The organism is Methylophilus sp. TWE2 (assembly GCF_001183865.1).
In the GTDB taxonomy this organism is placed as follows: Bacteria; Pseudomonadota; Gammaproteobacteria; order Burkholderiales; family Methylophilaceae; genus Methylophilus.
On record NZ_CP012020.1, the window covers coordinates 2,580,390 to 2,638,060 of the forward strand.

A 57,671-nucleotide genomic window follows, 5' to 3' on the forward strand; every position below is an offset into this window, starting at 1 on the left:
CACGCGGGCACGCGCATGCCGCTCCTCGTTGCTGACGCCAGCATAAACCAAAGGCAAGGCAACATTATCCAGCAGGCTGGCACGCGCCAGCAGGTTAAATCCCTGAAACACAAAGCCTATGGTCTGGTTGCGCACTTTAGCCACCTGGTCCGCACTCATGGTGGCCACGGCATAGCCATCCAGCACATAGCTACCTGCGCTGGGCATATCCAGGCAGCCCAAAATATTCATAAAGGTAGATTTACCGGAGCCAGAAGGCCCCATGATGGCGACGTAATCTCCCGTCAGCACCTGAAAATTGACGCCTTTTAATACGGGAAAGTCGCCAGCAGCGGTCTGGTAGGCTTTGTACAGATGATTGACGGAGATGACGGCCTGCTGCATAGGCTAGAACATTCTCGGTCCGCGCGGGCCGTTATTATTCCCCGGCCCTTTGTTGGGCGCAGCATTGTCACTTTGTAATTCACCCACAATCACCTTATCGCCCGCGGCCAGGCCTTCACCCGTCACCGCGGTGGAGCGGCCATCGGTGATACCGGCATGCACGCGCACCATGACCGGCTGCCCAGCCCTCAATACATAAATCTTGCCCATCGCATTGCCTGCGGAAGGCGCGTGCCCCTCCCCTTTCGCGCCGCGCTTGCGCCAGCCCCGTTTACCATCGCCACCCTCTTCGGCCGGCGCATGTGTGTTTTTGGCAGTCGCTTCTGCCTTGGGCTTGTACCGCAAGGCCGCATTAGGCACCAGCAAAGCATGACGCGCACGGTCGACAATGATATTGACGTAAGCAGTCATGCCTGGCAACAAGGTCAGGTCCTGGTTATCCACCGATACCACCACGTTATAAGTCACCACATTAGAGGTATTGGTTGAGTTCAAGCGCAGCTGTTTGACCACACCTTCAAAACTGCGGTCAGGAAAAGCATCGACATTAAAATTGACCTTTTGCCCCTCTTTGATTTTGCCGATATCGGCTTCTGCAAAGCTGGTGTCTATCTGCATTTTTGCAAGGTCTTGTGCAATCTGGATCAGCGTCGGGGTCTGAAAACTGGCTGCCACCGTCTGGCCGACATCGACCACGCGATTCACCACCACGCCGGACACAGGAGATCGGATAATACTCAAATTGAGGTTGGTCACATCACGCGCCAGCGCGCCTTTGGCGGTTTCCAGCTGCGCCCTGGCGGATTTCAATACCTGCACGGCCGTATCCAGCTCCTGTCTGGAAACATACTCTTGTGCATATAACTGCCGCATCCGTTTTTCATTGGCAATCGCCAACTCCACCGCTGCTTCGTTATTTCTCACATTGCCCTGTGACTGGGCAATCTGCGCATTAAACAAACGGCTATCCAGCTCTAGCAGCACCTGGTCTTTTTTAACCACGTCATTAAAGTCGACATACATTTTGCGCACAATGCCAGAGACCTGCGTACCCACGCTGATCAGGCTGACCGGGTTCAGTGTCCCGTTGGCAGACACCGTTTGCTCGATATGCCCCTGGGTCACTTCATCCAACCGGTAAAGGTCTTCAGGTTTGGCCTGATGCGTCTGCTTGTAATACCAGTAGCCTGCCGCCACCAGGGCCATTAGCACACCTAAAATAAATAGAGATTTAATCCGCTTCATAAGTATCCATTGATTGAGCAGGCGCCGTGGCGCTGGGTAAATCAGGAGAAACCGCACCGGGTAATGACTGGATCATGGCATGGTCAAGCACACCGATGGCTTGTGCCAGGGTCGCCCGCGCGATATTCGCATTCAGGCTGGCCTGTATGTTTTGCTGTCGCGCGCTTGCCAGTGCACTTTGGGCATTGAGCGTATCAATAATATTACCTACCCCTGCGGTATAGCGGCCAAAAGCCACCCGGTAAGACTGTTCGGCACTTTCGAGCAGGGTTTGGCTGGCAGTCACCGACTGCAAGGCAGTGCGCAGGTTCTGGTAAGCGCTCCACACATCCAGTGAAATTTGCAAACGCAGACTATCGCGCTGTGCCAGCCGCAAGTCAGCACTCGCTTCCGCGGCACGGATACGATAAGTAGGCGCATACCCGGCAAAAATAGGAATGGAAACCGTAAAACCCAGCGTGGTGGCGCTATTGGCGGCATACTGCGAACCATCCTGAAGATTATTGGAGACACCCACGCTGATGGTGGGCTTACTCGCCGCCTTGCTGGCAGCGATGCTGGCTTCTGCCGCCCGCACCTGCGCCTCGCTGGCCAATAAATCAGGGCGACGCTGGCCCGCTTGTTCTATCAGCGTACTCACATCATCAAGGATACCGGGTGGTGTCTCATTGGCACTTTTAGCCAAGGTCATTGAGCGGTTAGCAGGCCAACCCATCAGGTTGGCAAGGTTGCCATAAGCAATGCGGACGTTTCCCTCAATCGTAATGCGTTGCAATGTTAATTGGGCAAAGGCCGTTTGCGCCTGCAACTTATCCGCAGGCGTTGCCACACCGGCCTGGTAACGCGCATTGGCTGCTTTGAAGCTTTCTTCAGCAGCCCGCTCGGCCTGTTGCGTAGCAGAAAGCGCAGCGATATTGGCCTGCACCTGGTAATAAGCGGCAATGGTATTGAGCAATATACTTTGTACCACACTGCTTTGCGTGGCACTGGCAGCCAGCAATAACTGACGTGCACTTTCGATATTAGCTTTGCGGTTACCAAAGTCATACAGCAAGTAGCTCGCCACCAGGCTGTTTGAAAGATTGAGGTTAGGATTGCCGCGCGTGGCCGATTCAGGATTCAGTACGCCCATGTTGCTGGAGACGCTGTCGGTGACCGTCGGCAAATAGGCTGACTTGGCCAAACCTAACTGCGCCGCTTGCACGCGGGCATTAGCCCACATTTCATGCGTTTGCGGGTTATGGCATAAGCTGAGATTCGCCACATCGGCCAGTGTCAGTGGCTGCTGCCAATTTGGCTCACCACAACCAGTGTCACTGCCTAAATATTGGGCAGGGATTTTGGGCAAGGTTTGCACTTGCGTGTCCAGCGGGTCACCATCGTCATAAAACAGTGATTCCTGTGCCTCAAGTGACACACAAGAGCAAAGCATCATTAAGCACACACACTTGCGCATGCCACTCCACTTAATCCACAAAACAGCACAACCTCATAGAAATACGTCGTTTTATCATCGCGTTGCCATGTTAAATGATGCGTGAGCGCGACTAAATAGATGGATACATTTTGATACTTTTAAGGAAGGATGAGTGAACGGACGTAGATAGATAATAAACGCCCGCTAGTAGCGGCATTTAATCCGCTGTGGATTTTATAGGGTGCACGCGCCCATGTATCATTTGTGACAATAAATGCTGGCCAGACAAACGCGATACAACAATCACTGCCAGCACATGAACAACAATAAGCGCCAGCAAACCCAAGCTAAGCGCAGCATGCAACTCAACTGGCCAATCCTCGCCCCACAAGGCATCGGTACGACTCAACCAGCCGGTCAGCGCCAGTGCTGCGATGAATAGCCAGATCAGATAAACCGCCCATTGCCCTAGCGGATTATGTCCCCGATGCGCGGGAACATGCCCTTGCCGCAGTTGAATCAAATGCGCACGGAGGGCACGCCAGCCAGACACATGAAACCGTGCGCTATTCAGGTGGGTCAGGTAACCACCTAGAAGCCGCCCCGCCACCAGCACCAGCACAACATAACCGACTGCGCGGTGCAGCCAATCGGTTTCATACCAGACATAACTCATCAGCCACAGCGCAATAACACCAGCGGCCACCAGCCAGTGAGTTAACCGCACCCACCAGGGCCACAATAGCTCTCCGCGTGCAGACATGTGGCTGGCTAGTCTTTCAACCCGATGGCTTTGACGATCGCCAGGGTTTTCATATCAAAGTAAATCTCGACTTTTTTGCCTTCTTTGCTACGGCCATAAATCTCGTAACAATTACCGTCAATTTTAAATTTTTTGATGGTATAGCCTTCAGCTTCAAGCGCTTCTTTCAGCGTATCTTCTGAAGCCCACTCCTCTTTGGGATAAGACTTGCAATCGGCTGCCGCAAATACGGCTTGTGAGCTTAACAAGCCCAGGGCTAACAACACTGTAAAAGTCATTTTTTTCATCTGTATTTCCTTTTGTTATGCATACAATTCGACCTGGCGTATCTCAGCCAGGGTAGACACACCTGTTAGCGCCATGGTCATTTCAAGTTCGTCACGCAAATAGCGAATGACTTTCGCCACGCCCATTGCACCTTCAGCCGCTAATCCCCAGACATAAGGACGGCCCACACAAACGGCATCTGCACCCATGGCCAACGCCTTGAAGATATCCTGCCCTGAACGGATACCGCTATCGACCAGGATTTTGCATTGCCCGCCTACAGCAGCCACCATCTGTGGCAACACCGCAGCAACTGAAGGCGTACTATCCAGCACCCGGCCGCCGTGGTTAGAGACGACAATGCCCTCACAGCCCAACGTTACAGCTCGTTTAGCATCTTCCGCATGCATTAGTCCTTTGATCAGCAAAGGAATTTTCATCTGTTGCCGCAACCAAGCGACATCTTCCCACGTCGGCGCTTGTGTCATCCAGCCATCGAACACTTGGCTTTGGCCGGGTTTAATGGGCTGCATGGTCAATGGCTGTGCTAAATTCACCGCAGAAACACCGGCAGGTAAATCAATCAATGCCTGCTTCACCGGGGCATCCACAGTAAAAATAATCGCACTTGCTCCAGCCGCCAACGCTTTGTTTAACAACACTGCAGTGGCTTCACGGCTGCCTTGCCAATAAAGTTGAAACCACAGAGGCTGTTGCGCCTGTTTAATGATCTCTTCCACCGGCTGGCTGGCCAGACTACTCACCATCATCTGTCCTTGCTGGGCATTACAGGCCACGGCAGTGCCGATTTCACCATCGGGATGAAACAGTTTCTGGTATGCCACAGGTGCCAGCATAATAGGATGTGCCCACTGCTCACCGAATAACTCGCATTGCGTACTTGGGAGATGCAATGCCTGTAAAGGACGTGGAAGCAGCTTTTTGGCTTGCCACCCGGCTTCATTGCTTTGCAGTTGAGCACCAAGGCCAGCATCAGATTGCAGGTAGTGCCAGATATTCGCAGGGAGCTTGGTTTGCGCCTGCTGCGCAAAAAAGGGTAACAAGGGTAAGGATTGCATGTGCTTACAACGCCCACTGACGCAACAGATTATGGTAAATGCCGGTCAATTGCACCACCTCTGGTGTTTCACCATGTTGCTGCCGCAACCTGACCAGTGCCATATCCATATCAAACAACATACGCCGATGTGCCGCATCGCGTACCATGCTCTGGATAAACATAAAGCTGGCCAACCGTTCACCACGTATCACAGGCGTCACCGCATGCACGGAACTGGAAGGGTAAATCACAATAGCACCGGCTTTAAGCTTGATGCGTTGGTCACCAAACACATCCTGAACCACCAGCTCACCGCCTTCATACTCATCAGGATCGTTAAAAAACAAAGTGGCTGAGACATCCGCACGCACCCGCGCAGTGCCATCCGGCATGCTGCGCATGGCGCTGTCGACATGAAACCCGTAATGGTTGGTTTCGCCGGAATATCGGTTCACAAACGGCGGCAAAATTTTGTCTGGCAGGGCAGCAGAAAAAAATAAAGGATCGCGATGCAATGCCTGCAACACGATCCTGCGAATTTGATCCAGCAACGGATCCAGTTCGGCCAGTTGCTGGTTATTTTTGACTTGTGCTGCCTGCGTACCGGCGGTACTGCGTCCATCTACCCATTGCGCCTGTTTAAGCAGGCCTCGGATAGTCGTTAACTCTTCTTTAAGCAATACATCCGGTAACGTCAGCAGCAAATCAACTCCTAGAACTTATACTCAGTGGTCACAATCGCTTGACGACGGTTACCTGGTGTCACCAAACCACCGTTGTCATACACTGCGTCATAATACTCTTTATCCAGCAAGTTTTTGACATTCAGCCGCACAGCCCATTTGGGTTGTTCATACGATGCCATCAGGTCTACCCGCGCATAACCGGGGGCGGAGTTTGGGTTGAAATGGCCACCGACAAAGGATCCGCTTAAGTTGGCCGAGCCAGGTTGATAGGCATAGCGCTCGCCTTTGGCCTCGATCCCCCCACCAATTTTCCAGGCATCCGTTAATGCATAGGTCGTCCAAATATTTAAGGTACCGATAGGTGTATTTCGCGCACGCTGCCCCTCCACCCGTGCATCTGCATAACTATACACGTTACCGGCAGCGACGTTTTGAGCAGCTTTGATTACGCGCGCATCCAATAATGCAATACCGGCAAATACATCCCAGCGGTCAGTGACTTTACCAGTGACCTCTATTTCAACACCATTCGTCCGACGTTTCCGGGTGAGAATTGCGGATGTTGCCTCAAGGTCAGTGTTTCGCTCCCAGTATTTAGTGGTAGTAAATAAAGCAGTTCGCACTGCCAGATCACCGTCCATAAATAGCCATTTTGAACCAACTTCAAATGTCTTGCTACGCTCTGGATCTTGTGGCACCACAGTCAACTGGTAGAGATCAGCGGTCGGGCTGAAAGAATCACTCCATGTAGCGTAATAGTGTCTGTCTGGATTCGGCTGCCATGACAACCCGGTACGGTAACTGTTTTCACCATAGCTGAGTTTTGGTGAAGTCGCACTGGTATATTTTGAATGCAGCTCATCGCGCCGCACCCCTGCTAACGCAGTCCAGTTAGGCACGAACTCAACACTATCCTGAACATATAGTGCATAGTTATCTGCGTTAAAAGAGTTTTGCAGATTGCCTTTGGCATGTCTTTCATACAATGCGCCACCTGTGGGATCCAGATCGGTCAGCAATCGACGGACAGAGTCTTCTTTTAGGTACTCCACCCCCGACAGCAAAGCATGCTTCATACCGGCCAATTCAAACTTGGTAATGAAGTCAGACTGCAGATTTAAGGTTTCATAATTCAAATAGCGCGCTACGTTACCGCCGGCACTGCCGCTAAATGTTGGCATTGCAGGAGTTGCACCTGTTGGTGGTGTTTTAGCCCAAAATGCTCTGTTATATGTGCCACTACGGAGCTGAGTTCTCACTTGAGTATCTTCAGAAAACTTGTGGGTGAAGATCGCAGTCGTCACACGTGTGTCACTGTCGTCAAAGTTACGGTTATCTCCCCAGAAAGTTTTATCACTAGCGCCTGTTGAAGAACTATTGAGTGGGTGCGTACCCGAGAAACGAACACCAAAATCCGGCACATCCCGCGTTTGGGTGTAAATGTGGTTCAGGAAGAATTCGTTCTCAGTCCCGATACCAGCGCCAAAACTGATAGCCACCCCTTTACGGTCAAAAGATGGACGGTCGCCTGTGGTCGGGTTTTTACGGTAGGTTTCTTCGTACCTATCCATCAAGTTGACGCGAATCGCAGCCGTTTCTGTTAGCTGCTTGTTAAAGTCACCCGTAAACTGGTGATAATCGTACTCACCTAGGCTACCAGTCACGACATTTTTATCACGTAACTCGGCCATCTTACTTACCTGATTGATAACGCCACCGGCCTGACCACGACCGAACAGCATGGCGGCTGAGCCACGCAATACATCCACCTGCTCCAGGTTAAATGTTTCACGGTTGTACTGCGCCGTATCGCGCATATTGTCCAGATAAATATCACCAAAGGTATAAAAACCACGCAGGTTGAAGTTGTCACCAGCACGGCCACCTTCGGCCGCATTCACTGACAAACCCACGACGTTACGCAAGGCTTCACGCAATGAGCCCACTTGTTGATCATGCAGCAATTCGCGTGTCAGTGTAGTGACTGCTTGCGGCACGTCTTGAGGATCTTGATAGGTTTTACCTACCCGGGTTTTGGTCGCTTGGTAGCCTTTATTTGGTTTATCTTGAATGCGCTCTGACTTGACCTTAACCTCAGTCATCGTCTGGGTAGCGTCTGCTGTTTTTTCTTCCTCTGCGGCGGATGAAATTGCTGGTAGCGCCATCAAAAGCGCTAATGTGATTGTTTTACGATGAAAGCCTGTAGGCATATTTTTCCCTATAACGTTATATTTTTGTTGCTGGCTACTGGAAGCGATGCTCGTTGGCTTGCAAATATCTTGAGATGTAATGATAACAATTCTCATTTTTATAATCAATGAAAGCTATGGTGTGAATTGTTTGATATCAATGTCTTTTTCTAGAGGGATAAGCTGGATGCAAAGCGAATGTTTGCCTACCTATGACAAGGCCGTCATACCTAGTATGTCTGAATTGTTTTTTCAAGCTTTGTGCCTGAAAATGCCTGGGTCATCGCCCAGTAATGTCGTACTTATCGAATAGTACTGATACTCACCTGTTTAAAAAGATTGCAGGACTAAAATAGCGCTATATTGAGCAATTTAAAATGTGAACTTCAATTAAGCCTCAAAAGACAAGCCCTGACACGCTCGCTGCCCCGATTAAAAACCCGCTTAATTGAAGCTGCGCTCTGCCAGGCGATCATGAGCTGTGACCTGTTGCTGAACAATAGTGAACGATACCTTTCTGGCTCTGCGTTTTTTTAGCCACAGGTATACACCTGTCACTGACAGCATTGCGACCACCAAGCCCATCACAGAGATCAGGATTCGTCCTGGCATACCTAGAATGCGGCCTGAATGCAATGGGAACTGTGCCTGCACGATCACATCTCCTGCGGTGCCTTCCCAAGGAATACGTTTACCGATGTAATGTCCGTCGAGCCCGTCGTAATACAACCGTTTATGACCAGCACCCGCCACACCATGATCGGCATCCGGGTAATAAAAGTCCACATTAAACAGCTGAAAAGCTGCACTGTATGAGATTCGTCCGGCAGGCTCCTGCCAACCTTGGGCTCGCGCATCCTCCAGCGCCACATTGAGAATCTGCTCATAATCCATTTTCGGTGGCAATTGTTGCGGCACAGGCAAGCGTGGACGCAAATCGGATGGTGTCGGCGTCAGCGTAAATGCAGATTGCATGACCGGCATAAACACCTCACGACGCAGATTCAGGGCAAAAGCTGAAAACGCCAGGATAATCAGCAACACCCAAGTCCACAAACCAAAGGCACGGTGCATATCAAAATAGCGTTTGTGATGGCTACTGTTCCAACGCATTTTCCATGCTGGCCACCAACGCTGCCAAAATGTGGCCTGATTACTCGCATGTATGGACGGCGCTTTATGCAACTTTGTTTGTGTTCTTCTGGTGGACTTGGGAAATGTCAGGTAAAAACCGACAAAGCTATCAATCAGCCAAATGATCGCCACGCCACCCATCAGCCAGATGCCCCAGCGATCAATGCCCCACATTTCTGGTAGATGCAAACTGTAGTGCAGCTTGTAGAGGAAAGAAACGGCATTGGTACGATCTATAGGCCAAACTGCTCCCCACTCGCGCTTTCCAAGCTCCTCGCCGGTGACGGGGTCGATAAACACCTGGTTAAACTTGACAGGTGGCATACCATCCGGTGGATTGGGTAATGGCCTAACGCCAATGGCCAGCGTATGTCCCTCTTCAACATGGAGAGGAATCGAGCTCACCTGGACCTGTGGATAGCGTTCTGCGACCTGTTTTGCAAGCGCCAATGTTGATTGATGCGCGCCATGAGATTCGCTATGCATCCAGGCTGGATTCAGTAACTCATCCAGCTCGTGATCCCAAGAAATGATGGCACCAGTGAGACCCGTAAGCAATAGGAACAGTGCGCTAGCCAGGCCTAACCAACGATGCACCAATAATAAGGACGAACGCAAATGAAATAGCCTCTTATTTAAAAATCAAGTTGAGCACTGATTGTAACAGTGCGTGGTGCACCCATGACCAGATAGCCATTATTCGGAAATCCGCCGCTGGAGGCCCAGTAATCTCGATCTGCCACGTTATCGATCCGACCACGTACAGTGAGCAGTTTACCTTTGATGTCTGTGACGTATCTTGCACCAAGGTCAAAGCGTGTCCAACCCGGAACCTGAAGTGAGTTGCTTGCATTAGCGTACATACTGTCTGTAGAAATCACGCGAGCATCCAGCGTCACTCCAGACAGTCCAATGACATCCCACTCAACACCAAAATTCGCTTGTTTATCAGGCACGCCAATCGTCTGCTTACCTTCTGTAGCAGCATTGTTGGTGTCTTTCTGCTCAGTATGCAACCAGGTCACTCCACCAAGTAAGCGCAGACCTGGCATCACTTCACCGTAGGTCATCAACTCTATGCCCTGGTGATCCTCGCTCCCAGAGTTTGCAAACTGCTGTGCTGCATTTGTGATACCTCGAGGTTTCTCTGTAGTGAAATAGGCCGTTGTGAGTCTTACCTTGCCAAAATCAAACTTGGCACCAACCTCTTTTTGTTTAGAGACAAACGGGGCAAGGACCTGCCCTGCATTTGCTACGGGTAATCCGTTTGCGGTCGCTGGGGCAGTGTCACCTTGTGCCAGAGCTTCAATGTAATTGGCATATAAAGAAACGCCATCCCACGGCTTGACGACCACGCCAAAGATCGGACTGACTTTGCTTTCATCATACTGGCTGGTGACAAGTCCGGTTGCCCCTTTATTCAAATATTTCAAATTCTGGTGCCGCAGGCCTGCAGTCATCAATAATTTTTTATCAAAGAATGAGACCGTATCGCCAATTGCAGTGCTTTGCAGGTTTGCCTCATAGTTAACGTAAAGATCAAATGCAGCAGCATTTGCACCTGTGAATGCAGGTTGCGCATAATAAACAGGGTTATAAAGATTGGTATTCAATGTATTTTGAAAAGCAAAATCTATCTTTCGCAATGTGGAATAGCTGGTGGTAGAAAGTACCCAGTCATGTTCGACAGAACCAGTTTGGAACACGCCTTTCAAGCCAGCCTCACCGGTGAGCACTGACTCTTCCCTGATGTTATCGAATCTGGATTGCGTACCCGCGCCTGTCGTGGAGTTGGTCAGCGTGAGATTGGCAAGTGAGTTTGCCTCATGCGTATGTCGCGCACCCAATGCCGCAAAAGCGGTGACTTTACGATTAATATCCCATTCGGCACGTATGGTGCCGAAAACATCACGCTCATTGGAATATGACCATGGCTGTGCCCAGTTTTTATCGCTGGAAGGCGCACCCGGTACAGCGGTGATATTCGCGCTGGTCGCACTCAGGGTCACGTTGGTTCTTGTTTGCTTAAGCTTGTTATCCTGATAACCTGCATCAGCAGACAAACGTACGTCATCTCCACGCCAGTCAAACGCCACAGAGACCAGGTCAAGCTCAGCATCCTCCTTATCAATTGCAGTGCCGCCATCACGCCTGGAAACATTCAACCTAACACCCGCACGGTCACCTGGACCAAACCGTCTAGCTACATCCGCTGAGAAGAACTGCTGATTACCTGAGCTCCACCCTGCTGAAACGAGGTTTAATGGGTCATTGGGTGCACGCTTGGGCAATAATGAAATAGAACCACCAATACCATCACCATTTGGGCTTGCGCCATTTAAAAATGCTGATGCCCCACGTAGAACTTCGACGCGTTCAAACAGTTCGGCAGCAATATACTGTCGTGGCAAAATGCCGTATAAACCGTTATAAGCCACACTGTCCGAGTTCAAAATGTAGCCGCGAATAAAGTAAGACTCCTGGAAATTACCAAACCCGCGCGCCACACGTACCGAAGGATCATTCAATAACACATCGCCGACACTTCTTGCCTGCTGGTTCTGAATTAACTCATTGGTATAAGCATTGATCGAGAAGGGTGTATCCATGGCATCTTTATTGCCAAGCACCCCAACGCGTCCACCTTTGGCAACTTGCCCACCTGCATAAGGCTTCATCAGACCTTTGGCGTTAGCATCAGCTGATGCATTCACCTTAACTTCATCCAGCGTTTCAACCTCGGAATCAGCTTTTTGCAGATCCTCTGCGAACGCATGGCTCAACGAAAAAGTACATAGAACAGCAAGCGAAAGTTTGTTCGGAATGAATTTCATAGTGAATCCTAGGGTAAAAAAAGCCAGGCAAAATGGATAATTCGCCTGGCTATTAATAAGCGTGTTTTAGAACTTGTAATTGGCAGAAAGCACGGCGTTTTGTCGCTCGCCATAACCGCAGTCCTGATTCAACCCTCGACACCAAGAAACATATTCTTTGTCTGCGATATTTCTCACAGTCGCACGAATGTCCCAAGGGCCATAACTAAATCCAACCATTGCGTCAAATAGCGTCACTGAGGGCACTTCGGGCAGGTTCGACGTTCCACCTACGACATCCCCAATATATCTTGTCCCAATGCCTGCTCGCCAGTGATCATTAAATCGATATTGCGCCCATGCCGAACCAAATTTTTCAGCAATTGAACTTAAACGGAATTTTGTCGCGTCATTAATAGCGCTCATATGCGTATAGTTTGCTAGCAAATCAAGCTTGCCAAAACGTTGGCGTGCATCGATCTCCCATCCTTGAGTAACAGCTCCTGTTTGCTCAACCCCACCAGGTGTGCTTCCCTGAACAACGCGATTGGTTTGCTCTATATCGAACCAAGCAAAATTCACTGAAGTATCCCCAGTACTAGACAAGTATTTGATACCTGCCTCTCGTTGCTCACCTTCAGTCGCTTTGAGTACGCCCCCTGCTCCATCTGTTCCCAAATTAGGAACAAATGCTTCGGAGTAATTAATGTAAGGTGAAATACCGTTTTGAAAACGGTACATCAGACCCAGGCGTCCAGTCGTTGCTGAATTTCTTGAGTCGACATCGGGCTGAGCGTTATTGAATCGCAACAAAGTATTCGTGGCATGGTCGCGTCTGATGGCCCCTGAGACTATCCATGCCCCCCACTCAATGTGGTCTGAGAGGTAAAAACCTGTTTGAACGATTTTGTTGTTATCGCGCTCAGCGCCTACCAATTTTGAGTAATCAACATTGCCATACACTGGATTATATAAATTGATACCAAAAGCAGAGGTGGTAGAGGCATAATTGCTTTCTGTCCATAGTGCATCTTGATAATCCATGCCAAGCGAGACCAAATGTTTCGTTTCACCCAGTTTAAAATCACCCTGTAAGCGAGTATCAGCAGCAAACACATGGGTGCTACGATCTGCAGTATGAATTGTTCTATCTATATTTCCAGCATCATCTGGTATTGCACCAACACGTGCCCAGTGCTCGCGAGTTTCACTACTTGAGTTGGTTTTTCTGACATTCGCAATCAGTTTAATTTGGCTCGTCAACGCCTGATCTACAAACAGTGAAAGCTCATCTCTTTTCATGTCATAGCGATCCCAACCAGGCTCGCCTACGAAAGTACTACTCGATATCCTGCCAAGTGGCGCTGATTGTATAGTCCCTTTAGAAGGCAGAAACTGGGAAGAAACAACAGTATCTACCTCATGATGAAGGTATTGCAGAGTAATGCTGGTTTTGTCGCTTGGTTGCCAAGTAATGGATGGCATAAACAAGACGGCATCATCATTAACATGGTCCACCTGCGTACCACTGTCACGCTTTAATGCAACAAAACGATATAGCCATTCGCCATCTTCAGTAATGGGTCCGGTAAAATCAACGCCAATTTGCTTGCGGTCGTACATGCCGTATTGCATGTTAACTTCGCGAGAGGCTTCTTTTTTCGGGCGTTTGGTCACTGCATTCACGATCCCGCCCAAATCAGATTGACCAAACAAAGAGGATGATGGTCCCTTAAGAACCTCTATGCTCTCAAGCGTATAGATATCCATACGTGTGTTGTTGTAAGAGCCATACAAAGTACGAATACCATCTAGAAAAATAGAGGGTGTAAAACCACGCACTGAAACCCAGTCACCTCTAGTATCAAAACCAAAACGGCCTGAATATGCACCTGAGGTATAAGTCAAAGCATCCTGAATATTGAGGGCACCCATTTCACGCGCTTGATCAACATCCACCACCGTGACAGATTGCGGCATATCTTGAACCGAGACCGGGCTTTTACCCACAGCAGTCGCACGGTCTTGCGTAATAAATTTGTCTTTTTTACTATTTTTCTTGGCGCTAACAGAAACCTCCGGCAAGGTATCAGTTTCCGTTTTAGCGGATTGTTCCGCGCCAATCGACACGGATGGGAAAGCCAGCATTAATGCCAGCGGTATCGCAGGAATACGAAACGAGCACATACAAAAACTCCAGTAAATAGCTGTTGCTGGCTACAGGAGTCATGGCTCGTTGGCTTGCAATTTAATCAATCAATAATGATAACAATTCTCATTATTTAAATCAACAAACTATCGTGTTAATTTATTGCCAACAACTGATGTCATAAATAAAACCCCTGCCGTAGAACAGGGGTTTGTCGGGAGAGATATCAAACAGTCACAGCAATTAAAGCCGTGAGAATAATTGCATCAATATTTCCATGTAAGTGTAGCCACGCCATTAAATGGCGCTGCGTAGTAGGCTTGTCCAAAAGCAGAGTATCTAAAGCTCGACAAGTATTTTTCATCTGTCACGTTATATAAATTGAGAGCAGCATCCCAGTGGTTGTCAATCTTATAATTAGCCATCAGGTTTAAAACGGCGTAACTGTCCTGCTCATAGCGCACGGTGCCAATATCGACATAAATCTCGCTCTGCCAATTAACGCTTGCCCCGACTTTTAGATTCTGGGCAAATGGCACTTTGTAGACAGCCGTTAAATGTGCCATGTGTCTAGGCGTAAATGTGTTTGCACTAGTTCCGCCTTGTCCTTCAATGCTCATTAAGCGCGTATAACCTGCATTCAAGCTTAAATGATCATTCACAGCACCAGACACATCAAACTCGTAGCCCTTGCTCGTCGCTTCAATCCCCTCATAAATTGTGCGTTGAGCAGTTTGGCCAATGGCCAAAGCCTGATTTTCCTGCTCGGTTTTAAACAGTGCAAATGAGCTATTCAAAGCTTTATTAAGCCACTCACTTTTAACACCCAACTCATAATTTTTACCTTTTAATGGCGCAAGCACCGAACCACTAGCACCTGTTTCAACCTGTGGCCTGTAAATACCTGTGTAACTGGCATATAGCGAATGTTCTTTACTCAAGTCGTAGATCGCACCTATATACGGCGTAAATTTGTTATCTTCATTGGCCTTTTGAGCAACACCATATGCATCCCCATCCAATTTGTAGCTTAACAAACTGCCGCCCACCGTCACTTTTAAACCATCCGCCGGATTTAATTTGGCGGCGGTGTAAATATTGGTAGTTCTGGTTGAATAATCAGAACTCTTACTTTCGGCACCGAACGCAGGATAAGGGACATCCCCTGCCGCATCAAAGCTGGTGAGAGGCACACCCGCCACACTTCGAGAGAATTCCTTCATACTGGTTCGGCTCATCGTGACACCGGCGACCATCTCATGCTTGCGGCCTGCCAACTCAAATGGCCCATTGGCATAAATATCCGCCACATAATCCTGCGTCTTGAATGTATAAAAGAAAGGATTAGTACTTAGGCCTAAGCCAGTGATCCGGTTTTCACTGCCAGAAACATAATCATGAGGTCCGGCAGAAGTCACTGCTTTTTGTGTGAGCTGGCCTTTAATCTTCCACTCATTATTAAAATAATGTGTTACCTCAGCAAAGCTGATATTCGTGTCTACATTACGCTCACTCCAACTCGGCGCGGTCGAATCAGACACGTTGTAAGAGCGTTTGCTGCCGTCGGAATATAGCAAGTTCAACCCGCCAAACATATTACCGTTAGCGTCGTTTCTTTGATAAGTATGACCAATCGCGACACTGGTGTTATCGGTAAGGTCTGCTTCTAAAATGCCGTATACAACATCTCTTTTACTACTGTAACGATCAAGGTAAGAGTTTTTCTCTTGATGCGCTGCGACTAGGCGGGCACGCACACTACCGTCGTCATTCAGCGATCCAGAAATATCTGCATCCAGTCGCCGGTTATCCCAAGAACCAAGGGAGGCGTTGGCTTTTGCCTGAAAGTCTCTGGTTGTACGCTTACGAATAAAATTGATGGTTGCAGATGGATTGCCAGGGCCTGTTAATAGTCCATTGGCTCCTCGTAGGACCTCTATACGGTCATACAGCGCAATATCCAGATCTCCGTAGTTTGTCCCACTAAAGCTAATCGGCGTGCTCAGTCCATCTATCTGAAAGTTAGTGATGTTAAAGCCACGTGAAGTATACTCAGTCCGGTCTGTCTCAAACTGCTCGACTTTAATACCCGTTGCGTAAGACAGTGCATCATTGACGGTCAAGACCCGAAAATCATCCAACTGCTCACGTGTAATGACGGAGATAGATTGAGGTGTTTCGCGGATACTTGTATTTAAACGCGTCGCGGTTGAGGTAGAGTTAACCGTGTAAGACTTCGTTTTTTCTGAAGGCTGATTCTTTTCTATTTTGGAGGTGACTTTCACCTCAGGTAAAGACTCTACCTCTTCTTTTCGCCCTGAATCCTCTGCATATCCCAAATAAGGCATAGCAAGCATCAGAGCCGCTACCAAGCTACGTCGACGAAATGAATATGTTTGCTGTGAACTGCGCACGAGACTCCCCTGTGAATGAACTGCTGGCTACAGGAGTAATAACTCGTTGGCTTGCCAAGATTTAAAATGATAACAATTATCATTTAAAAATTCAAGCTAATGATACACAAAAGAAAAATTACTTGTTTAATAATCAAAGCACTACGTTGGCTACCATTCGTTTCTTCAAGCTAGGCGCAACAATCATTTCGCCTTCTTCAGTCATGGCACTCGTTAGCCTTACCCCATATAGCGCTTCCAGCAGCGGAAGCGTGACATGTGATGTTTGATAATCCCCCACCATGGCGCCGTGCTTGATGAATATCTGGCGATCAAAGCTTTGCAAGGCCTGGTTAATGTCATGCAGGATAGCCAGAATGGCATGCCCCCGTTTGGAGGCAAAGGTATTGATCGCATCCATCAACTCAAACTGCAATCCAGGATCAAGCGCGGTCAGAGGTTCGTCTACTAGTAGCAGACCCTGCTCTACATCCCACAGTTGCGCAAACACTCTTGCCATGTGTACACGCGCTTTTTCACCACCAGATAAGGTATCAAACCGACGCCCCAATAAATGCTCAGCGCAGGCGTGTTCGGCTGCCTGTTGCACGATGCTGTTTAAATACGGGTCATAGTTGCGCGCCACGCGGCCAAGGCCGATGACAAGCTCAACTGGCAGTCCAAACGCAACCTCATGGGACTGCGGCAAGATGGCACGGCGGCGGCTTAAGTCAGCCAGCGACCAATCAGCCAGAAGACGTTGATCAAAATGTGCTTGCCCAGCGGCAGGGGCCAACTCACGGGCCAGCAGTTTGAGCAAGGTAGATTTACCGGCCCCACTCGGCCCAAGAATTGCCACTTGCTCACCAGGACGAATGGAAAGCGTGAACGGGCCAAACTCGCGTTTGCCCAGTAATACTGTGACACGGTCAAGTGCCAGCAGTCCGGAAGTGGCATGCAAGGCAGTCATGATTAAACGCCTTTACGCATTCTGGCCAGCAATACCAGGAAAAATGGCGCACCTAGCAAGGCAGTAAAAATACCCACCGGGATTTCGGCAGGAATCGCCACCGTCCTGGCAGCAGTATCTGCCAGTAGCAGTAAAATAGCTCCCACCAGCATGGCCAGGGGTGCCAATCGGCGTTGGTCGGGCCCAACCAGCAGGCGCACGATATGCGGCGCCACCAGGCCAATAAACCCGATCATGCCGCACCACGCAACCGCGAAACCGCACAATACTGCGACCAGCATAATCACACGCATCCGCAGTGCACGAACATTCACGCCCACATGTGCAGCCGCCGCTTCACCGAGGGCAAGGGCATTCATGGCATGTGTGAGCTGTCGTAGTGCCCACACTGCCAGCACGAGTGTGATCAGCAACACACAAGCCACTGCCCAATTGGCACCAGCCAGTGAACCCAGTGTCCAGAACGACAAAGTCCGCAATTGCTCGTCTGTGGCCAGATAGGTACATAAGCCGATCACGGCTGCCGCAAGTGCATTGAGTGCGATACCCGTCAGCAACAGGCCAGCGATAGAGTCAGCCGTGAGCCAGCGCGCGACGCTATCAAGAATAAAACAGACAGCAACCGCACCAGCAAAAGCGGTCGCTGGCAACAGCCAGTAGCGTAAAGCGGTCGGGATTTCTATGCCACTACTGGCAAGCAGCACGATGGTGAGGGCTGCCGCACAGGCGGCACCACTGGTCACGCCGAGCAGGCCCGGATCGGCCAGCGGATTGCGAAACAAGCCCTGCGCCAGCGCGCCTGAAAGTGCCAATGCTGCGCCTATCAGCACCGCAAACAAGATACGCGGCAGACGCAAATGCCACAAGACATACGCCCCGCCCGATAGCGGCTCATCACTGTTTTGCAGCACGGCCAACCAATCATGCCAGGTGACGGGCACGGCTCCCATGGTGGCAGCAGCCCATACGCCTGATATCAGTATCAGTGAAAGTAGCCATGCAGGCTTGCTGGCAAACCACTGTGGCAATCCCCAGTCGGTTATGGTTCTACGTGATAACTGCGAGATAAATGACGTCATATCTACCTACCTGCCACGAAACGGTGGCCGGGTTACTAGCCTTGCATGGCCTTGGTGAGTAACTGGTCCAGCGCTGACAAGGCTTGCGGCAAGCGTGGGCCAAACCCCAGCATGAACATGGCTTCTAATGCCACCATACGGCGTTTTTGCCCGGCTGGCGTCTGCGCCAGGCCAGGTAATTTCAATGCACCATCGACCCCGCCGACCACACCCATGCCCTGCTCGGTGAACAGTACAATGTCTGGCTGCGCAGCAATCACGGCTTCTGGTGTTAATGGTTTAAAGCCGTCAAAGCCGTCCACGGCATTGCGCGCGCCTGCATAGGCAATCATGGCGTCGGCGCTAGTTTTTCTACCGCCCACCATGATCTGCGCCGGACTATGCGACAAAATAAACAACACTCGTGGTGCAGATGTTTTGCGTGCGAGAATTGGCGCAAGTGCACGCTGCCAGTCTTGCCTTAACTGCGACTCCAACTGACTGGCCTGAGCGCTTCGTTCTATCAGCCTCCCTACATGCTGAATGCGCTCTATCACCCCTTCAAACTTGTCGTTGGCAGACAATATAGACACGGGCACACCTGCCGTACCCACCTGACGCAGGACTGCCGGGGGGCCTGCGTCCTCTGTGGCAAGCACCAGCGTTGGGCTCAAAGCCAGAATGCCTTCGCTGGAAAGCGCCCTGGCATAGCCTACACTGGGCAACTTTGTCGCTGCTTCCGGATAGAGCGATGTGGTATCTACCCCCACCAGTTCTTTTTCAGCGCCTAGGGCATAAATAATTTCCGTGAGCCCGCCACCGACGCTGACAATGCGGCGCGTCATTTTCTTGCTGGATTCTGCGCCCAAAGCCAACTGCGGCAAACAAGCTATTGCAAACGCCGCACCAATCTGGTTTAAAAAATGACGGCGCGACTGGGGCATGCCCTCATTTTGCTCGTTAAATAAATCAAACATACAGACTCTAAACCTTTGGTAAGCGCTCGATCAAATCGGCCCAGGCCCTGGCTTCAGGTTTGCCAGGGACAATGGCTGATGCAAACAGAGTAATCAGTACGCCATCCTGATTAAGTAAGGCGAGGGAAGAAAACAGGCCATGCATCCCTGACTGGATCACCATCCAGGCAGAAGCGATGTGATCTTCGCGTAAATGGAGATTGAAGCCGGGATCAAGCACATTTAGCCACGGCCCCATAACGACCACTTTATCGATGGGTCCGCTATGTGCCTGCGTTACCCCGGCATTTCCTGTCAAAATCAAGAGGGAGAACGCTTCAGCTGCAGCTTTTTCAAGTACGACTCTGGCCATATTCACTGGCACTTGTAGTGCCGCTTCTGGAGCAAGCTGTTGTAAGTATGACAAACAACCACCCTGGCACTGTGCAAGCAAAACATATAAGTCGCGTGCATCATTCACCATCTCCCACGCCAGCAGGAAAGATGCGAAATCTTGAATAGCTGCTGTTGCAGCAGAAAATTGAACGGTGATTCCAGGCAACTGATTCGTATCAGAGAACGCTTCACCCAATGCCAAATAAGCCGTCACATCACTCTGCGGGCGCAAAAACAGCTTATGTACTGCAATGCCTGCAGCGTCATAAAACTGCAGGCTGCGCTGCACACCTTTTTCGCCAGACTCTTCTACAGCAAAGCCGTGCTGCCAATGTGCAAACCGACATTGCAAATCGATCTGCTCACCACGCACATAGATAACCTTAGACTGTTCAGTGACTGCGGAATAAACGCCATCCTTTTCATGCACGCATGCGGCATTCCGCGTCAGCGCCATGATTTGCCCGAGGGAAGCACATGCCCCTAGCAACGCATGCCAGTCTGGCCGCAAACACGTCACCCGCATCAATCCATCAGCAGGGGCGCCTACGTGTGCCGCAATCAACTCGCCTTCTGAGATATTTAACTTCTCGGCGATCTCCCGGTGACGGGCGCGACCAGCCTGGCGCTCTAACTGGAACTGCTGCCTGATCTCGGCTAAAACAGGATTCTTCAGCGGCAGATTCATGTTTATGCCAGCTGATCCAGTGTCTGCTGGATCGCTTTATCAGGTGCCGTGTGCCCTTGGTCATTCCTATGTGTCACCTGCATCAGGTCTTGCCCATTCAAATGGTAGGCCTTGGCAAAGCCAGACACATAACTGCCTTGCGCAGGAACCAGCTCGATCAGGTGAAAGTCAGTCAGTTTGCTGATTACATCCATAAACTTGCCAAACTTTTCAAAGAACAACGCCATGATGGTTTCAAACTGGGCGCTTTCCCGGTTTACTTCTTGGGCTGCACACTGGAACACCAAGCGCTTTCTGGCAAAGAGATGGGCAGCGTCCTTTTCCGCTTCGATAAACATCAGGGAGCAACGTCCTGTATCACGCAGATTGGCACAGTGCGTGGCCAGCTCGCTGACGTAAATATAGAATTTATTATCCTGCTCCACATAAGCAGCATAACTGGCCTCAGGCAATCCTTGCGCATTGGTTGTAGCCAATTGCAGCGACTGAAACTGGCTTTTGAATGCCATGGCTTCCGCCCCAATAGATTGCAACTTCTCCTCATTCATATCATTGTTCTCCAGGTTAAACACCTCATCCATGTAAGATGAAGTTATTTTGTTCATTGATATTCTATATGATAATCGTTTTCATTTACAAAATAGTGTTTTAACGCGTTCTTAATATTATTTTTCGCGTATCAATCAGGCATTGGTGTTACAGAAAACAACATCAGGCCTGGATGCCCGCTCGAAACGGGCAGGAAAACTGGCCTGGTGATACCTCCAGATTTAAGCATACTAAAAATCAGCGGCAGTGCAGGATAAAAGCGCGGGACAAGTATTCGCTTTTATCCTGCTTGCACTCTGTTGAGCGGTGAGGCTTAGATGAGTTTGAGGGTACCCTTCATCACTGAAGCATGTCCGGGGAAGGAGCAGAAGAAGACGTAGTTGCCTGAGGCATCTAACTGCGAGGGATTAAAAGAAGTGCTTGCGCTCTCGCCACCACCAATGACATTGGTGGCAGCCACCACGCGGACGTCCTGAGGCTTGATAAATGACTTGCTGACGCCTGCCTTGATGCCATCCTGCAATACGCCCTGCTCATCTGCCTGTTTGCTCACAACCAGGTTATGGCCCATGATGTTTTTGCTCATGGTGCCGGTATGTTTCAGGTTGATGGTGAAAGACTTGCAGCTTTTAGGGACTGCAATTTCTTTGGTATTGAATGTCATTGCATCGGTGGCTTCCACAGTCACATCGCAACTGGCAGCGGCTTGCGCCTGCTGTTGCAGCAAACATGCCGCTCCCATAGTCACCAGTAATTGCGCGCATTGCTTCATTGTAAATCGCATGATGTTCTCCATTGCATCCATATTAAAAAAATTGGCTGGCTACTGGAGAGACGCTCGTTGGCTGGCTGCGGGTTAAAAATTACCTTGTCGCGTTTTGCTTGCGGTAAGTTTTTTCGAGGGCGGGCCTGTATTTGCGTTGCCTGACAGGCTTGAGCCAATAATGATAGGCGGCAATCAATATCGGCAGTGCCACTGCCGTATCCGAGACTAACTCGCGCATATCGTCATACAGCAACGCTGCAATCAGTCCGGTACAGGAAAGTATGGCGATGACCACAGGCCATAAAAAAATTTGTTGTAGTGTTTTTGCTTGCATAAACAGGTGCGTCACCATGATTGTGTTCGCCCGTTGAAATTGATCAATACGCCTCGCTCAGCAAGATGCGCGTATTCACATCAGGCACATATTGATGACGCTTGCGCCACCATAACTTGAGGCCTGTCCATAGCACGATGATGCTCAAAATATCCAGCACCGCCCATATCCACTTAAGCGTCATGCCGCCATAGTCACCAAAGTGTAATGGCTGTGACACCAGCAAGGCCACCAGGTACCACGGCAGCGGGCGGCTGTCGGTCAGTGTTGCATTTTGCGCATCGACCAGCACCGGCTTGAACAGGCGTTTAGTGAGTGGCGTATCGCCACGCATGAAAATACCGTAGTGATGCTGGCTGGTGTAAGGCGTGCCAGGAAAGGCAATGAAGCCAAGCTGCATCTCGGGTTCGGTTTTCTGAGCCACATCCAGCGACTGCTGCAACGAAGCGAAACGCGTCGGTGGCGGCAGATTTTTGTAAGGCGCAATCATTTGCGACATCTGGTCAAATTGCCAGTACTTGACCAACAGATCTGACCAGGCATTAATGACACCAGTGGCGCCGACGACGAAAAACCAGCTCAACGTCACAATGCCCAACAAATTATGAATATCCAGGCGTTTGAGCTTTTCACCTCGTGCGTGCCGAACTTCGCCGAAAGGCAGCTTGCGCATGAAGGGCGCATAAAGCACCACGCCTGAAATGATGGCGATGACTAGCAAGAATCCCATCAAGCCCAGGAACAGCATGCCAGGCAACCCGGCAAACAGATCCACATGCAGCTTAAACATCACATACATAAAGCCTTGTTCACTTGGTGGCACGCCTAGGACTTGCGCAGTGCGCGCATCCACCACCACATGTTTGAAACCGCTATCAGCCATCGTGGTTTTCGCCAATCTGACAACCCACTGTAGCGGCTCATCCTCCTCGCGATACATATACAACGGCACCATGCCCGGCTGCCTGGCTTTGGCAGCTGCCAGCACAGCGTCCATACTGGCCATCGGCCCCTGGTGGGCGATCTCAGGTGTCGCGATATGATTGTCCAGCCAGTCCCCAATTTCGTGATGGAAAATCAGTGGCAAACCCGTGAGGCACAGCAACAGCATGAATACCGTGCACACCAGGCTGGACCATTTATGTACCCAGGCCCAGCGACGGATAGAGGAATGAGACAGCATGAATAAAACCTGTGGCGATTGCTTGATGACTTACGGTTGCGGCTGGCTCACGAAGCCAACTTTTTTCATGCCAGCGGTTTGCGCTTTAGCCAGCACCTCTGCCAGTACCTGGTAACGCGTATTTTTGTCAGCACGGATTTGCAATTCTGGCTGCTGTTGCTTGGCAGCTTCGTCTGACATACGTGTGGCCAGATCAGCCACCTGGATTTCGCTGTCATTCCAGAAAATCTTGCCCTCGGCATCCACGGCCAGGTCAATCACTTCCGGTTTTTCCTCCAGTGGTTGCGAGGTGGCTTGCGGCAAATCAATCTTGACCGCATGCGTCAGCAGTGGAGCCGTGATGATAAAAATCACCAGCAACACCAGCATGACGTCCACCAGCGGTGTGGTGTTGATTTCACTCATGGGTTGCGTGTGCTCAGCCGCACTGAATGGATTCTGGCCTATCATACATTGCCACCTTTGCCGGCCACTTTGGCGTGCAATTCTGTCACGTTAGCGGGTTTGTTACCGGCCTTGATCACCAGTGGCGCACCGGTGGTCAGCAGGGTATGCAGATCCTGTGCAAAACTCTCAAGTTCCGCCATGATGCCGCGGTTGGCCTTGATAAACGCGTTATAAGCCAGCACGGCAGGAATCGCCACAGCCAGACCAATGGCAGTCATGATCAGGGCTTCGCCCACTGGGCCAGCGACCTTATCAATGGTTGCCACACCAGACTGACCAATGGCTGTCAGCGCATGGTAAATGCCCCATACCGTACCGAACAAACCCACGAAAGGCGCCACACTGCCTACGGAGGCCAGCACAGACAAACCGCTTTCGAGCGCAGCCTGCTCTTGTGACAGCGTACGACGCAACTGGCGCGCGATAAACTCATCCTGGCTGCAGGCCGCCGCCAGTGACTGGCTGGCATATTGCTGGTGATGCTGGGTAGACTCCACCGCAGTCAACGCCAAGCGGAATGCCGGTGATTGCAATTGTGCTTCCTGTAGCGCTTCTTGCAAGGTGGCCTTACGCCAGAATTGGCGTACATAAGCAGACACATCACGCTTGCGCTTGAACACCTGCCAGGACTTCACAAGAATAAAGTACCAGCTCAGTACCGACATCGTCAGTAAGATCAGTGCCACTAACACCGACACCACACCACCTTCGGTGATAAAAGCCAAACCACTTGTTGATTGCATTAAAAATTCCCTTTCACTGAAAACTTGCTCAATATTCCAAACTTGCCTAATTCTGCGTCAGCGAGAATGACAACGGTACATTCACGTAGGCACTCAACGCTTTTCCGCCCTTGCGCGCAGGCTCAAAACGCCATTGCTTGACCGCATTGACGGCTGCCTTGTCCAGGCGCTCAAAACCACTGCTACTAATCACGTCTACCGTTTCTGGCCGTCCTTCGGCAGAAACCAGCACCTTCATAAGTACCCTGCCCTCTTCACCGGCACGCTGTGACAAACGTGGGTACTCTGGCGGCGGATTATTCAGGTAAGCAACCCCAAATTTGGGGGGCTCGACTTTCTCTTCCACTACCTCCTGCTTGGGAGGTGCTGCTGGCGGCGCTGGTTTGCTAGGCGCACTAGCGACAGGCGCTTCCAACGGTGGCGCGGATGGCTGCGTACTGGCTTCAAATTTTGGTTGCTCTGGCGTGGTTTCGACAATACGCTCCACCACCGGCGCAGGCCGCTCTACAGGCTTAGGCGTTTCTTTAGGCTTGATCACCGGTTTAACCACTGGCTGTTGCTTGATAATCGGCACCACTTCCGGTGCAGGCGCTTCTTCTTTCTTGGCAGGCAGTGTAATCAGCGAAACTGTCATCGGCTCAGGCTTGGGCTCAACGATAACGGGTTCTTCATGCATCAACAACCAGGCAATGACCGCAGCATGCAATGCCACCACAGCCAGCATACCCAGCCCATGCCAGCCCTGACGGCTATCGCGGGACAACCAGTCCTCGGTGGCCAACACCGACCAGCGAAAAATCCCGGCCAACTCTCCGAGCTGGCGACGGTGCAAACTCAACTCAGGGACACGAGAGGCAAGCGCACGCTGAGGCTTTAACGACAACCCCTGCAAAGACTCACGTTGCAGCATTAGCTCACTCCCCTGATAAAATCACAAAAGGCAACGCCAGGGTTGCCATCATTACACACACATTTCACGCAAAAACCTCTATTGATTTTGCTGAGCCAGTCCTGGCGTTACCAACGCCTGGCACTTGGTCAACAGTAATTTGTTTTGCTTGGTGCGCGTCAACTGATAAGTCTCGCCACCATGCACAATCGCCAGCACGCCTGCGTCACCCAACAACTCTTGAGCGTCTATCGTAGGCATCCACTGTGACGAAACGCCGGTCGCATTTTGCACCTCATCCAGTGATGATTGCAAGCGGTTAGTCATTTGAATCCATTCTAAAAAAAGGCCGACTTACTTGCGCGAGCAATGCGGCATCAGATTTCAAGGAACACCCTTACCAGGGATGATTTGGCGCATGAACAATCACGCCTATTTGAGCAATGACATGTTGGGGTTAGGAGCATTGCTCAAATGCTTTACCAGCCAAACCCGATGCAGAGTCTGGCCAGCTAAAATTAAACACGGTTGGAGTAATATTCAACCACCTGCTGCACATCAATCGGGAACGGCACATCTTCAATAGAAGGCAAATGCCCAATTTTTGCGCTTGCAGAGGCTGCCTCCACCGACAACCACTCTGGAATCGTCAGGCTAGGCGTTGCCATCGCATCCATCACCATCGGGATCTTGCGGCTTTTCTCTTTTACACTGACCACATCGCCCACCTGCAAACGAATAGACGCAATGTTGGCTGACTTACCATTGAGCAATACGTGGCCATGGTTCACCAACTGGCGCGCAGCAATCCCTGTAGGGGCAAAACCGGCACGAAACACCACGTTATCCAGGCGCCGCTCCAGCAATGACATCAATTTTTCGCCGGTAGGCTCCGTGCCTTTACGTGCCTCCAGGATTAAACGGCGCATTTGCTTTTCACTCACGCCATAGTTAAAGCGAATCTTTTGCTTTTGCACCAGTTTGACAGCAAAGTCTGAACGGCGGCGGCGAGACGCCTGCTGACCGTGCTGACCTGGCGGGTTAGGACGGTTTTCAATGGATTTGCGGGACAAGCCGGGCAACTCTACGCCCAATGCGCGCATAATCTTGAGCCTGGGTCCTGTGGTACGTGCCATGAATCTATTACCTTTCGTTGTTAATCTTTAAATTGCTCTATTGATACATCTCAGCGGCTACTGCAACGTGGAAGGTTGCGCCACAAAATCAGTCACCGCCTGCTGCATGGCAAATTCCTGATGCGCCTGCAACAATGCCTGCCACTCTTGCAACAGTTGCTTGGCAGCAGACTTGATCAACCCACTCTCCGCATACTCTGGTGCAGTGAGTGTCTGCGCCAGGCTACAACCCAACAAAGCCAAGTCTTCAGAAGGATTTGCGGCGTAACGCGTGGCCACGCAACTCAGCGAAACCAGCACGGCACTGGCAGTGGGTAAGTCCGGATCAAAAAAATCACTGGCTTGTGCGGCGTAATCAATCTGCATTGCGGGATGACTTTCGTTCAATCGTTTATGGAAATGATAATGTTTCTCATTTAGGATGTCAACCTTTGTTTGCACCTTGCCGCTAATCTTTTGCAGATCGCAGCAAACTGCTTTGCACACAGGCAACAATCTTGACCAAATTAGCAAAGCCAGTTAATGTATAGGGTTCAACATTAATTAGCCAAAAAATCAAGGTTTTATGGACGCTTCTGCCCACTCCGCCACAGACACCCACGCCAAATCCATGACAGGTGCGGACATCGTTGTCTCTTGCCTGAATGAGGAAAAAGTCAAATTCGTCTTTGGCTATCCAGGTGGCGCGGTCTTGCACATTTACGACGCGCTCTATAAACAGAATGGCTTCAAGCATATTCTGGTGCGCCACGAACAGGCAGCCGTGCATGCGGCAGATGCCTACTCACGTGCAACCGGCGATGTCGGTGTTGCCCTGGTCACCAGCGGTCCAGGTGCGACCAATGCCGTCACCGGCATTGCCACTGCCTATATGGATTCGATTCCACTGGTGGTCATTAGCGGCCAGGTGCCAGTTCCAGCCATTGGCCTGGATGCGTTCCAGGAAGTGGACATGGTTGGCGTGACCCGCCCTTGCGTAAAACATAATTTCTTGGTCAAGCATGTCAAAGACATTGCGCCGACCATCAAGAAAGCGTTCTTTATCGCCAAGACAGGCCGTCCAGGTCCGGTAGTTGTAGATATTCCAAAAGATATCACGGCACACGTGGCTGACTTCATCTACCCGAAAACGGTAGAGATGCGTTCTTACAATCCGATTTTGAAAGGCCACAATGGCCAGATCAAGAAAGCGGTCAAACTGCTGCTAGGCGCAAAACGCCCGATGATCTACACCGGTGGCGGCCTGGTTTTGGGTAATGGTGCCGCTGAACTGGTCAAGCTGGCAAAAGCACTCAATTTCCCGGTCACCAATACCTTGATGGGTTTAGGCGGTTACCCGGCAACTGACAAACAGTTTGTGGGCATGCTGGGCATGCACGGCACTTATGAAGCCAACATGGCCATGCAACACTGTGATGTGCTGCTGGCGGTGGGCGCGCGCTTTGATGACCGAGTGATTGGCAACCCCAAACATTTTGGCGGCCAGAAACGCACCATCATTCATATTGATGTCGACCCCTCCAGCATTTCAAAACGCGTGAAGGTCGACGTGCCTATCGTGGGTGACGTTCAGTCCGTGCTGACGGACATGAATGAAATCCTGGCGCAGGAAGAAAACCAAACGACGGATACCGCTGACTGGTGGTCACAGATTAATGAATGGCGTGGTATCCAGTCACTGGATTACGTCTACTCAGACAGCGTGATCAAACCGCAATATGTGGTGCAGAAACTGTGGGAAGTGACCAAAGGTGAAGCCTATGTGACCTCAGACGTGGGCCAGCACCAGATGTGGGCCGCGCAATACTACAAATTCGACAAACCACGCCGCTGGATCAACTCTGGTGGCCTGGGCACCATGGGTGTTGGCTTGCCATACGCCATGGGCTGTCAGTTTGCCGACAAACATGCGCAGGTCGCCTGTATTACCGGCGAAGGCAGTATCCAGATGAACATTCAGGAACTGTCCACCTGTGCGCAATATGGCCTGCCGATCAAGGTCATTCTGTTGAACAACCGCTACCTGGGCATGGTGCGTCAGTGGCAGGAGTTCTTCTACGAGAACCGTTACTCCGAGTCGTACATGGACAGCCTGCCGGACTTCGTCAAACTGGCAGAGTCGTATGGCCACGTTGGCATGCGCATCACCAACCCGGCAGATGTAGAAGGCGCCCTCAAAGAGGCGTTTGATAGAAAAGACAAATTTGTATTTATGGACTTTTTAACCGACCAAACAGAAAACGTCTTCCCTATGGTTGAAAACGGCAAGGGCTTGTCAGAAATGGTACTAAGCCCAAGCACGGCCAGCCGCCTGAAAGGGGAAGAATAATGCGTCATATCATCTCGCTACTGATGGAAAACGAAGCAGGCGCGCTGTCACGCGTGGCGGGCCTGTTTTCTGCGCGCGGTTACAACATTGAATCACTCACGGTAGCCGTGACAGAAGATCCAACGCTGTCACGCATGACGATTGTCACGACAGGCTCCGATGATGTGATTGAACAGATTATCAAGCAACTCAACAAGTTGATTGACGTGGTCAAGGTGCTGGACCTCAACGATGGCAAGCACATTGAGCGCGAACTGATGCTGGTTAAGGTGAAAGCCACCGGCGTCCATAAAGACGAAATGAAGCGTATGTGCGACATTTTCCGCGGCCGTATTATCGATGTGGCCGACAATAGTTACACCATTGAGCTTACCGGCTCTTGCAGCAAACTGGATGCATTTATTGAAGCCATAGACCGCAGCGCGATTCTTGAAACCGTGCGCACCGGCGCGTCCGGCATCGGTCGTGGCGACCGTATCCTCAAGGTTTAATCGACATTATTTTTACAGACAAAAGCATTTGTATTGAAAGGCAAAAGCAGAGATGAACGTTTATTACGACAAGGACGCCGACTTAAGCATTATCAAGGGCAAAAAAGTAACTATCGTGGGTTATGGTTCCCAAGGTCATGCGCACGCAGCTAACCTGCGCGACAGCGGCGTAAACGTCACTATCGGTTTGCGTAAAGGCGGCGGCTCATGGGCCAAAGCCGAAGGCGCTGGCCACACGACTTTGGAAATCGCTGCAGCGGTTAAAGAAGCTGACGTCGTCATGGTATTGCTGCCAGACGAAACCATGGCAGAAATCTTCAATGCCGAAATCGCACCTAACCTGAAAAAAGGTGCTGCATTGGCATTCGCTCACGGCTTCAACATCCATTACAACCAGATCGTGCCACGCGCTGACCTGGATGTGATCATGATCGCACCTAAAGGCCCAGGCCACACTGTGCGTTCAGAGTACCTCAAAGGCGGCGGCGTTCCTTCACTGATCGCTGTGTACCAAAACACTTCCGGCAAGGCTAAAGACATTGCATTGTCTTACGCGGCAGCTAACGGCGGCACCAAAGGTGGCGTGATCGAGACTGACTTCCGTGAAGAAACTGAAACTGACTTGTTCGGCGAACAGGCTGTTCTGTGTGGTGGCGCGGTTGAACTGGTTAAAGCAGGTTTCGAAACTTTGGTTGAAGCTGGTTATGCGCCAGAAATGGCCTACTTCGAGTGCCTGCACGAACTGAAACTGATCGTTGACCTGATGTACGAAGGCGGTATCGCTAACATGAACTACTCCATCTCCAACAACGCGGAGTACGGTGAGTACGTGACAGGCCCACAAGTTATTAACAGCCAGTCAAAAGACGCGATGCGTCAGTGCTTGGCTAACATCCAGAACGGTAACTACGCGAAACAGTTCATCCTGGAAGGCCGTACCAACTACCCAGAAATGACTGCTCGCCGTCGTTTGAACGCAACTCACCCAATCGAGCAAGTGGGTAACAAACTGCGCGCCATGATGCCTTGGATCGCAAAAAACAAACTGGTTGATCAGTCTAAAAACTAATTGCCATGATCGCGGCCTGAGATCAGCCTGTGCTGATCTCGCCAACGATAAAAGCACAGGTAGGCTTGCCCTCCTGTGCTTTATTTTTTATGCTTTGCAAAAAGTCGCCCACAAAGGATATCCAGAGTGAAACTCGCCATTCTGTTGCAATACATCGCCCCCAAACAATTACTGACTACCGTGGCCGGAAAACTGGCACACTGGCCAGCTGGCCGTCTGACTACCGCCTTTATTGGCTGGTTTGTGAACAAATATCATGTCAATATGGAAGAAGCCCTCAACGGCGATATCAGCAGCTACCCAACATTTAACCTCTTCTTCACGCGCCCGCTCAAACCTGGCGCCAGGCCACTGGCAAACAATGCTTTTGTGTGCCCGGTGGATGGCGCCATCAGCCAGTTTGGAAAGATTGAAAACGGCCAGATTTTCCAGGCCAAAGGCCACCAATACACAGCACAAACACTGGTAGGCGGCGATGCGGCTTTAGCTGCAAATTTTGACAATGGCAGCTTCGCCTGCCTGTATCTCAGTCCCAAAGATTACCACCGTATCCATATGCCTTGCGACGGCAAGCTGTTGAGCATGACCTATGTGCCTGGTGATTTATTCTCAGTGAACCCACTCACGGCCGCCAATGTGCCCGGCCTGTTTGCGCGTAACGAACGCGTGGTCTGCACCTTTGAATCTCTCCACCATGGCAAGTTTGTCATGGTGCTGGTCGGCGCGACGATTGTCGGTAGCATGGCTACGGTTTGGCACGATGCCAAAGACCACATCATCAACCCGCCACGCCCCGGCAAAGTGGTGCATTGGGATTACAGTGACCGCAACATCAGCCTGAAGCAAGGCGAAGAAATGGGCCGCTTCCTGCTCGGCTCAACGGTGGTGATGCTGTTTGAAAAAGACGTACTCGCTTTTAATGATAGCTGGCATGCAGGCAAACCGATACGCCTTGGTGAAGCGATGGGGCGTTAGTTTGCTTGGCGTTAAACACCGCTTAACAAAAAGTCCATTGCAGCAATAATTTCCAGCCTCGCTTCGGCGAGGTTTTCTATTTCTTCGCCTAGTTCACGTTTGGCAATGCCTGCCAACTGAGGCGTCAACATCAGATACTGACTACCTTGAACGGTTAGCAATGGAGTCAGCCTGTTCATCGCACGATAACCAGCGTGGTTAGCGGCTGTTAATGGCACAACCACACAAGTTTGCAATGCACTCAATAAATCATTCTGTATATTCAGCAAATAAGGAAATTGATCGCTCGTCGCTGTGTTTTGATTGGCATACACACTAAACTGTGCCATCAGAACGTCCTCACGGTATCACCAAACACGCCATTCGCCTCGACCTGCTGGTTATAAACTTCAATGGCATGCTTGTTTTGTTCAAGCCAGGCTTGTTGCTTTTTTTTGACGACCAAAGCGGAAAGCGTTTCTTCAAATGCCGCAGACAAATTGATATCAAGCTCACGCGCCTGACGCAACAAATCGCTGTTCACACTCAGATTCGTGGCACGTTTTGGCGCTTGTGGATTGAATAACATGATCACTCCCCACTATTATTGATGCGCATAATATATGCGCATCAATAATGCATGTCAACCGGGCAAGCATTCATAGAAATACTTAAGCATTCAAACTCTTGCTCACAATTTCAAACACATCCCCAGACAAATTGGGCGTGGCTAGAATGGCTTCAAGTGCGGCTTTCATATGCGCCTGCAACTCAGGTGTGTAGCGCTTCCACTCACGCAAAGGCGTCACCATACGAGCAGCGATTTGTGGGTTGATGGTATTCAGCTCAATAATCACATCGCGCAAGAACGCATAGCCTTTTCCGCTCGCATCATGAAATTTCACCGGGTTGTTAATGGCAAAGGCTGAGTACAGCGAACGCACGCGGTTAGGATTCTTGATATTGAAATCCGGATGGCTGCGCAACATAGAGAGGTCATCAAAAATCTGCTCACGGTTGGCAATGGCCTGTAGCGAGAACCACTTATCCACTACCAGAGGATACTTTTCAAAGCGGGTATAAAAATCAGCAAAGACTTCTGCGCGTTGTGGCTGGCTGCTATCCGCCAGGCAGGCCAGCGCAGTCACGCGGTCTGTCATATTATCTGCGGCATCATAATGCGCTTTTGCACGCGTAGCACAACCGGTGCCATTGGTCACGGTGAGGATCTCCAGCACGGCATGCTGCAAGGCTCTGCGACCCATGGCTTCTGGCGTAATAGAGAAGCTGCCTGTGTTGCCGTTCGCGTCATATAACGCAGCCAGCGCGTCTTTATGCGCACTCTTAATTTGCTTGAGCACAGCCGTGCGTGCGGCATCGATTGCAGCCGGGGCAATCACCGGCAAATGCTGACCAATTACACCTATCATAGGTAAGCTTAATGCACGCGCCAGCAAGGCTTTATCGCCCTTGCCTGTCAGACCTTGTTGAATCAAAGTACCCACATCCGCAACAAACTGTGAAATGTCTGCTGCCGGGTTTTCCATCACACGCTGGATGGTCCGCAACGCTAAAGTCTGGCCTGCTTCCCACTTGTTAAAGCCGTCGGTGTCATGTACTTGTAGTAAACGCAAATCATCGTCGCTTAAATCGGTTTCGAGCTTCACTGGTGCTGAGAAACCACGCAAGATAGAAGGCACCGGTTTTGCGCTGATGCCATTGAAAGTGAACGTTTGTTCACGCGCAGTCACTTCCAGCACGCGGGTGGGCAGAATCTCTTTTCCACTCGCATCCAGCAAGCCTAACGCCACTGGAATATGCAGCGGCTGCTTGTCGGTTTGCCCTGGCGTATCCGGCTGAGACTGCTTAAAGGTGAGCCTATAGCTTTGCTGCGCGGCATCGTAATGACTGCTTACTTGCAGCGTGGGCGTTCCCGCCTGCTTATACCAGCGGAAGAACTGCGACATGTCACGGCCAGACGCATCCGCCATACATTGCACAAAATCATCGCAAGTCACGGCATGGCCATCATAGCGGTCAAAATACAAATCGGTGGCTTTGCGGAAAGTCTCAGCACCCAGCAAAGTGTGCTGCATGCGGATCAGTTCAGCGCCTTTGTCGTAAATAGTCTTGGTGTAAAAATTACTGATCTCGATAAACTGATCAGGCTGCACCGAGTGCGCCAGCGGGCTGCCATCTTCAGGGAACTGCAAACGGCGCAAGCCATTCACATCGTCAATGCGCAACACTGCCCGTGAGTTCAAATCGGCGCTGAACTCCTGGTCGCGGAACACGGTAAACCCTTCTTTGAGTGAGAGCTGGAACCAGTCACGGCAGGTCACGCGGTTACCGGTCCAGTTGTGGAAATACTCGTGGCCGATCACGCCTTCCACACTCATAAAATCGCTGTCAGTCGCGGTTTCCTGATGCGCCAGCACCAGCGCAGTGTTAAAGACATTGAGCGAAGTGTTTTCCATCGCGCCCATATTAAAGTCGCTCACCGCCACAATATTGAACAGCTCCAGCTGATACTCGCGGCCATACACCTCTTCATCCCACTTCATTGCCTTTTTCAGCGACTCCATGGCATGACTGCATTGGCTCTCATCCCCTGCCCGCACATAAATATGCAAGTCCACCTTGCGGCCCGTCATGGTGGTAAACGTATCCGCCACGCGCACCAAGTCACCCGCCACCAGCGCAAACAGGTAGCAAGGTTTAGGAAACGGATCATGCCAGACACGGTAATGCCTGCCATCCGGCAAACTGCCTTCATCCTGCAAATTGCCGTTCGACAACATCACCGGATACGCCTTGGCATCCGCCTCAATGCGCACGGTAAACACGCTCAAAACATCCGGCCTATCCTGGTAATAAGTGATGCGTCTGAAGCCTTCAGCCTCGCACTGCGTGCAATAGGTGCCTTGTGATTGATACAACCCCTCCAGCGCCGTATTCGCCTCAGGGTTGATTTCACTGACAATCGTCAGCGTAAACTCATCCCCAGGGTTGAGGATGGTCATTTGTCCATCCGCCACGGTGTAGCCATCAAACGGCTTACCATTCAAAGCAACGGAAATGATGGTTTGATCTTCGCCATCCAGCACCAAATCATGCGAAGCCCCCGCCGGATTTTTCACATACTTCACTTCAGACGTGACAATCGTTTTGCCAGGCAACAGGTTAAAACTCAAATTCACCTGCTGCGCCAGGTAGGGCGCAGGTGTGTAGTCTTTAAGGTAGATAGTTTTTGGTGCAACAGCGTTTTCAGTTCGCATGGATTTACCTGAGAGTTTTTAGAGTTAAGTAAGGATTATATTTGAGAGTTGTCGTTCTGAAATTGGTTTAATCATTCTTTCACCACAAAGCCTTATCACATGTTAAATTAATCATGAAAATCAATGGCATTGATATGTGTAACGCGACACACTACACTCATTAAAAATGATCAAATCATTTAAACACAAAGGTTTAAAACAGTTCTTTGAGACTGGCAGTAAAGCGGGCATTCAACCACATCATGCTCAAAGACTAAGTCGGCAACTGCTACGCCTCAATGTTGCGAAAAACCCTAACGACATGAATGTGCCCGGCTGGCGATTACATGCTTTGGAAGGAGAGCTTTCTCAACATTTTTCAATCGTAGTGAATGGCAATTAGAGAATGACCTTTATGTTTGAAGGCGAAGATGTGATTTTGGTCGATTATCAAGATTACCATTGAAAGAAAACTTATGAACCCAATGCATAATCCACCCCATCCGGGTGAAACACTACGTGACGATATATTGCCCGCACTCGGCCTATCTGTAACCGAAGCCGCCGAGCAATTAGGGGTAGCCCGCCCGACCTTATCCAAAGTGTTAAATGGTCGCGCTGCCATTTCCCCGGAAATGGCCATACGCCTTGAAAAATGGCTAGGCGTTGAAAATGGTGGGCGAGCTGATATTTGGTTGGCGGAACAAACAGCCTATGACCTCTGGCAAGCAAGAGAAAAGGTCAGTGTTCAGGTAAAGCCGCTGAAGGATGTTTTACTCGCAAAATAGAGTTTTGCTGGTGGTTTTACTTGCATATGATGAGATGTGGTGCCGAATATGGCGATATGATTATTTGCGTTTAAGCACAGAAGGATGCTTCCTTTTTTGCTTGTACTATTTTGCAAGACATAACCCTCAAAAACCATCAGTGATATTGAGCACTTAGAGAAAATAAAATCACTATGAACGCGCCCTTTAATCCAGCCGACAGAACTTACCATGTCAGTGAAGAACGCTTGCGTGCCTTTATGGCATTAACCCCATTACAGCGTCTGCAATGGGTCGAGCAGGTGGCTTATTTTTTGCGTTTGGCTAAATCTTCAAAAGCGCATGAAGTGCCACAGGTTGACTACTAAAGGAGGGCTCTCTTATCGCCCCCAAGAAAAATAGGCGAGTCCAGTTTAAATTACACTTGCCCAATTGATTCAGTTCGCTTAGGTCGCAACCTCAAGCTCATCCACAACGCCATCGTTTACAACAAATTCAGAGACAGGATGGCCGCTCTCATACAGTAATGCTGCATTCGCTTCAGTGGCTGGCACCGTGATGCGAGAATTATTAATCATAAAAACGGTAAAGTACTTATTCGCGTTTTTATCAAAATGCTCCCACACCGAAAAAACATCCTCAAGATACAGGCCATTAATCTCCAGTCCATCCAACTTCAAATCAGTTTTATTAAAATTGTTCATTGCAATTACTTCGGAAATTTATCAACAGTAACTAGATTGAATACCTGCCAGCCTGCTTAGTTCCGCGAAATATCCTTGGTTCTGGTGTGTGACACCGCCTTTAATATACCGATCCCGGTGAGAATCACAGAAGCAATCACGATGTACAAATGTGGCACGCCAGCCTCGACTAACGCCCATGCAATCCCGCCAATCAAAATTGCAAAACCTAAAAGATACAAAGCGAACGATGACATACAGCCTCCTCATTTAATTTAAATTTTTAGTACTTATATGATAATTTTTGAGAACGGAGGTGGTATCAGACAGTTGCGGGAAATCGTGTAGGAAAAGTGGAAGTTTGTTAAACCATACTGAAATAATCAATTTGATTCAGAAAAATCAGCTTGTTAACATAGGTAAGCTCGATGAATCAAAACCAACAAATAAATCCAACTACTTAAAGCAAACTAATCTTTAAGTAACCTTAAAGGGGATGAGTTATGTATATCAAAGAATTGGCAATTTCAAACTTCAAAAGTTTTAATGCTCCCGCTTCAACTATTGCCTTTAATGTTCCTGATGGCCAAACACTAGGTAGCGGTTTAAATATATTTGTCGGAGAAAACAATACAGGCAAATCTACAGCTTTTGAAGCTGTCGATTTTGTGCGAAATAGCACAAAGAAAAGTATTGAGGCTATCAGAAATACTAGTAACCCAAATTCAGATGTTTATGTAGAAATAACATTCACTGGCGAAATCGAACAAACAATAGACGGGTTTTCACAAGAAAATAAGAAAGCCGTTTTTAAAAGTTATATCTATAAAAATCAAAACCAAGAAAACCTATTCAAGATTCGCAGGGATTCATCAGAGATAAGTAGGTTAAAACTATGGAATAACAATACTGGCGGCTTTATAAACGAAGCTGGTATTGATGCTCCTGTAAAAAAACTTTTTGAGACAAACTTTATTTGGGCCGATACAAACCCAAGCGACGAAGTTGCTTTTGGAGCCACTACAATTTGTGGAAATCTATTAAAGGAAATTGCAACGGGTTTTACTCAAACCGTTGACTATGCAAATTATCAAACTGCATTTAATCAAGCCTTTAATGACCCCGCTTCTGGCTTAAGAGCGCAATTACAAGTCATTGAACAGCGTGTCCAGCAGATATTTACACAGCAATTTGGCAGTGCATCAATTAGCTTTCATTTTGATGAGCTAAAAATAGATTCATTCTTCAAAAACACAACAATTGTTGTTAATGATGGCGTTGAAACGCCAATGCAAGAAAAGGGCAATGGCATGCAGAGAGCTGTTGCCCTTGCATTGCTCCAGGTTTATGCGGAAGAACTAATTAAGCATCCCGATGATGCAGCTCTTGAGAAACCTTTTTATCTATTTGTTGATGAGCCGGAATTATGTCAGCACCCTAAGGCACAAGAAAGACTTCTAGGAGCACTTTTAGAGATTTCAAAAACCAAACAAGTTTTCGTCACTACACACTCACCATACTTCTTATCCACTCCATACTTGAGAAGTTGTGGTCTACATATATTTAGCAAAAATGGAAATAACTCGGTAACCACACTAGCAAACTTAAATCCTATCCTTCCATGGAGCCCAACCTGGGGAGAAATTAATTACAAGGCATATAAATTACCTACAGTTGAATTTCATAATGAGCTTTATGGTCATCTTCAAGAAAAGAACAATGCTTATTCGGAGAGCACCTTCGAACAATGGATAATGGGGCAAGGAATTGTGCAAAGTAAGACTTGGATTCAAGAAAAAAATGGGACGGCTCAAAAACCTAGAAATGTAAGTCTACAAACTTTCATCAGAAACAAAATTCATCATCCAGAAAATGTCACAATGCAAGCATATGCCTATACAAGTGCTGAATTACAACAATCAATAAATGAAATGATAAGCCTCGTCTAGGCCTCATAGTTTACAAGTTACCTTGCCAAAAGCCTCATCACTGAGAGGCGTTTTTTCATTATTCTGCGAGCGTTTTTGCATCTAATTTACCCGCTTTAAGCTGCGCGATAGACTCGGTCAAATGTGCGGCGTTGGCTGGGCTTTGTAGCAGGTGCAAGGTTTCCATCAAGCTGTTGTAATGATCCAGCGACATCACCACTGCATTGTCGGCATCACGGCGGTTGATGATGGTGACATCGACATCGTTGACCACTTGATCAAGCACGGTTTTGAGGGATTTGCGTGCTACTGAATAACTGATGACGCGCATAGCTCCTCCAACTTGTTTTGCTAATTGTATAAGCATATGTTTACTCTATGTGGTTTTCAAATCACTGTCATCAAACCATCAGCAGATTAACAACCAATCTTAAACATGCATGATCAAGCATATTTGGTGCTCAAAACTTTGATCGCTAGCGTTTTAAACTGGAGAGCACCGTGATGGTGTTAGGCTTTTAAAAGCAATCAAAAACACTGGTGTTGTTTTGCCAGACCTTAACTCCGAGGACTCCAATTGATGTTTACCCCCTAAACGAGGGGTCGACAAGTTTTTGCAACAGAATACTATTAGGTGGTGTTGGTATAAAGCGACGGCATCGTTGCATTAATAATATTAATTTCCGAGGAGTATCTAAATGCACACTAAAAGCTTGCTTGCGTTATTGTTTGCGATGGTTTTTGTGAACACGGCAAACGCTACAGTCAATCTGATTAAAAACGGAGATGCTGAAACAGGTTTAGGGGGCAACTCGCAAGTGGTGGTAGTGCCAAACTGGCAGGATTTAACTGGTAACTTTACCGTCATTAAATATGATATTGGCGGCGGCTATTTGGCATCTGGTGATCCTGGGCCTATTGATCGTGGTTTAAATTACTTTAGCGGTGGTACTAATAACTTGTACTCTTCGGCATATCAAGTAACCGACATTCTTGATAATGCGGGTAATGCTGGATTTTATGCTTCTGGCTATTTTGGTGGGTTTGCAGGTCAAACGGATTACTCCCAACTTACCATTCAATTCTTGGATGTGAATGCATCTGTTATTTCTTTTGTCACCTTTGGTTCAACAATGCCTAGTGAGCGTGGAGGCGTGACGGGACTGCTATTTAAAGAGATCTCAGGCGTCACGCCAGTGGGTACAACTCAAATTGCATTTAAACTTGAAATGCAACGCGAGCAGGGTTCTGCTAATGATGGCTATGCAGATAATTTATTCTTCTCGATTACGCCCGTGCCTGAGGCAAATACAGTCTCGATGCTTTTGGTAGGTTTAGGCTTGCTTGGGTTGATGGCCAAACGTAAGAAACAAGATATTTAGGGTACTAAAAAAAACTGTCATCACTTGCGCCCGCAGATGGCGGGCCACCCTAGCGCTGGCTATTTACCGCTTTAAAATCGCTTAGGTTTTGGCAGCGCGGCTTTGGCTTCTGCCAGCCGCATTTGTTTTTTGGCTTCATCCTCACGCACGGCGTCTATCACGCGTACCACGCTTTTTAAATCTACTGGTTTGTCGTCTTGTTTGAATTTGCCAGTCAGCACCGTTTCTGGTGTGAGTGCGCCTTTTGCGTAGAGCGCCCAAATTTCTTTGCCATATTGTGTGGTTAGCAGCTCGGGCGCAAATTGACCAAAAAAATCGGCCAAATTGCCCACATCGCGTTCTAGCATGCTCATGGCGTGGTTGTTGCCTGCGGCATCGACGGCTTGAGGTAAGTCGATGATGATGGGGCCATGGGCACTGAGCAGGATATTGAATTCTGAAAGGTCGCCATGGACGATGCCAGCGCATAGCATGCGCACAACTTCTTTAAGCAGCGATTGGTGGTGCTGGCGGGCTTCTTCTGCGGTGAATACCACATCGTTGAGCCTGGGTGCGGCATTGCCTTCGGCGTCGGTGACTAAATCCATAATCAACACCCCTTCGTAAAATTGATAAGGGGTAGGCACGCTGACACCTGCGGCGGCTAGCCGATACAAGGCATCGACCTCTGCGCTTTGCCAGGCTTCTTCTTGTGCCTGTTTGCCGTATTTTGAGCCTTTGGCCATGGCGCGCGCCTGACGGCTGCTTTTGACTTTGCGGCCTTCGGTGTAATCGACACTTTGACGGAAACTGCGTTTGTTGGCTTCTTTATACACTTTGGCGCAGCGAATTTCTTCACCACAGCGCACCACGTACACCGTGGCTTCTTTGCCGCTCATCAATTGGCGCATGACCTCATCTACCACGCCATCTTCAAGCAGCGGCTCTAATCTTTTTGGAGTTTTCATCGTACGGGCTATTAATAATTGTGGTCAGACTACCATTAAACGAGAGGAGATGGGGGTTTCAAATCACAGTCATCAAAGATGAAAAAGGCCGCGTTGATTGAGCGGCCTGGACAAACTTCAGTCTAGTGAAGAATGAAAACTATGCTTTTTTCACAAACTCCGACTTCAGCTTCATTGCGCCAAAGCCATCAATCTTGCAGTCGATATCATGATCACCATCGACCAGGCGGATGTTTTTCACTTTAGTACCTACCTTGACCACTGACGAAGAACCTTTGACTTTCAGGTCTTTAATCACGGTGATGGTATCGCCGTCTTGCAGCACGTTGCCGTTGGCATCGCGCACCACTTTCACCTCTTCTGTATCCGTTGCGGCGACCTTGCTCCATTCGTGGGCACATTCGGGGCAGACGTAGTTGTCACCATCTTCGTAGGTGTATTCGGATTGGCATTTTGGGCAGGCGGGTAATGACATAAAAACTTTCTTGGGTGCAATCAATAAAACCATATATTTTACAGGGTTATTATTGAATACCCTAGTTCACTTGTCGTGCAAAGCAATTGGCTGACGGTATGCATAAAAAGCCCCTTTAATACAAGATAGTTTTAGTGATCATTGACTGTATCGACTTACCTTCAAAATTGAGTCCGCATAATCTTTTTCAACTTGGCGGATAGCAAACAGTCCACCACAGGTTTTTCCTGAGGTTTCTATCGCCGCCCCCAAAGCGCCAAAGAGGAGCGCTGGCGCTATTGCATCATCTCTAATATTGACCTCAAAGAAATACTCAGTATCTGGTAGAAGATCCAAACCCAGTTCACAAGCACCAGGATGATCAGGCAAGTCAGCACTAAGGATATGTTTACCAGTTGTGGTTTGAAGAGAAATAAATCCATCTATGTCCACGCCACCAACCTTCTGTCCATTCAGCTTGATGCGAGCTGATCTTGCCTTGGCGGTATAGTCAAAATGTTGCCTAAATATTGTTAGTTTCGCTTTGTCGGGGGAGCTAGGATGCTGAAGCTGATAATCCGCGTATAACGGTCCAGTTGCTGGCGTTGCACAGGCACCTAGCAGTGCGGAGATCAACACTATAAAGAGTGAATGGCGAGGCATGATTTACTTTCTTTTTTGTTTTATCAAAAGTGGCAAAGTAGATTTTAAAGTAGAGCTTTGATAAATAGATTCCACTTATAAAAAAACCGCTTCACTAGGAAGCGGTTTTTGATGCAGCGATTGTTCTAAATTACAGAACAGATTTCACTGTGTTCACTACGTTCTCTACTGTGAAACCGAAGTGTTTGAACAGTGCGCCGCCTGGTGCGGATTCGCCGAAGGTATCGATACCCACAACTGCACCTTCAATGCCTACATACTTACGCCAGAAATCTGGGTGAGCAGCTTCAACAGCCACGCGTTTAACGCCTGGAGTCAATACGCTGTCTTTGTAAGCTTGGTCTTGACGGTCGAATACGTTGGTGGATGGCATGGAAACCACACGCACTTTAGTACCCGCAGCGTTCAATTCAGCAGCCGCTTGAATCGCCAGATCCAACTCGGAACCGTTAGCAATGATGATCACATCAGCCTTGCCAGCTACGTCTGAGAATACATAGCCACCCTTGCGGATCAGGTCGAAGTCTTTAGCATCGTGTTTGATGCCTGGCACCGCTTGACGGCTCAATACCAAGCTGGTTGGGCCTTCAGTGCGCTCTACGGCAGCAACCCATGCAACGGTTGTTTCTGTAGAGTCAGCTGGACGCCATACATCCATACGAGGAATCATACGCAGACCAGAGGTGTTTTCAACTGGTTGGTGTGTAGGACCATCTTCACCTTGACCGATAGAGTCATGGGTCAGCACGTAGATCACACGTTGATGCATCAACGCAGACATACGCATGCCGTTTTTCATGTAGTCAGAGAACATGTGGAATGTACCGCCGTATGGCAAAAAGCCACCGTGCAATGCCATACCGTTCATGATGGCAGCCATACCGAATTCACGTACACCGTAAGAGATGTAGTTGCCTGGCTCTTTACCGCTCACGTGTTTGAAGTCTTTAGAAGCTGTCAGGTTAGAACCTGTCAGGTCAGCTGAACCGCCCAGGAACTCTGGCAAGATTGGCGCCAAAGCAGTAATTGCTTTTTGTGAAGCCTGACGAGTAGCCAATTTCTCAGCTTTTTCGTTAGTTTCAGCGATGATGGCGTCAGTCAGTGATTTCCAGTTAGCTGGCAATTCACCGGCCATACGGCGTTTGAATTCTGCAGCTTCTGCTGGGTAGGCTTTAGCGTAAGCGTCAAACTTGGCGTTCCAGTCAGCTTCGCGTTTTGCGCCTTTGTCTTTCTGGTTCCAGCCTTCGTATACGTCAGCAGGAATTTCGAATGGTGCGTGTGGCCAGCCGATGGCTTCACGGGTGGCAGCTACTTCAGCTTCGCCCAATGCAGAACCGTGGCAGTCGTGTGAACCGCACTTGTTTGGTGAACCTTTACCGATGATAGTTTTGCAGCAGATCAGTGATGGTTTGTCAGTCACTGATTTAGCTTCGTCGATGGCTTTTTGAATCGCAGCCTGGTCGTGACCATCTACTGAAACAACGTGCCAGCCGTAAGCTTTAAAGCGGCCTGCGGTGTCGTCTGTGTACCAGCCTTCGATGTGGCCGTCGATAGAAATACCGTTGTCATCCCAGAAAGCGATCAGTTTGCCCAGGCCCCATGTACCAGCCAGAGCACAAGCTTCGTGAGAAACGCCTTCCATCATACAGCCGTCGCCCAGGAACACGTATGTGTAGTGGTCAACGATGTCGTGGCCTGGCTTGTTGAATTGGCTAGCCAGCAATTTTTCTGCCATGGCAAAACCAACGCCGTTTGCAATACCCTGGCCCAATGGACCGGTGGTTGTTTCAACGCCAGGTGCGTAGCCGTACTCTGGGTGACCAGCGCAACGGGAGTGCAGTTGACGGAAAGACTTGATGTCGTCCATGGTCACATCGTAACCAGTCAGGTGCAGCAAGGAGTAAATCAGCATTGAGCCATGGCCGTTGGACAATACGAAACGGTCACGGTTAGCCCATTGTGGGTTGTTTGGGTTGTGGCTCAGATTGTGGTTCCACAATACTTCAGCAATTTCAGCCATGCCCATAGGTGCGCCTGGGTGGCCGGAGTTTGCTTTTTGTACAGCGTCCATGCTCAGAGCACGGATGGCGTTGCACAAGTCGACACGAGTTGCCATTGTTTTCTCCCTAGAGTGAAAGTGAGCGGTCTTACATAAAATGCTGCAAAACCTTGATTGAATTCTTTAAAAAGGCCGAAAAACCCGCCTTTTACGGAAAGGCTAGATTATTCACTAGAACCCGGTTTTCTTCAAGCGTTAATCGCCTTTTTATGGAGGTGGTTTTGCCATGGCTGGCCCACGAAAACCTTGCTTTTGCGGCAGCAAAGGTAGCATTGAACACAAGTTTGCCCTACCATGTAAAGACATTGATAGCAAAGGATTAAAGATGTCTGACGATAGAATCATTATGCGCGTGGGTGAAGCCTTGGTGGCAGGTGGCCCGCCGGGAACGGCAGCAGAACCCGAAGTAGCGATTGGCGAAATGAATGGCCCCATGGGCACCGCATTTGCGAACCTGCTGGGCGACCAGGTAAAAGGTCATACCCGTGTGCTGGCGATTATGAATACCGACATCATGGTGCGCCCGGCGACCTTGATGGTGAGCAAGGTCACCGTGAAAGACCCGCGTTATACCAATATCTTGATGGGCACCGTACAAGGTGCGATTGCCAACGGCGTGCTGGATGCGGTGCGTAGCGGCGACATCCCTAAAGAAAAAGCCAATGACCTGGGCATTATTGTTTCAGTCTGGCTGAGCCCGGCGATTCTGGAACAGGAAAAGATCGACCACAAGGCGCTGTTTGATATTCACCGTGAGGCCACCTTCAAGGCGATCCAGAAAGCACTGCGCAACGAGCCCAGCATAGACTGGCTGTTAGAGAATCAAGAGAAGATTGTGCATAAATATTACCAGATGGGCCTAGATAACAAGATTTAGAGCATAATAAGATTTAGAGCATGGCAAAATTTAGCCGTCAATGACGGCTTTGATGCCAATAAAAAAGGATGCCTGAGCATCCTTTTTTATTGGCGGCCTCGTTACCCCTTTAGTGCAGCGATCACTGCCTCAATCGCTTTGCAGTTACCACGTGAATCATTAAAGTTGAGCAATGGTGCCTTGCCGTAGCGTACGCAATCACCAAAGTACTCAATCTCTAAATTGAAATGGTTCGCCTTGGGCAATACAATGGTTTCCGACTTGCCACCGGCCTCCCAGCTGATGACAGGATCATCGCCAGGATAAGCCCACATATTGTGGCATTTAATCCAGCCTTTATCGCCAATGAGTTCGTACTCGGCTTTGCGGCCACGCTCAAAGCTGACATCAAAATGGCCGAAACGCGCGCGGCCTTGTGCATCCGGGCCAAAATCGAGTACACCACTGGCGACGACATCGGCCCCGTGCTCATTGAGTTTGCCATAGGCAACGACATTGACCGGCTCGGCGGGCGCATCGCCCCCGCCAAAACACCAGCGCAAGGCGTGAATCGCATAAGGCCCAATATCCCACATCGCACCGCCGCCATGCGCCATATTGCGGTTAATACGGTACATACGGGCAGGCGCCATCAAAAACGAAAAACTGGCACGACAAGAAAGTACATCACCAATCAGGCCACTATCAACGAGCTCCTTGACTTTGGCATGTTGCGGATGGAAGCGGTACATAAAGCCTTCCATCACGGTGACGCCTTTGGTTTTAGCGGCTGATTCAATGGTATCAATATCAGCCAGGCGCGTGGTCATGGGTTTTTCAATCAGCACATGTTTACCAGCCTGGATAGCCTTAAGCGCCCATTCGGCATGCTCTTCATTGGCCATGGGGCAATAGACAGCTTCAACATTGCTGTCTGTGAGCAGGCTGTCCATATCGTCATAACAACTAACGCCACCCGCATTGGGTGCGTATTTATCCAGCGTGGCCTTGGCGGCGCCCGGGCGGCGGCTGGCGATGGCGACCAGTTGTGAGTTACAGGCCTCTACAATCGCAGGTAGCAAGCGCTCATTCACACGCGCAGCACCGAGAATGCCCCATTTTAGTTTTGTCGTCATGATGCTCTTCCCATGTTTGAATTTGGCTGATTATACCTTGCACAAAATGGCGGGGTCATGCGCCTTTGCATTAAGAAAGACAGGGCAAGGGCTTTGTAAGTGCCCTAAAAGATTAAATCAGCCCCATGCGTTGTGCCGTGATGGCGGCTTCAGCCCGCGAAGAAACATTTAATTTACGGTAGATTTCCTTGACATACCCAGCCACCGTATTGCGCTTGAGACCGAGAATATTGGCGGTTTCTGCCATGGTCATGCCTTTGGCAATAATCGACAATACTTCTTTTTCACGCTCGGTGAGAACGCCTTGTGCAGTCGCCTCGATATAGGGCTCGTGAAAATGCCGCAATAACTTGCGCGCAATCGCAGGTGACAGTGGCGGCTGGCCCGTCACAATGCCATTAAGCGCCTGCACGATGGCGCTTTGCGGCTGGTCTTTGAGCAAATAACCATGTGCGCCGGCACGCAAAGCCGGGAAAATGTGGCTATCATCATCAAATATGCTGGCTACCACACAAATTGTTTGCGGTGAATTACGATTTAACCATTCAATCACCGCAACCCCGCTACCATCTGGTAGACTCAAATCAATAAGCGCGATATCGACTGCTGATAGATGGCTCAACGCGGTGAGCGCCTGCGCGATGTGATTGGCCGAGTGTATCTGGATATCTGGAAAACTCTGTTGCAGGACCTCAGACAGCCATACTTGTGACTCCGGGGTATCCTCAAGAATAAAAGCAGTTTTCATAATGGGGGCAGTGGCTAGGCAGCAATGGCGTTGAGATAAAAACTATATACCAAATTCAAGCTATAACACCCCCGCAAACAGGGGGCTCCAATCAAAAAATAATTCGAATACACTCATGACTAAGACTCTTTTGTGTTTGCCTGTTTTGTTGCCGAATCGATTGATACCGCTTTTCAGCCTTGGCACCATGCTCGGGCTCAGCTTGTGCTTAAGTATTGCCCAACCGGCTAGGGCCATGGATGAATTACCGACACCCACTGCCTTTGGCCTCAACACCATGGCCCCTGAGAGTAGCTGGGGTGTCCGCTTTGAGCAGCGTACCAACGAATACAGCCAGAGTTATGATCAACATGGCAATTTGCATCCTCTCGGCGCCAGCTTTGACAACATTCAGTTGAATAGCAGTATTTTCGCAGCCCTCGCCCCATTGGGTGCTGGCGCCTCTCTGGGCAACACGCGGTTCAAAAGTGACGTCCGCAACCAGATCAGTACCCTGACCATAGGCTATGGCCTGACACCAGATTTCACCATCGGCGCGATTATCCCTTATGTGAAATCGCACACCCGGGTGAGTTTTAATGTGACCGGCGCGACTGTTGGTGCCAATCCGGGATTCGATGCGAGCCAGCCGATCAGCGCGGGCAACTTTCCGTTTGCACCTGCAGGTGGCGCGGTTGCCCCTATGGATGCAGAGGGCGTGCAAAATATTCTGACAAACCCGGCATATGGCTATCAATACAAGCGAATTGCCTCACAACAATCAGAAGGGTTTAGCGACCCGACCATAGGCGTACTATGGCGGGCCTACAAGGCGCCAGATCAGAGCCTGATTGTGGGCTTAGGCTGGCGCGTCGGCCTAGCCAGAAAAGACGACCCGGATAACTTGCTGGATACGCCACCTGGTGATGGTAGCAACGACATCCGCACCCGTATTGAATATTTCAAAAACATAGGCAGCCATTTTGACTTGCGCTTACTGGCCGATTACAACTGGCAAACCCGCGACAAAGCCAATATGCGTGTTGTCTCGCCAGGGCAGTTATTGGCACCAGCCAGTAGCAAACAAAGACTACAGCGCGACCTGGGCGACTTTTATGAAACCGATGTTGAACTGGGCTATCGCTGGTCAAACTGGCGCTGTGCAGCCACCTGGCACCGTTATGAAAAGCAGTCTGACAGCTACCACTCTGAGTTAGGCACTGACACCAGTGGCCTGGAAACGAATACCTATACCCGCGCAGACCAATACCGGCTCAGCGCGACCTGGAGCGGCATCCAGGCCTGGCAACAAGGCAAATTACCGCTGCCGCTCATTGTCAGGCTCGAAATGCAGGATACTTTTTCCGGGCGCAACTTTGTCGATGTGCGCGACATTTACCTGCAAGTGACGGCCTTGTTTAGATGAACTTTTCCGCGCATACCCCCTTAAAACCATTGCGTGATAGTTGCATTTTTTTGTGGCTGCTGCTCGTCTCCCTGAGCACATTTGCAACCCCGGCGGTGACCAGCAACAGTCTAGTCTCCATGACACAAGCAGAGTTTGTCCAGAGTGCCGTTCCCCAGCCCCCGGGTGACCAGGCTGACTGGCAACCTGCCAGCCTGCCGGATATATGGAAAATCACTCATCCGACTACAGAGGGCATAGGCTGGTACCGCTTTCATTTTGATTACCCGACACTCAGCCAGAAGGCTTTGTATGGACTCTATCTTTCCAGGCTCAGCCTGAATGCTGAAGTGTTTCTTAATGGTGAGAAGATAGGCTCTGGCGGTGCGTTTGAAGAACCCGTAGCCAGACACTGGAACCGCCCATTGCTATTTGCCATTCCACCCCATCTGCTTAAGCCCCGTGACAACCTGTTACTCGTAAGAGTCATTGCTCCTCCACACTCTCAAGGCATGCTCGCTCCGCCGCAAATAGACACCTTGGAGGATCTGCAGCCGCGCTTTGAAGAAGCGAGATTTATCCGCATCACGTTGAACCAGACGTCCAGTTTGTTGATTGTTGGCATCGGGCTGCTCATGCTGAGCCTGTGGTGGCGCAGAAAACAGGATACCGCGTATGGCCTGTTTGGACTGGCGGCCTTTGTCTGGGCCTTGCAATCCCTCAACTTTTACATCATCACCGCGCCCTTGCCGACTCCGCAATGGGAGCTGTTTGTGAATGCAAGTTTTCAGGCGATTGCCACATTGTGGCTGATCTCTTTGCTGGATTTTGTCGGCATTCGGCTCAAACGCTTTAACCAGCTGTTATGGGGCATCCTCATCCTCTCCCCCTTGACCCTGCTGCTTACCCCGGCTGTCCACTTTACCGACGTGACAGATTTCTGGCATCTGGTGACGATGACAGTGGTGATTGCTGGGCTGATCTTGCTAGCCAAAGAAGGATTTATGCATGGGAACAAAGATGCCCGAGTACTGTTAATGACCTTGAGCATTATTCTGCTGTTTGCCTTTCATGACTGGCTGATACACACCAACATAGCAGGCCTGAACCGACTGGTCAGCGGTGAAGAATACCTGATGCAGTTTTCGGCCCCCATGCTTTTTTTGATTGTCGGGCTCATGATGACTTCACGGTATGTGGGCGCCCTCAATGATTACGAGCAACTGAATCAGCAACTCGAACAACGCGTGGTTTCCAAGCATGAAGAGCTCAATCAAAACTTTCAGCAGTTGCAGTCTATCCTCAAGGAGCAGGCTTCACTGGAGGAGCGCGAACGGATTTATCAGGACCTGCACGACGACTTGGGGGCCAAACTGTTGACCCTGGTATACCGCGCACAAGATAGCAACAATGCCGAACTGGCCAGGTCTGCCCTGCAAGACCTGCGCGATGTGGTTTCACGGGCGGGGACAGAGCATATTCCATTGACGGATGCCATGGCCGACTATCGCATCGAGTGCGAAAAACGCTTGAGTGATGTGAATATCCAGCTGGCTTGGCAGATTGAGATGAAGGCAGACCACCTGCTCCTGACCCAACCGCAAGTCCTCAACCTGGGCCGCATTATCCGCGAGGCGGTTTCGAATGTGATCCGCCATGCACAGGCAAGCCAAGTCACGGTCAATCTGAGCAGTCACGAAAACCTCCTGTCATTGACCGTAAGTGACAATGGCATCGGCCTGCCCGCCGAGTCTGCTAGAACCAAAGGCCGCGGCTTAAACAACATTCAAAAACGCGCGACCTTGCTGGGCGGTGAGGTGCACTTTGCGGCCCTACCTACAGGCGGACTCAAGCTCTGCCTGCAATTGCCTTTGCACGTATTTGCGCAGGCAACCCATTGATGCCCCCCCTATACAGGGGGTGCAAGCAGCATGGCAAATTCTCTAGGATGATTGCTCCAATCATCAGGAGGAGAGAGACATGCACAAATTAACAATCATGACCACACTCAGTGGCTGTTTACTTGCCAGTGCCAATATGGCTCATGCCATGAGTAGTACCGCTATCTTCTGGGGACCGACGCCCTACCTATCCTCTAATGACATCCCAGTTGGCTTTTATCTGGGAGGGACCCCGCTACTGTTAGACAATTTGGAAGATGGCTCACTGGATGCATCTATCAGTGCCAGTGACGGTTCAGTCTATGGACCTACCGGGATTGCCGATTCGGTAGATGCCGATGATGGCGACATTGATGGCTTTGGCACCGCAGGACGTAGCTGGTTTTCAGGCACTGTGACATTTACTTACACAGGCAGTGGCCCTCTGCCGACAGCCTTTGGCGTGGTTTGGACCGATGGCTCTGGCACCATTACATTCAGCGCAACGGATGCACTGGGCCAATCACTAGGCTCACAGTCTTTTACGGGCATTCCTGATAACACCTTTGGGGGCACCACCGGCGATGACCGCTTCTTTGGTGTGCAATTTGCAGGTGGCATCAAATCGATCACCATAGGCACCGGGGGCGGCATTGAAGTGGATCATATCCAGTATGGTCAAATGGTGAGCAGTGTGCCACAGCCCACCTCGGCGCTCATGCTCAGTCTGGGCTTGCTGGGCTTGGCTGGATACAGGCGCACGCGCAAATCCACTACAGAATAAAGGCGCGGTCACGCGCCAAAATCCTAGTAAAAAAATAAAAACGACTGTTTCACCCTTTGAGTAGCTGTGATGGCACCCCCTGAACTGGGGGTGCCTTTTTTCGGATGATTGCACTAGTCTAGGGACATTCTTAATATCGCGCCCAACCAGGGCAAAGGGTTTGTCATGTTGACCATGCAACGCTACACTCAACCATCTGCCGCCATGATTCTATTGATGGCATGCCTTCCTCTGCAGGCCAGCGCCTCAGAAATCGCCACCAACATGCGGTTATCCTTTAACGAGATTGCCATCATGAACAGAACCACCTCGGTGTCTGTCGATGGCGTGGATATCACCACTTACAGCAACCAGATTGACAAGCTGTTAACCTTGGACCCAAGTATTGCCAACACTCGATTTTTGAGCAGCAGGCTTGGCACGTTCAGTAGTGGCAACATGACGATTGATCTAAGAGGGAGTCAATTTATTTCACTAAACGACCCTGGGGTCTCAGTGTTGCCGGATACCCAACGCAACCTGACGCGGATAGAAGCGGGCGCCACATTGAGCGGTGGCCTGCTAAACACCCCGGAATCGCTCAATCTTGATGTCACATGGTTTTGCCGTGCAGCCGTACTTTCCTGCACCCGCGAGGAAGTCTATAGCCCTTTAAAATTAACCCCCACTCTTTCAAATCCAGCCAGCAATGCCGCTGCACTGCTGCAACCCATACGCTTGCAAGCCAGTGGCGCCACCACATTCACCGCAGATGGCGTCACCATTAATTATGCCGGGCTCTCTTTATCCGGCACACTCAATGTCAATGCCACCTTTACCGCCAAAACACGTAGCCAATATGTGGCAGATGCGCTTGCCGCCACTCCAGGGTCTGGTGGTGGGGACGCGGCCGCCCGCTGGCATGCTGCCGCGGCCGATATTCAATCCCTGCGCAATAGCGTACTGACGGATGTTGCAGTCGCCAATACGCTGAAAATCGTCCGCACGCCCGAGCTACAAGAAGCCCAAACAGTGCTCGCGGCCGCCAGAGACAGTGCCACCTTGCTCAATGCAGGCGCCACAGCCCCTACCATGTTCAACTCACCCTTCGATCTCATGCGTCAGCTATGGAATGTCACTGCAACCGTTGCCCCCACTCTAGGACGCTCAATGGCTGGCTTTAGCAGCGAAGACCTGACCAGTGACAATGCAGCCCTGTCCCTGGCGGCATTATCGCTGATTGCCAGCGGCAGCAATGAGCATGATTTTGCCTCGAAACTGGATCAAGCGCTTGGCGTGCCACTCACGACAAGTGCCGCCGCTCAACTGACGCTGGATGGCGCATTACTTGGGTTGAGTGACGCCATGCTCTCCATCTACTACCTCGGCAATAGCAGCAGCGGCATGGTAGAGCTCAACCTGCCAGATGCAGATCGCTATGCCTTGTTACGCAATGGATTATATGACCGCATCAGTTTGCTGGAGGGAAACAGCCTGACGGTGATTGGTGCCAGCGATTATGCCGGTTCAGAAGTGTTGCAAGGTGAGGAAGTGTATATCGGCGAAGTCTCAAGTGGTTTGCTAGAACTCAGCGGACAAAGCACTGCTTCGCGCTTGCAACTTAACAATATATACAGCAACCAGTTTTTGGTCGTCGCCAGCTGGGCGGTGACCCCAGTGCCAGAACCCAGCCAGGCCTGGTTACTCATGATGGGACTGCCACTGATATTAAGGCGTCGCCAACTTCATTAACATCACCCTGCCTGCTTGAGATTTAACCCCGCTTATCGCGGGGTTTTTAATTACCATTTTTGCATGCATTATATTTGCGTCAACGCAATACGCGGGCACCTATATTCCATTATTGTTTGCTCCCTTATTGTTCGTCACATGTCTATGAGGAGGCCTGCATGCAACCGATCACCATTTCACCGCCTGGCCGCAAGGTACCGGCGAACCAGTTCGCCCTGTTCAATCTAGGTTTCAGGCCTTTTTTCCTGCTGGCTGCCTGCTTTGCAGCGCTCTCAATTGGTCTCTGGGTATGGAAATATTTCACCCTATCTGCGCCAGCGTTAACCACCATTTCCGCATCGCAGTGGCATGCACACGAAATGCTATATGGCTTTGCTTTTGCGGTGATTGCCGGTTTTTTGCTCACGGCTGTCAAAAACTGGACCGGCCAGCAAACTTTGCATGGCCGCCCACTGATGGGGCTAGTTGCATGCTGGGCACTGGCGCGGGCCGTGATGCTGGCTGCCCCCGCTCTGGTCACATTAGCCGCGGTGTTTGATGCCCTATTCAACTTGTGGCTGCTCATCGCGGTTGCCAGGCCGATTATTCAGGTCAAACAATGGCGGCAACTCGGCGTGCTGTCAAAAGTCCTCTTGCTGACCGTTGGCAACCTGGCTTTTTATGCGCAAGCGTTGGGGTGGTCCACAACGAGTGCACACATCGCGCTGTGGATGGGGTTATTGCTGAATGTCAGCCTGATCATGGTGATCAGCCGCCGTATTTTTCCCATGTTTATCGAACGTGGCGTCAAAGAAGAAGTGACATTTAAAAACTCAATCTGGATTGATCGTCTGCTGATGGTGTGCCTAGCCGCATTATTAATCAACATACTGACTGTCAACAATCAAACACTTAACCTAGTGTTAGGGCTCACTATCAGCTTTAGCGCCGGTTTCAGGTTATGGCGCTGGCATACCCCCGGCATTTGGCAAGTGCCGCTGTTGTGGAGTTTTTATTGTGGGCTATGGCTGATTAATCTTGGTTTTTTACTCTATGCACTGAGTGTTACCGTGCCGGGCATTTCAGTCATTTTGGCGATCCATTGCTGGGCCATTGGCGGCATTGGCGTGATTACCCTGGCCATGATGGCCCGCGTGTCTCTTGGGCATACCGGCCGCAATATCCATACCCCACCGAGTAGCGTCATTTGGATATTTGGCCTGGTGATTTTTTCTGCCCTGAGTCGCGTATTATTGCCTATCGTATTACCCGAGTTTTACCGTTTATCCGTGATGTTGGCCGCCAGTGGCTGGATCGCGGCATTCTCACTGTTTGCCTTCATTTATTGGCCGATACTGAGCAAACCGCGCATTGATGGCACACCTGGATAAGAGTTACGCTTTGCACTTGCGCTAGGCTTTCCATTTAATCGAACAACCGATACTGGCAATCTGTTTTTGTGGGCCGCGACCTGTTTCGGCCACCAGCTTCATGGCGTTGAAGAGTTCACGCGTGCTTTCAGGGGCGGTTTCCTTGCGGCTTTCGTCAAAACGGCCGCGATATTGCAGTTCAAAGTCTTTGTTAAAACCAAAAAAGTCAGGCGTACACACGGCATCATAAGTTTTGGCGATTTGCTGTGTTTCGTCGAGCAGGTAAGGAAATGGAAATGCCATTTCCTGAGCCAATTTCTTCATATTTTCCGGGCTATCTTCCGGGTAGTCAGCCGAGTCGTTAGACATAATCGCCACCGTATTCACTCCCAGCGCCTGCAGTTCTTTTACGTCAGCAATCAAGCGCGGCAAAATCGCTTTCACATACGGGCAATGGTTACAAATAAACATCACCAGCAGGCCATTGGGCCCCATGCTGCTTTCAAGATCGACCAAGCGGCCATCTACATTGGGTAAATTGAATGCCGGGGCTTTCCAGCCAAAATCACATACGGGTGGGCTAATGCTTGCCATTAGAGTTGCTCCTACCATTGAATTCAAACCAGTATCGTACGTGATTAAGACGGCAAGGTGAATCTTGTGAGCGCCGTGCCAGCACAGAGGCATTTTGGTTACAATGCCTGTCATGAGTAATTTACGATTCCATAGCCCGGCTGCACTGACTGTCGGCCAGCCAGCACCTCTCAGTGACAACGCGATGACGCATGCCATCAAAGTCATGCGACTAAAAGTAGGCGATACGCTCACCTTGTTTTGTGGCGATGGTTTTGATTATCTGTGCGCGCTGACGCAGATCGAGAAAAAATCCGCCACAGTCGAGGTCCTCAACCGCACTCAAGTAAGCAATGAGTCGCCCCTGAACATCCGCCTGCTGCAAGGCATTTCCAGCGGTGACCGCATGGATTACACCATCCAAAAAGCAGTGGAACTGGGTGTGCACGACATTTTCCCTTTAAGCACCGAACGCTGCGTGACGAAACTAAGTGGCGACCGCGCTGAAAAACGCGTCGAACACTGGCAAGGCGTGGCGATCGCCGCCTGCGAGCAAAGCGGTCGTGCCATGATTCCGCTGGTACACGCACCACTCACGCTGGCACAATGGCTATCGCAACATGCCACCGCTGACAGCCTCAATCTGTTGCTCAATCCGGTAGGTGCGAAACGGTTAGCCAGCCTGAATAAACCAGCGCTTGCCATTCACCTGTTGATCGGCCCGGAAGGCGGCTTGAGCCCGGCTGAAATTGAACTTGCCTCACAACATCACTTTCAATCCATTGTGCTGGGCCCAAGAATTTTACGCACAGAAACAGCTGCACTGACCGCTATTGCCAGCATGCAAACCCTTTGGGGCGATTTTTAGCTAGTCATGTTTCCAGTCATGTTACAAATGGCGTTACTGATCACTGCCGGCATTGTCTGGCAGCGATTCGCCCCTGCCCATATTTCAGCCATCTCTCACAGACGCGCACTGACAGATATCGTTTTTTATATTCTGCTACCAGCACTTGTGATTGATGTCTTGTGGCAAGCACCGCTGGACGCGGATACCTTCAGCATCCAACTTACCGCAATTTCCAGGTTATCCGTAGCGGCATTACTGATGTGGCTATGCCTGCAAGTACTGAAAAGATTCTCTGATGTTCCCCGCGCGCAGCAGGGCGCCTTGATGCTGGCAGCGACATTTCCTAACGCCACTTATCTTGGCTTACCCGTGACCAGCGAAGTGCTGGGAGATTGGGCGCATGAGATGGTGCTCAAATTTGACCTGTTTGCCTGTACGCCCATTCTGCTATCACTGGGAATGCTGATGGCTCAGCACTACGGTGAAGCTGCCACCAAGAGCAATCCGCTTAAAGAGCTGATCCGCGTGCCGCCTTTGTGGGCATTGGTGATTGCCTGCGCATTGAATTTGCTGCATGTCCCTCAACCGGAAATGATTGCACATGCCCTGCATACGCTGGCCGGTGGCGTGATTCCGCTCATGCTGATTGCCCTAGGCATGAGCATCCGTTGGGATACTTTTAAACCTAGACTGATCCCACTGCTGTTGCCCGTGTGTGTGATTGGCTTATTGCTGGCCCCATTGGCTACAAAACAGGCTGCCCTTGCGCTAGGGCTGCAAGGACAGCAGCTGACTGCATGCGTCCTGCTCGCTGCCATGCCAACCATGGTCTTTGGTATTGTGATTTGTGAGCGCTATCGCCTCGATGGCGCGCTGTATGCCGCAGCCGTATTTATCAGCACGTTGCTCAGCATTGCCAGCCTGCCGCTGTGGTTTGTCATCCTGCAGCCATAAACACTCCCTATTATTTTCCCCTTAAACTCATGAAATCACGCATGTCATGTGAATTTTCATGAGGCATGCTGTCATACGTCATATGACGAGTAGTCAACAGGCCTGGCTGTTTTTAAGATAGCGGTAGAACAGTCACTCTTTCGTTTTGTGTATTTGGGATTATCAGAAGATCATGCCGAAAACCACGACCAACCAATATATCGCTCAACAACCCACCCCGCCAGCCACGCTGGTGAGCCTGCTTGCTGAAACAGGCGTGACTATCAATGGCAATGCGCCTTGGGATATCCAGGTATACGAAGAAAGTGTTTACCGCGACGTGCTGACCAAAGGCACGCTGGGGTTGGGACAAGCCTTTATTGAAGGTCGCTGGGACTGCAAGCGGCTGGATGAGTTTTTCCACCGTGTGATGCGTGCAGACATTGATGAAAAAATGGGCGGCATGGCAAAACTGAAGTTGCTGGGCGAAGTGATAAGACACTCGTTTTTCAACCTGCAGACGCCTGACCGCGCCTACCAGGTGGCACAACAGCATTATGATATTGGTAACGATGTGTTTGAAGCCATGCTGGACAGCAGCATGAGCTACTCATGCGCCTACTGGGAGCATGCAAGCAAGCTGGAAGAAGCCCAATTCAACAAGCTGGACATGATTTGCCGCAAGCTGGACCTGCAACCCGGTGACCGCGTACTGGAAATTGGTTGTGGCTGGGGTGGCTTGGCCAGGCACATGGCCAAGTATTATGGCGCGCAGGTAGTCGGCATCACGGTTTCCGTTGAACAACAGGCATTAGCCAGAGAGCGCTGTGCTGGCCTGGCAGTGGATATCCAGCTCAAGGACTACCGTGAGCTGCATGGTCAGTTCGACAAGATCGTGTCTGTCGGCATGTTTGAACATGTCGGCCCCAAGAATTACGAGATTTATTTTGCGACCGCGCAACGCCTGCTCAAGGATAACGGGCTGTTCTTGCTGCACACCATAGGCAACCATAAAACCGCCCTGCATACCGACGCCTGGATAGACCGCTATATTTTCCCTAATGGGAAATTACCTTCGGCCAGCGAAATTACCGATGCGATTGAGCAAAAATTCCTGATTGAAGACTGGCATAACTTTGGTACTGATTATGACCGCACCCTGATGGCGTGGTGGGACAAATTTAACCGGGCTTGGCCGGAACTGCAATTTAAATATGATGAAAGTTTTTACCGCATGTGGAAATACTACCTGATGTGTTGTGCAGGCTATTTCCGCTCGCGGCAAGGGCAACTCTGGCAACTGGTCCTGAGCAAACGGCAGAGCAACCGTATCTATCGTTCAGTGCGCCCGCTGCCAGCCAGTTGATGTTGACGTAGTCTCTCTGTGTTCTTGACCTTATATGACGGCCTTGGCCGTCATTTTTTTCGGGCCAAGCGTGCTGCAAAAATGGCAACAAAATTTTCTAATCGCCGATGAAAGGTGATGGACGCGATAAACCTCTAGAAAAATAATTTCTTCGCGAACTGCTCGCTTTAATGCCTATCTAGTAAAGTAGTCACCCCATCTTTGCCATATTGGCGTTTATCCCATTCATCGGCAATCGCAAGTTTTTCCTGTCATATTATTTGCAGTAAAAACCATTTTTATTTACTATTTTGCGAAATAGTCTTAAATTAAACCAAAATGCTTGGATCAAATATTAGAGATTTGCGTAAATCGCAAAATTTAACCTTGCAGCAACTGGCCGCTCGCATAGGCACGGATGCCAGCAATCTATCGCGCATTGAGCGCGGAGAAATTGGCATTTCTGAAGCCTTGTTACGCGCAACCGCCCAGGCATTGAATACT

At 50.0% G+C, this 57,671-nt stretch carries 58 protein-coding genes (2 of these 58 cut by a window edge); 19 read left to right on the forward strand and 39 right to left on the reverse strand.

The window, feature by feature from the left end:
- From ACJ67_RS12140 to ACJ67_RS12265, 26 genes are all read right to left on the reverse strand, one after another.
- Window positions 1-384 carry the 5' portion of an ABC transporter ATP-binding protein gene (locus tag ACJ67_RS12140; protein WP_049639292.1) on the reverse strand. The gene continues 333 nt to the left of window position 1, outside the view, so only the first 384 of its 717 coding nucleotides appear in the window; it begins with the start codon at window positions 382-384; the stop codon falls past the left edge of the window.
- Between the two features lie 3 nt (window positions 385-387).
- Complete coding sequence (locus ACJ67_RS12145) at window positions 388-1,629, reverse strand: efflux RND transporter periplasmic adaptor subunit (RefSeq protein ID WP_049639293.1); 1,242 nt, start codon at window positions 1,627-1,629, stop codon at window positions 388-390.
- Entirely contained in the window at window positions 1,616-3,064 is a 1,449-nt protein-coding gene (locus tag ACJ67_RS12150; protein ID WP_049639294.1) for a TolC family protein, read from the reverse strand. The genes ACJ67_RS12145 and ACJ67_RS12150 overlap by 14 nt, the downstream gene beginning before the upstream one ends.
- 199 nt (window positions 3,065-3,263) lie before the next feature.
- The gene (locus ACJ67_RS12155; protein WP_049639295.1) at window positions 3,264-3,809 is read right to left on the reverse strand and encodes a cytochrome b/b6 domain-containing protein; all 546 of its coding nucleotides are present in this window, start codon (window positions 3,807-3,809) and stop codon (window positions 3,264-3,266) included.
- 8 nt (window positions 3,810-3,817) lie between these two features.
- Entirely contained in the window at window positions 3,818-4,096 is a 279-nt protein-coding gene (locus tag ACJ67_RS12160; RefSeq protein ID WP_049639296.1) for a PepSY domain-containing protein, read from the reverse strand.
- A 15-nt stretch (window positions 4,097-4,111) separates the two neighbouring features.
- Window positions 4,112-5,155, reverse strand: a complete 1,044-nt coding sequence (locus ACJ67_RS12165) for an alpha-hydroxy acid oxidase (protein ID WP_049639297.1) — start codon at window positions 5,153-5,155, stop codon at window positions 4,112-4,114.
- Window positions 5,156-5,159: 4 nt separating this feature from the next.
- Window positions 5,160-5,840, reverse strand: coding sequence for a Fe2+-dependent dioxygenase (locus ACJ67_RS12170; RefSeq protein WP_049639298.1), 681 nt, complete (start codon window positions 5,838-5,840; stop codon window positions 5,160-5,162).
- A gap of 8 nt (window positions 5,841-5,848) precedes the next feature.
- Window positions 5,849-7,987 carry a TonB-dependent siderophore receptor gene (locus ACJ67_RS12175; RefSeq protein ID WP_231587175.1) on the reverse strand — a complete coding sequence of 713 codons (2,139 nt, stop codon included), beginning with the start codon at window positions 7,985-7,987 and terminating at the stop codon, window positions 5,849-5,851.
- Window positions 7,988-8,455: 468 nt separating this feature from the next.
- Window positions 8,456-9,763: a PepSY domain-containing protein gene (locus ACJ67_RS12180; RefSeq protein WP_049639300.1), complete on the reverse strand. Its 1,308-nt coding sequence runs from the start codon at window positions 9,761-9,763 to the stop codon at window positions 8,456-8,458.
- A gap of 17 nt (window positions 9,764-9,780) precedes the next feature.
- A complete protein-coding gene (locus ACJ67_RS12185) occupies window positions 9,781-11,979 on the reverse strand; it encodes a TonB-dependent siderophore receptor (RefSeq protein WP_049639301.1) in 2,199 nt (732 codons plus the stop codon).
- A 66-nt stretch (window positions 11,980-12,045) separates the two neighbouring features.
- The gene (locus ACJ67_RS12190; RefSeq protein ID WP_053092899.1) at window positions 12,046-14,145 is read right to left on the reverse strand and encodes a TonB-dependent siderophore receptor; all 2,100 of its coding nucleotides are present in this window, start codon (window positions 14,143-14,145) and stop codon (window positions 12,046-12,048) included.
- Window positions 14,146-14,373: 228 nt separating this feature from the next.
- On the reverse strand, window positions 14,374-16,464 hold the full coding sequence (locus ACJ67_RS12195) for a TonB-dependent siderophore receptor (RefSeq protein WP_082164041.1): 2,091 nt from the start codon (window positions 16,462-16,464) through the stop codon (window positions 14,374-14,376).
- A gap of 190 nt (window positions 16,465-16,654) precedes the next feature.
- Window positions 16,655-17,470 (reverse strand): ABC transporter ATP-binding protein, encoded by an 816-nt coding sequence (locus tag ACJ67_RS12200; RefSeq protein WP_049639303.1) that lies wholly within the window; start codon window positions 17,468-17,470, stop codon window positions 16,655-16,657.
- 2 nt (window positions 17,471-17,472) lie between these two features.
- Complete coding sequence (locus ACJ67_RS12205) at window positions 17,473-18,549, reverse strand: iron ABC transporter permease (RefSeq protein ID WP_049639304.1); 1,077 nt, start codon at window positions 18,547-18,549, stop codon at window positions 17,473-17,475.
- A 35-nt stretch (window positions 18,550-18,584) separates the two neighbouring features.
- A complete protein-coding gene (locus ACJ67_RS12210; RefSeq protein ID WP_049639305.1) occupies window positions 18,585-19,505 on the reverse strand; it encodes a hemin ABC transporter substrate-binding protein in 921 nt (306 codons plus the stop codon).
- Window positions 19,506-19,512: 7 nt separating this feature from the next.
- Entirely contained in the window at window positions 19,513-20,568 is a 1,056-nt protein-coding gene (locus tag ACJ67_RS12215) for a hemin-degrading factor (protein ID WP_049639306.1), read from the reverse strand.
- A 2-nt stretch (window positions 20,569-20,570) separates the two neighbouring features.
- The gene (locus ACJ67_RS12220; protein WP_231587176.1) at window positions 20,571-21,173 is read right to left on the reverse strand and encodes a HugZ family protein; all 603 of its coding nucleotides are present in this window, start codon (window positions 21,171-21,173) and stop codon (window positions 20,571-20,573) included.
- Between the two features lie 257 nt (window positions 21,174-21,430).
- Window positions 21,431-21,901 (reverse strand): azurin, encoded by a 471-nt coding sequence (gene azu, locus ACJ67_RS12225; RefSeq protein ID WP_231587177.1) that lies wholly within the window; start codon window positions 21,899-21,901, stop codon window positions 21,431-21,433.
- 79 nt (window positions 21,902-21,980) lie between these two features.
- Window positions 21,981-22,235, reverse strand: coding sequence for a hypothetical protein (locus tag ACJ67_RS12230; protein WP_049639307.1), 255 nt, complete (start codon window positions 22,233-22,235; stop codon window positions 21,981-21,983).
- A gap of 25 nt (window positions 22,236-22,260) precedes the next feature.
- Window positions 22,261-23,400, reverse strand: a complete 1,140-nt coding sequence (locus ACJ67_RS12235) for a PepSY domain-containing protein (protein ID WP_049639308.1) — start codon at window positions 23,398-23,400, stop codon at window positions 22,261-22,263.
- 30 nt (window positions 23,401-23,430) lie between these two features.
- A complete protein-coding gene (locus tag ACJ67_RS12240; protein WP_049639309.1) occupies window positions 23,431-23,850 on the reverse strand; it encodes a biopolymer transporter ExbD in 420 nt (139 codons plus the stop codon).
- Window positions 23,847-24,590, reverse strand: coding sequence for a MotA/TolQ/ExbB proton channel family protein (locus ACJ67_RS12245; RefSeq protein ID WP_049639310.1), 744 nt, complete (start codon window positions 24,588-24,590; stop codon window positions 23,847-23,849). The genes ACJ67_RS12240 and ACJ67_RS12245 overlap by 4 nt, the downstream gene beginning before the upstream one ends.
- Window positions 24,591-24,636: 46 nt before the next feature.
- Window positions 24,637-25,500: an energy transducer TonB gene (locus ACJ67_RS12250; RefSeq protein ID WP_049639311.1), complete on the reverse strand. Its 864-nt coding sequence runs from the start codon at window positions 25,498-25,500 to the stop codon at window positions 24,637-24,639.
- 78 nt (window positions 25,501-25,578) lie between these two features.
- The gene (gene hemP, locus ACJ67_RS12255) at window positions 25,579-25,806 is read right to left on the reverse strand and encodes a hemin uptake protein HemP (RefSeq protein ID WP_049639312.1); all 228 of its coding nucleotides are present in this window, start codon (window positions 25,804-25,806) and stop codon (window positions 25,579-25,581) included.
- Window positions 25,807-25,997: 191 nt separating this feature from the next.
- Window positions 25,998-26,615, reverse strand: a complete 618-nt coding sequence (gene rpsD, locus ACJ67_RS12260; protein WP_049639313.1) for a 30S ribosomal protein S4 — start codon at window positions 26,613-26,615, stop codon at window positions 25,998-26,000.
- A 57-nt stretch (window positions 26,616-26,672) separates the two neighbouring features.
- On the reverse strand, window positions 26,673-26,981 hold the full coding sequence (locus ACJ67_RS12265; protein WP_049639314.1) for a hypothetical protein: 309 nt from the start codon (window positions 26,979-26,981) through the stop codon (window positions 26,673-26,675).
- 199 nt (window positions 26,982-27,180) lie between these two features.
- Between ACJ67_RS12265 and ilvB the strand changes: the two genes are divergently transcribed.
- The 4 genes from ilvB to asd all read left to right on the forward strand — a co-directional run bounded on the left by ilvB (window position 27,181) and on the right by asd (window position 31,479).
- Window positions 27,181-28,944: a biosynthetic-type acetolactate synthase large subunit gene (gene ilvB / locus ACJ67_RS12270; RefSeq protein WP_049639315.1), complete on the forward strand. Its 1,764-nt coding sequence runs from the start codon at window positions 27,181-27,183 to the stop codon at window positions 28,942-28,944.
- Complete coding sequence (gene ilvN, locus ACJ67_RS12275) at window positions 28,944-29,435, forward strand: acetolactate synthase small subunit (RefSeq protein ID WP_018987330.1); 492 nt, start codon at window positions 28,944-28,946, stop codon at window positions 29,433-29,435. The genes ilvB and ilvN overlap by 1 nt, the downstream gene beginning before the upstream one ends.
- Window positions 29,436-29,487: 52 nt before the next feature.
- Window positions 29,488-30,504 carry a ketol-acid reductoisomerase gene (gene ilvC, locus ACJ67_RS12280; RefSeq protein WP_049639316.1) on the forward strand — a complete coding sequence of 339 codons (1,017 nt, stop codon included), beginning with the start codon at window positions 29,488-29,490 and terminating at the stop codon, window positions 30,502-30,504.
- A gap of 126 nt (window positions 30,505-30,630) precedes the next feature.
- Window positions 30,631-31,479, forward strand: coding sequence for an archaetidylserine decarboxylase (asd, locus tag ACJ67_RS12285; protein WP_049639317.1), 849 nt, complete (start codon window positions 30,631-30,633; stop codon window positions 31,477-31,479).
- An 11-nt stretch (window positions 31,480-31,490) separates the two neighbouring features.
- Here asd and ACJ67_RS12290 read toward each other — a convergent pair whose 3' ends face one another.
- The 3 genes from ACJ67_RS12290 to pepN all read right to left on the reverse strand — a co-directional run bounded on the left by ACJ67_RS12290 (window position 31,491) and on the right by pepN (window position 34,736).
- Entirely contained in the window at window positions 31,491-31,808 is a 318-nt protein-coding gene (locus ACJ67_RS12290) for a CcdB family protein (RefSeq protein WP_049639318.1), read from the reverse strand.
- On the reverse strand, window positions 31,808-32,047 hold the full coding sequence (locus ACJ67_RS12295; RefSeq protein ID WP_049639319.1) for a type II toxin-antitoxin system CcdA family antitoxin: 240 nt from the start codon (window positions 32,045-32,047) through the stop codon (window positions 31,808-31,810). Before ACJ67_RS12295 ends, ACJ67_RS12290 begins: the two co-directional genes overlap by 1 nt.
- An 82-nt stretch (window positions 32,048-32,129) precedes the next feature.
- Window positions 32,130-34,736: an aminopeptidase N gene (gene pepN, locus ACJ67_RS12300; RefSeq protein ID WP_049639320.1), complete on the reverse strand. Its 2,607-nt coding sequence runs from the start codon at window positions 34,734-34,736 to the stop codon at window positions 32,130-32,132.
- A 166-nt stretch (window positions 34,737-34,902) separates the two neighbouring features.
- Here pepN and ACJ67_RS12305 point away from each other — a divergent pair, with 166 nt between their 5' ends.
- The 3 genes from ACJ67_RS12305 to ACJ67_RS14860 all read left to right on the forward strand — a co-directional run bounded on the left by ACJ67_RS12305 (window position 34,903) and on the right by ACJ67_RS14860 (window position 35,850).
- Window positions 34,903-35,118 (forward strand): type II toxin-antitoxin system RelE/ParE family toxin, encoded by a 216-nt coding sequence (locus ACJ67_RS12305; RefSeq protein ID WP_369799082.1) that lies wholly within the window; start codon window positions 34,903-34,905, stop codon window positions 35,116-35,118.
- 73 nt (window positions 35,119-35,191) lie between these two features.
- Window positions 35,192-35,503: a HigA family addiction module antitoxin gene (locus ACJ67_RS12310; RefSeq protein WP_049639321.1), complete on the forward strand. Its 312-nt coding sequence runs from the start codon at window positions 35,192-35,194 to the stop codon at window positions 35,501-35,503.
- A gap of 173 nt (window positions 35,504-35,676) precedes the next feature.
- Complete coding sequence (locus tag ACJ67_RS14860) at window positions 35,677-35,850, forward strand: hypothetical protein (protein WP_156171681.1); 174 nt, start codon at window positions 35,677-35,679, stop codon at window positions 35,848-35,850.
- A gap of 78 nt (window positions 35,851-35,928) precedes the next feature.
- On the opposite strand, the gene ACJ67_RS12315 is transcribed toward ACJ67_RS14860, so the two are convergent.
- Entirely contained in the window at window positions 35,929-36,186 is a 258-nt protein-coding gene (locus tag ACJ67_RS12315) for a hypothetical protein (protein WP_049639322.1), read from the reverse strand.
- A gap of 56 nt (window positions 36,187-36,242) precedes the next feature.
- Window positions 36,243-36,422 carry a hypothetical protein gene (locus tag ACJ67_RS12320; RefSeq protein ID WP_049639323.1) on the reverse strand — a complete coding sequence of 60 codons (180 nt, stop codon included), beginning with the start codon at window positions 36,420-36,422 and terminating at the stop codon, window positions 36,243-36,245.
- 246 nt (window positions 36,423-36,668) lie between these two features.
- On the opposite strand from ACJ67_RS12320, the gene ACJ67_RS12325 reads away from it, so the two are divergent.
- Window positions 36,669-38,114: an ATP-dependent endonuclease gene (locus tag ACJ67_RS12325; protein WP_049639324.1), complete on the forward strand. Its 1,446-nt coding sequence runs from the start codon at window positions 36,669-36,671 to the stop codon at window positions 38,112-38,114.
- A 58-nt stretch (window positions 38,115-38,172) separates the two neighbouring features.
- On the opposite strand, the gene ACJ67_RS12330 is transcribed toward ACJ67_RS12325, so the two are convergent.
- Window positions 38,173-38,424, reverse strand: a complete 252-nt coding sequence (locus tag ACJ67_RS12330; RefSeq protein ID WP_049639325.1) for a type II toxin-antitoxin system Phd/YefM family antitoxin — start codon at window positions 38,422-38,424, stop codon at window positions 38,173-38,175.
- A gap of 367 nt (window positions 38,425-38,791) precedes the next feature.
- Here ACJ67_RS12330 and ACJ67_RS12335 point away from each other — a divergent pair, with 367 nt between their 5' ends.
- Window positions 38,792-39,475, forward strand: coding sequence for a PEP-CTERM sorting domain-containing protein (locus ACJ67_RS12335; protein ID WP_049639326.1), 684 nt, complete (start codon window positions 38,792-38,794; stop codon window positions 39,473-39,475).
- A gap of 71 nt (window positions 39,476-39,546) precedes the next feature.
- On the opposite strand, the gene ACJ67_RS12340 is transcribed toward ACJ67_RS12335, so the two are convergent.
- From ACJ67_RS12340 to tkt, 4 genes are all read right to left on the reverse strand, one after another.
- On the reverse strand, window positions 39,547-40,422 hold the full coding sequence (locus tag ACJ67_RS12340; RefSeq protein WP_049639327.1) for a PA4780 family RIO1-like protein kinase: 876 nt from the start codon (window positions 40,420-40,422) through the stop codon (window positions 39,547-39,549).
- Window positions 40,423-40,561: 139 nt separating this feature from the next.
- The gene (locus ACJ67_RS12345; RefSeq protein ID WP_049639328.1) at window positions 40,562-40,897 is read right to left on the reverse strand and encodes a zinc ribbon domain-containing protein YjdM; all 336 of its coding nucleotides are present in this window, start codon (window positions 40,895-40,897) and stop codon (window positions 40,562-40,564) included.
- A 138-nt stretch (window positions 40,898-41,035) separates the two neighbouring features.
- Complete coding sequence (locus ACJ67_RS12350) at window positions 41,036-41,539, reverse strand: hypothetical protein (protein ID WP_049639329.1); 504 nt, start codon at window positions 41,537-41,539, stop codon at window positions 41,036-41,038.
- 130 nt (window positions 41,540-41,669) lie between these two features.
- On the reverse strand, window positions 41,670-43,655 hold the full coding sequence (tkt, locus tag ACJ67_RS12355; protein ID WP_049639330.1) for a transketolase: 1,986 nt from the start codon (window positions 43,653-43,655) through the stop codon (window positions 41,670-41,672).
- A 268-nt stretch (window positions 43,656-43,923) separates the two neighbouring features.
- Here tkt and fae point away from each other — a divergent pair, with 268 nt between their 5' ends.
- Window positions 43,924-44,475: a formaldehyde-activating enzyme gene (gene fae, locus ACJ67_RS12360; protein WP_049639931.1), complete on the forward strand. Its 552-nt coding sequence runs from the start codon at window positions 43,924-43,926 to the stop codon at window positions 44,473-44,475.
- Between the two features lie 101 nt (window positions 44,476-44,576).
- On the opposite strand, the gene ACJ67_RS12365 is transcribed toward fae, so the two are convergent.
- Both ACJ67_RS12365 and ACJ67_RS12370 read right to left on the reverse strand, forming a co-directional pair.
- Window positions 44,577-45,590: a Gfo/Idh/MocA family protein gene (locus ACJ67_RS12365; RefSeq protein WP_049639331.1), complete on the reverse strand. Its 1,014-nt coding sequence runs from the start codon at window positions 45,588-45,590 to the stop codon at window positions 44,577-44,579.
- A 112-nt stretch (window positions 45,591-45,702) separates the two neighbouring features.
- Window positions 45,703-46,338 (reverse strand): response regulator transcription factor, encoded by a 636-nt coding sequence (locus tag ACJ67_RS12370; RefSeq protein ID WP_049639332.1) that lies wholly within the window; start codon window positions 46,336-46,338, stop codon window positions 45,703-45,705.
- Window positions 46,339-46,453: 115 nt separating this feature from the next.
- Here ACJ67_RS12370 and ACJ67_RS12375 point away from each other — a divergent pair, with 115 nt between their 5' ends.
- From ACJ67_RS12375 to ACJ67_RS12395, 5 genes are all read left to right on the forward strand, one after another.
- Window positions 46,454-47,743, forward strand: coding sequence for a hypothetical protein (locus tag ACJ67_RS12375; RefSeq protein ID WP_156171682.1), 1,290 nt, complete (start codon window positions 46,454-46,456; stop codon window positions 47,741-47,743).
- A gap of 119 nt (window positions 47,744-47,862) precedes the next feature.
- Entirely contained in the window at window positions 47,863-49,623 is a 1,761-nt protein-coding gene (locus tag ACJ67_RS12380) for an ATP-binding protein (protein WP_197080622.1), read from the forward strand.
- A 79-nt stretch (window positions 49,624-49,702) separates the two neighbouring features.
- Window positions 49,703-50,386 (forward strand): PEP-CTERM domain protein, encoded by a 684-nt coding sequence (locus tag ACJ67_RS12385; protein ID WP_049639334.1) that lies wholly within the window; start codon window positions 49,703-49,705, stop codon window positions 50,384-50,386.
- A gap of 165 nt (window positions 50,387-50,551) precedes the next feature.
- Window positions 50,552-52,117 carry a hypothetical protein gene (locus ACJ67_RS12390; RefSeq protein ID WP_049639335.1) on the forward strand — a complete coding sequence of 522 codons (1,566 nt, stop codon included), beginning with the start codon at window positions 50,552-50,554 and terminating at the stop codon, window positions 52,115-52,117.
- A gap of 158 nt (window positions 52,118-52,275) precedes the next feature.
- On the forward strand, window positions 52,276-53,487 hold the full coding sequence (locus tag ACJ67_RS12395) for an NnrS family protein (RefSeq protein WP_049639336.1): 1,212 nt from the start codon (window positions 52,276-52,278) through the stop codon (window positions 53,485-53,487).
- A gap of 21 nt (window positions 53,488-53,508) precedes the next feature.
- Here the strand turns inward: ACJ67_RS12395 and ACJ67_RS12400 are convergent, their stop codons facing one another.
- Entirely contained in the window at window positions 53,509-54,060 is a 552-nt protein-coding gene (locus tag ACJ67_RS12400; protein ID WP_049639337.1) for a thioredoxin family protein, read from the reverse strand.
- Window positions 54,061-54,172: 112 nt separating this feature from the next.
- On the opposite strand from ACJ67_RS12400, the gene ACJ67_RS12405 reads away from it, so the two are divergent.
- The 4 genes from ACJ67_RS12405 to argA form a co-directional block, all read left to right on the forward strand.
- Window positions 54,173-54,907, forward strand: coding sequence for a 16S rRNA (uracil(1498)-N(3))-methyltransferase (locus ACJ67_RS12405; RefSeq protein WP_049639933.1), 735 nt, complete (start codon window positions 54,173-54,175; stop codon window positions 54,905-54,907).
- A 6-nt stretch (window positions 54,908-54,913) separates the two neighbouring features.
- A complete protein-coding gene (locus ACJ67_RS12410) occupies window positions 54,914-55,843 on the forward strand; it encodes an AEC family transporter (protein ID WP_049639338.1) in 930 nt (309 codons plus the stop codon).
- 172 nt (window positions 55,844-56,015) lie between these two features.
- Window positions 56,016-57,188, forward strand: a complete 1,173-nt coding sequence (cfa, locus tag ACJ67_RS12415; RefSeq protein ID WP_049639339.1) for a cyclopropane fatty acyl phospholipid synthase — start codon at window positions 56,016-56,018, stop codon at window positions 57,186-57,188.
- Between the two features lie 318 nt (window positions 57,189-57,506).
- Window positions 57,507-57,671, forward strand: the 5' portion of a protein-coding gene (gene argA / locus ACJ67_RS12420) for an amino-acid N-acetyltransferase (protein ID WP_049639340.1). 1,404 nt of this gene lie beyond the right edge of the window; only the first 165 of its 1,569 coding nucleotides appear in the window; the start codon lies at window positions 57,507-57,509; its stop codon lies off the right edge, out of view.

Coding starts and splice junctions, on each gene's coding strand:
- ACJ67_RS12145 (WP_049639293.1), bottom strand. CDS start 1,629: ATGAAGCGGATTAAATCTCTATTTATTTTAGGTGTGCTAATGGCCCTG.
- ACJ67_RS12150 (WP_049639294.1), bottom strand. CDS start 3,064: ATGATGCTTTGCTCTTGTGTGTCACTTGAGGCACAGGAATCACTGTTT.
- ACJ67_RS12155 (WP_049639295.1), bottom strand. CDS start 3,809: ATGTCTGCACGCGGAGAGCTATTGTGGCCCTGGTGGGTGCGGTTAACT.
- ACJ67_RS12160 (WP_049639296.1), bottom strand. CDS start 4,096: ATGAAAAAAATGACTTTTACAGTGTTGTTAGCCCTGGGCTTGTTAAGC.
- ACJ67_RS12165 (WP_049639297.1), bottom strand. CDS start 5,155: ATGCAATCCTTACCCTTGTTACCCTTTTTTGCGCAGCAGGCGCAAACC.
- ACJ67_RS12175 (WP_231587175.1), bottom strand. CDS start 7,987: ATGGCGCTACCAGCAATTTCATCCGCCGCAGAGGAAGAAAAAACAGCA.
- ACJ67_RS12185 (WP_049639301.1), bottom strand. CDS start 11,979: ATGAAATTCATTCCGAACAAACTTTCGCTTGCTGTTCTATGTACTTTT.
- ACJ67_RS12190 (WP_053092899.1), bottom strand. CDS start 14,145: ATGTGCTCGTTTCGTATTCCTGCGATACCGCTGGCATTAATGCTGGCT.
- ACJ67_RS12195 (WP_082164041.1), bottom strand. CDS start 16,464: ATGCTTGCTATGCCTTATTTGGGATATGCAGAGGATTCAGGGCGAAAA.
- ACJ67_RS12200 (WP_049639303.1), bottom strand. CDS start 17,470: ATGACTGCCTTGCATGCCACTTCCGGACTGCTGGCACTTGACCGTGTC.
- ACJ67_RS12205 (WP_049639304.1), bottom strand. CDS start 18,549: ATGACGTCATTTATCTCGCAGTTATCACGTAGAACCATAACCGACTGG.
- ACJ67_RS12210 (WP_049639305.1), bottom strand. CDS start 19,505: ATGTTTGATTTATTTAACGAGCAAAATGAGGGCATGCCCCAGTCGCGC.
- ACJ67_RS12215 (WP_049639306.1), bottom strand. CDS start 20,568: ATGAATCTGCCGCTGAAGAATCCTGTTTTAGCCGAGATCAGGCAGCAG.
- ACJ67_RS12220 (WP_231587176.1), bottom strand. CDS start 21,173: ATGAACAAAATAACTTCATCTTACATGGATGAGGTGTTTAACCTGGAG.
- azu (WP_231587177.1), bottom strand. CDS start 21,901: ATGCGATTTACAATGAAGCAATGCGCGCAATTACTGGTGACTATGGGA.
- ACJ67_RS12230 (WP_049639307.1), bottom strand. CDS start 22,235: ATGGTGACGCACCTGTTTATGCAAGCAAAAACACTACAACAAATTTTT.
- ACJ67_RS12235 (WP_049639308.1), bottom strand. CDS start 23,400: ATGCTGTCTCATTCCTCTATCCGTCGCTGGGCCTGGGTACATAAATGG.
- ACJ67_RS12240 (WP_049639309.1), bottom strand. CDS start 23,850: ATGATAGGCCAGAATCCATTCAGTGCGGCTGAGCACACGCAACCCATG.
- ACJ67_RS12245 (WP_049639310.1), bottom strand. CDS start 24,590: ATGCAATCAACAAGTGGTTTGGCTTTTATCACCGAAGGTGGTGTGGTG.
- ACJ67_RS12250 (WP_049639311.1), bottom strand. CDS start 25,500: ATGCTGCAACGTGAGTCTTTGCAGGGGTTGTCGTTAAAGCCTCAGCGT.
- hemP (WP_049639312.1), bottom strand. CDS start 25,806: ATGACTAACCGCTTGCAATCATCACTGGATGAGGTGCAAAATGCGACC.
- rpsD (WP_049639313.1), bottom strand. CDS start 26,615: ATGGCACGTACCACAGGACCCAGGCTCAAGATTATGCGCGCATTGGGC.
- ACJ67_RS12265 (WP_049639314.1), bottom strand. CDS start 26,981: ATGCAGATTGATTACGCCGCACAAGCCAGTGATTTTTTTGATCCGGAC.
- ilvB (WP_049639315.1), top strand. CDS start 27,181: ATGGACGCTTCTGCCCACTCCGCCACAGACACCCACGCCAAATCCATG.
- ilvN (WP_018987330.1), top strand. CDS start 28,944: ATGCGTCATATCATCTCGCTACTGATGGAAAACGAAGCAGGCGCGCTG.
- ilvC (WP_049639316.1), top strand. CDS start 29,488: ATGAACGTTTATTACGACAAGGACGCCGACTTAAGCATTATCAAGGGC.
- ACJ67_RS12290 (WP_049639318.1), bottom strand. CDS start 31,808: ATGGCACAGTTTAGTGTGTATGCCAATCAAAACACAGCGACGAGCGAT.
- ACJ67_RS12295 (WP_049639319.1), bottom strand. CDS start 32,047: ATGTTATTCAATCCACAAGCGCCAAAACGTGCCACGAATCTGAGTGTG.
- pepN (WP_049639320.1), bottom strand. CDS start 34,736: ATGCGAACTGAAAACGCTGTTGCACCAAAAACTATCTACCTTAAAGAC.
- ACJ67_RS12305 (WP_369799082.1), top strand. CDS start 34,903: ATGATCAAATCATTTAAACACAAAGGTTTAAAACAGTTCTTTGAGACT.
- ACJ67_RS12310 (WP_049639321.1), top strand. CDS start 35,192: ATGAACCCAATGCATAATCCACCCCATCCGGGTGAAACACTACGTGAC.
- ACJ67_RS14860 (WP_156171681.1), top strand. CDS start 35,677: ATGAACGCGCCCTTTAATCCAGCCGACAGAACTTACCATGTCAGTGAA.
- ACJ67_RS12315 (WP_049639322.1), bottom strand. CDS start 36,186: ATGAACAATTTTAATAAAACTGATTTGAAGTTGGATGGACTGGAGATT.
- ACJ67_RS12320 (WP_049639323.1), bottom strand. CDS start 36,422: ATGTCATCGTTCGCTTTGTATCTTTTAGGTTTTGCAATTTTGATTGGC.
- ACJ67_RS12325 (WP_049639324.1), top strand. CDS start 36,669: ATGTATATCAAAGAATTGGCAATTTCAAACTTCAAAAGTTTTAATGCT.
- ACJ67_RS12330 (WP_049639325.1), bottom strand. CDS start 38,424: ATGCGCGTCATCAGTTATTCAGTAGCACGCAAATCCCTCAAAACCGTG.
- ACJ67_RS12335 (WP_049639326.1), top strand. CDS start 38,792: ATGCACACTAAAAGCTTGCTTGCGTTATTGTTTGCGATGGTTTTTGTG.
- ACJ67_RS12340 (WP_049639327.1), bottom strand. CDS start 40,422: ATGAAAACTCCAAAAAGATTAGAGCCGCTGCTTGAAGATGGCGTGGTA.
- ACJ67_RS12345 (WP_049639328.1), bottom strand. CDS start 40,897: ATGTCATTACCCGCCTGCCCAAAATGCCAATCCGAATACACCTACGAA.
- ACJ67_RS12350 (WP_049639329.1), bottom strand. CDS start 41,539: ATGCCTCGCCATTCACTCTTTATAGTGTTGATCTCCGCACTGCTAGGT.
- tkt (WP_049639330.1), bottom strand. CDS start 43,655: ATGGCAACTCGTGTCGACTTGTGCAACGCCATCCGTGCTCTGAGCATG.
- fae (WP_049639931.1), top strand. CDS start 43,924: ATGTCTGACGATAGAATCATTATGCGCGTGGGTGAAGCCTTGGTGGCA.
- ACJ67_RS12365 (WP_049639331.1), bottom strand. CDS start 45,590: ATGACGACAAAACTAAAATGGGGCATTCTCGGTGCTGCGCGTGTGAAT.
- ACJ67_RS12370 (WP_049639332.1), bottom strand. CDS start 46,338: ATGAAAACTGCTTTTATTCTTGAGGATACCCCGGAGTCACAAGTATGG.
- ACJ67_RS12375 (WP_156171682.1), top strand. CDS start 46,454: ATGACTAAGACTCTTTTGTGTTTGCCTGTTTTGTTGCCGAATCGATTG.
- ACJ67_RS12380 (WP_197080622.1), top strand. CDS start 47,863: ATGACACAAGCAGAGTTTGTCCAGAGTGCCGTTCCCCAGCCCCCGGGT.
- ACJ67_RS12385 (WP_049639334.1), top strand. CDS start 49,703: ATGCACAAATTAACAATCATGACCACACTCAGTGGCTGTTTACTTGCC.
- ACJ67_RS12390 (WP_049639335.1), top strand. CDS start 50,552: ATGTTGACCATGCAACGCTACACTCAACCATCTGCCGCCATGATTCTA.
- ACJ67_RS12395 (WP_049639336.1), top strand. CDS start 52,276: ATGCAACCGATCACCATTTCACCGCCTGGCCGCAAGGTACCGGCGAAC.
- ACJ67_RS12400 (WP_049639337.1), bottom strand. CDS start 54,060: ATGGCAAGCATTAGCCCACCCGTATGTGATTTTGGCTGGAAAGCCCCG.
- ACJ67_RS12405 (WP_049639933.1), top strand. CDS start 54,173: ATGAGTAATTTACGATTCCATAGCCCGGCTGCACTGACTGTCGGCCAG.
- ACJ67_RS12410 (WP_049639338.1), top strand. CDS start 54,914: ATGTTTCCAGTCATGTTACAAATGGCGTTACTGATCACTGCCGGCATT.
- cfa (WP_049639339.1), top strand. CDS start 56,016: ATGCCGAAAACCACGACCAACCAATATATCGCTCAACAACCCACCCCG.